The organism is Actinomadura violacea, from assembly GCF_017573465.1.
In the GTDB taxonomy this organism is placed as follows: domain Bacteria; phylum Actinomycetota; class Actinomycetes; order Streptosporangiales; family Streptosporangiaceae; genus Spirillospora; species Spirillospora violacea.
Genome location: NZ_JAGEPF010000032.1, coordinates 1 through 54,894, shown reverse-complemented (window position 1 = coordinate 54,894; position 54,894 = coordinate 1). Strand labels below are relative to the sequence as shown.

Here is a 54,894-nt window from a genome sequence, read left to right as displayed (position 1 = left end):
GAGCTTCGCCTGCGCCGTCTTGTGCGACTGCGACGCCTTGGCGTTCAGCGCCTCCAGGCTCTGGACGCGGCGGCCGTTGTCCTGGCTGATGTGCTCGAGCACCGAGGCGTCCCGCAGCGCCGCCGACGGGTCGCCGGAGGTGACGAGCGGGATGACGTCGAGCCGCCCGGTCATGTAGCTGGTGGAGGCGATCCGGGCGACCGAGGCGCGGGCCTCGCCGTACTCCCGGTCGGCCCGCGCGGCGTCGGAGTCGGCCCGCTCGGCGGCCTTCTTCGCCTCCTCCAGCGTGACCAGCTCGCCGCGGTACTGCTTGGAGAGGGTGTCCGCCTGCTTCTTGAGCTTCGCGTACTCCTTCTTGAGGTCCTTCTTCGGCTCGGCGGGCACCCGGGCGGCGCCGTCGGCGGCCGGGGGGAGCGCCGCCGAGATCCCGGCCGCGAGGACCAGCACCGCGAGCCGCCGCGCCGCCCGGCGACCGCCGGCGGCGCGCGCCGTCCTGCCGAAGGGACCGAAGGCCGCCACAGATCACTCCCGGATAACAGACGCAAAGATTGGCGGGCACGCTACCACAATCCCGACAAAGCATCCGACATTCGGACGAGCACACTGCGTGGTCCGGGCACCACGGAGACCGGGCGAGCGGGCCGGGCCGCCCGCGGGCGGCCCGGCCCTCCGCCCGTGCCGCCCGGCCCCGCCCCCGCGCCGCCCGGCGGCCTCCCGTCAGAGCCCGACGAGGTCCTCCCAGCGCGGGATCCGCGGCTCCCAGCGCAGCCGCAGGCCGGCCTCGCGCAGCGTCCGGTCGCCCTTGCGGTTGTTGCAGCGGCCGCACGCCAGGACGGTGTTCTCCCAGGTGTTCCCGCCGCCGCGCGACTGCGGGTGCACGTGGTCGATCGTGTTGCCGCGCTGCCCGCAGTAGCCGCACCGGCCCCGGTCGCGCAGGTAGACGCCGCGCTTGCTCCAGGGCGGCCGGCGCCCGTGCCGCCAGCGCATCGCGACGTACCGGACGAGCCTGAGGACCCGCGGCACCGGGAAGCGGCCGATGGTCCGGCCCTCCTCGGCCTCCTCGACGACGGCCACCTCGCGGACCAGCATGCGGATGGCGTGCCGCAGGTCCACCTTTTGTAATGGCTCGTACGACGCGTTCAGGACGAGCACGTTCACCGGGTCACCTCCAACCCCGGGCCGCTGTCCCGCCAGGATTCGAACCTGGATATCCGCATTAACGGTGCGGCGTTCTGCCGTTGAACTACGAGACAATGTTCCGGAAATTCTCCGGTTTCCAGGCATTTCCCGGAAGCCTCCATCAGAATGCCGAGGCACGCCCCGCAAGAGCAACGGTTTTTCCCACCCGGTTCAGGCCACCCGCCCTCCCGCCCCCGAGGTTTCGGCCGGGGGGGGACCGGGGGCGGCGGGGTCAGCCGGGCGGATCGGGGGCGGCGCGGGCCATCTTGGGCATCGCGTCCGCCGCGTCCCGCCACCACGGGTCCTCCGCGGGGCCGCAGGGCGGGGGCGACCCGCTCGGAACGGCATCGGACGCGCCGAACGCCCGGGAAAGGCGGACGGGCGGGACGACCTCGATGGCGGCGGCGCAGTCCGGGCAGTCGGTGCCGGTCCAGCCGAGGCGGACGACGACGGACCCGCCGGAAGCGCCGCCCGCCGGGCCCGCGCCCCAGAATCTCAGGACGTCGGCGGCGGACACGGCGCGCTCGTGCCGGGTGGTGCGGGTGCGGTCGCGGCGGCCCCGGCCGAGCCAGGCGGTCTGCTCGGCGACCAGCTGCCAGGCCAGCCCGCGGACGAGGTTGGCGGCGGTGAGCATGCTCGCGTACGGGACGTGCCGGGCGGCGACCTCCGGGAGGCCGAACCGGTGCAGCCCGGCGGTGTCGATACGGACGCGGGCGGCGTCGGCCGGGTCGAGGGTGACGAACACCGAGACCCACGCGCGGCCGAGGGCGAACTCCTCCGGCTCGGCGGACGGCGGCGAGCCGGGCAGGATCCGCCGGGAGTCGAGGTCGGCGACGGTGCCGCCGACGGCGGCGGCGAGGGCGCGGGCGGCGAGCCGGGCGGCCTGCGCGGTGCGGGGCTGCCCGGCGGGCGGGCCCGCGGCGGTGACCGCGACGTGCCGGCGGGCGCCGACGACCGCCCCGAGCCGGCCCGGCGGCGTCGCGAGCCGGTGGAACCGGGCCTTGAGGTCGCCGGACGGCCGCGTGACGGGTTCGACGACGAGGCTGGCCGCCTTCAGCATCGCGGCGGCCTCGCGGGCGAGGGCGCCGTCGCCGGCGGCGTCCGGGAGGCGGTCCGGCGCGGGGAGCGTCCGGGCCTGGGTCGCCACCAGGAACCGCGTGGTCACCGACGCCGGGACCTCCAGCACGAACCGCCCGCCCATGGGCCGCCTCCCCCGTTCGCGGGCGCGGCCGGTGCCGCGCTCCGAGGGTTCCAGCGTGTCCGCCGGCGCGGCCGGGCGGAATCAGAACACGATTCTGTGGATAAGCCGAAGGGGGAAGGGGGTCAGGGCAGGGCGGAGGTGGGCGCCTGGTACTCCAGGGACTCGCGCTCGACGCGGAATCCCAGCTCCTCGTTCACCGCGATCATGTGCTCGTTGTCGCCCGAGTTGTCGGTCTCGATCTCGCGGACCTCGGGGCGCTCCACCGCGAGCCACTCGAGCATGGCGGCCTTCACCCAGATGCCGATGCGGCGGCCGCGGTGCTCGGGCGCGACGGCGGTGTCGTACTGGGCGGCGCGGCCGGCGGCGTCGTGCGGGACGACGACCTCGGTGAACCCGGCCACGACCGTGCCGGAGGCGTCGAGCGCCGCGACGGTGTAGAGGTCGTCGCCGCGCTTGGCGACCACCTCGGCCGTCTCGCGGACGCGGTGCGCGTCCCAGGGGGCGCCCTCGTACTCGGCGAGGTCGGCCATGGCGTGCTTGGCGTGCGCGAGCGCGGTGGCGTGCTCGTCGGGGACGACGCCCTGCCAGCGGATCAGCCGGTACCCCGGCGGGCCCGCGGCGACGAGCCGGGCGACGCGCTCGGCCGGGACCTCGTCGAGCCGCAGCAGCATGCCGCGCAGCACCAGCACGCACTCGAAGCCGTGCGACTCCAGGAACGGGACGGCGGGGGTGCCCGCGTGGACCTGGGCGATCACGCTGGAGCGGCCGTCGGCGCGCAGGCCCCCGGCGGCGGAGGCGAGCAGCCGGCGGCCGAGGCCGCGGCGGCGGTGCCCCGGCCGGACCTGGATGTCGATCTCCGCGGGACGGTCCGCGCCCGGCTCGCCGGGCAGCCGCAGCGCCGCGACGGCGGCCAGCGCGCCGCCGTCGGCGACCGCCCACAGCCGCTGCCGCGAGCCCCGGTCGCCGCCGAGGAGCCGCTCGGCCGTCTGCTCCGGCTCCGGCGCCGGCTCGCCCGCCGGGTCGGCGGCGTGCACGGCGGACAGCACGGCGTGCCACTCCCGGATCTGCGCGTCCGTCGGATCATCGAGCGCGATGACGTCCATCCGACTGTTGTACCTGATCCCCGTGCGCCGCGACCGGGCACCCGGGCAACCCGGGTTTCCGGACGCCCGGAAGCCCGATCAGCGTCCGCGCGAGAACGCCTCCAGGATGCGCTCGGCGGCGAGGGCGGGGGTGAGCGTCCCGTCCGCGACGCTCTTCTCCAGGCCGGGCGCGAGGTCGCGGACGGCGGGGTGCGCGTGCAGTTCGCCGAGGAGCCGCTCGCGGACCATCGCCCACGTCCAGCCGACCTGCTGGCGGCGCCGGCGCGCCTCCAGCTCGCCGGACTCGCGGAGCCGCTCCTGGTGCCCGACGATCTCGTCCCACACCTCGTCGAGGCCGGTCCCCTCGCGGGCGCTGCAGGTCAGGACGGGGGTGGCGCGGGTGCGCTCGTCGCTGCGCAGCAGCCGCAGCGCGCCCGCGAGCTCGCGGGCGGCGCGCTTGGCCTCCATCTTGTGGTCGCCGTCGGCCTTGTTGACCGCGATGACGTCGGCCAGCTCCAGGACGCCCTTCTTGATGCCCTGGAGCTGGTCGCCGGTGCGGGCGAGGGTGAGGAACAGGAACGAGTCGACCATCTCGGCGACGGTCGTCTCGGACTGCCCGACCCCGACCGTCTCGACCAGGACGACGCCGTACCCGGCGGCCTCCATCACGACCATCGCCTCGCGGGTGGCCTTGGCGACGCCGCCGAGCGTCCCCGCCGTCGGCGAGGGGCGGATGAAGGCGTCCGGGTCGGCGGCGAGGCGCTGCATGCGCGTCTTGTCGCCGAGGATGCTGCCGCCGGTGCGGGTCGAGGACGGGTCGACGGCCAGCACCGCGACCTTGTTCCCTTCCCCCGTCAGCTTCGTGCCGAGCGCGTCGATGAACGTGGACTTGCCGACGCCCGGCACCCCGGTGATCCCGACGCGGCGGGCGTTCCCGGTGTGCGGGGACAGCTCCACCAGCAGCCGCTGCGCCAGCTCCCGGTGGTCGGGACGGGCCGACTCGACCAGCGTGATCGCGCGCGCGATCCACGCCCGCGACCCGTCCCTGACCCCGGAGACGTAGTCCTCCAGGCCGGGCCTCACCGCGCGGAGTGCCCCAGCGCGGCGGTCAGCTCGTCCAGCAGCCCGATCGCCGCGTCGGCGAGCACGGTGCCGGGCGGGAAGATCGCGGCGGCGCCGGCGGCGCGCAGCTCGTCGAAGTCCTGCGGCGGGATGACGCCGCCGACGACGATCATGATGTCGTCGCGGCCGAGGGCGGCCAGCTCCTCGCGCAGCGCCGGCACCAGGGTGAGGTGGCCGGCGGCGAGCGAGTTGACGCCGACGATGTGCACGTCGGCCTCGACCGCCTGCCGGGCGACCTCGCCCGGCGTCTGGAACAGCGGGCCCACGTCGACGTCGAAGCCGAGGTCGGCGAAGCCGGTCGCGATCACCTTCTGGCCGCGGTCGTGGCCGTCCTGGCCCATCTTCGCGACGAGGATGCGGGGCCGGCGGCCCTCCTCCTGCTCGAACGCGGCGGTCGCGGCGCGCGCCTTCTCGATGCTGCTCACCTTGCCCGCCTCTTCCCGGTACACGCCGGAGATCGTACGGATCTGCGCGGCGTGCCGCCCGTACGCCCGCTCCAGCGCGTCGGAGATCTCGCCGACGGTCGCCTTGGCGCGGGCGGCGCCGATGGCGAGCGCGAGCAGGTTGTGGTCCAGGTCGGACGGGCGGGTGCCGTTCTCGGCGGCCTCCGCCGCCGCGGTGATCGCGCCCAGCGCGGCCTGCGTCGCGGTCTCGTCGCGCTCCTCGCGCAGCCGCCGCAGCTTGTCGATCTGCTGCGCGCGCACGGAGGCGTTGTCGACCTTGAGGACCTCGATCCGCTCCTCGGCGTCCGGCCGGTACTTGTTGACGCCGATGACGGGCTGGCGGCCGGAGTCGATGCGGGCCTGGGTGCGGGCCGCGGCCTCCTCGATGCGCAGTTTCGGCAGGCCCTCGTCGATCGCCTTGGCCATGCCGCCGGCCTTCTCGACCTCGGTGATGTGGCCCCAGGCGCGGCGGGCGAGGTCGTAGGTGAGGCGCTCGACGTAGGCGCTGCCGCCCCACGGGTCGATCGTCCGGGTCGTCCCGGACTCCTGCTGGAGCAGCAGCTGGGTGTTGCGGGCGATGCGGGCGGAGAAGTCGGTCGGCAGCGCGAGGGCCTCGTCCAGCGCGTTGGTGTGCAGCGACTGGGTGTGGCCCTGCGTGGCGGCCATCGCCTCGACGCAGGTGCGGGCGACGTTGTTGAACACGTCCTGCGCGGTCAGCGACCAGCCGGACGTCTGCGAGTGCGTGCGCAGCGACAGCGACTTGGGGTTCTTCGGGTCGAACTGCTTCACGAGCTTCGCCCACAGCAGGCGGGCGGCGCGCAGCTTCGCGACCTCCATGAAGAAGTTCATGCCGATCGCCCAGAAGAACGACAGGCGCGGCGCGAACGCGTCGATGTCCAGGCCCGCCTCGCGGCCCGCGCGGATGTACTCCACGCCGTCGGCGAGGGTGTAGGCCAGCTCCAGGTCGGCGGTGGCCCCGGCCTCCTGGATGTGGTAGCCGGAGATCGAGATGGAGTTGTACTTCGGCATCCGCTGCGAGGTGTACGCGAAGATGTCGGAGATGATCCGCATCGACGGCGCCGGCGGATAGATGTAGGTGTTGCGGACCATGAACTCCTTGAGGATGTCGTTCTGGATGGTCCCCGCGAGGCCCTCCGGCTTCACCCCCTGCTCCTCGGCCGCGGCGATGTAGAGCGCCAGGACGGGCAGCACCGCGCCGTTCATGGTCATCGACACGCTCATCTTGTCCAGCGGGATGCCGTCGAAGAGCTGCCGCATGTCGTAGATGGAGTCGATCGCCACGCCCGCCATGCCGACGTCGCCGGACACCCGCGGGTGGTCGGAGTCGTATCCGCGGTGGGTGGCGAGGTCGAACGCGACGGACAGGCCCTTCTGCCCGGCGGCGAGGTTGCGCCGGTAGAAGGCGTTGGACTCCTCGGCGGTGGAGAACCCGGCGTACTGGCGGATCGTCCACGGCTGGGTGGCGTACATCGCCGGGTACGGGCCGCGCAGGTACGGGGCGACGCCCGGCAGGGTGCCGAGGAAGTCGAGGCCGGCCAGGTCGTCGCCGGTGTACAGCGGCGGGACGCCGATGCCCTCCGGGGTGTCCCAGGTGTGCGCCTCGGGCTCCTTGCCGGTGGCGTCGGCGACCGCGGCGCGCCACCGCTTGGCGGCCTCGTCGGCGGGGGGCGCCGTCCCGAGCTCGATCTCGGTGAAGTCGGGGATCATTCGTTCACTCCCAGATCGTCGAGGGTGGTCTCCAGCGCCTCGATCGCGTCGCATCCGGCGTACACGCGGGCGTCGACACCCTCGTAGGTTCCCTTACCCGCCAGCCAGACCTTCACAGCACCGGCGTCCTTGAGCACCCGTGCGGCTTCGGCGGCCTGCTCCTCGTACAGCCGGTCGCTGGAGCAGATGCAGGCGACGGTCGTGGCGGACGCCGCGAACTCCTCGGGGGCGCCGGTGACCGTCTCGATGCCGCCGGCCTGGAACAGGTTGGCGGCGAACGAGGCCCGCACCGTGTGCACGGCGATGGGGCCGAGCGTGGCCAGGAACACCTTCGGGCGGGCGCCGTTGGCCTCGGCGTGGGCGTCGGACCGGTCGCGGAGCGCCTCGAAGTCCTGCGCGTACGTCACGACCGGCAGACCCCCGCCGGGGCGTGCCGGGGCGGCGTCGCGCTCGGGCAGCTTCTCGGCGAGGTTGGGGAACTCGCTGACGCCGGTGAGGGGCGCCTTGCGGCGGGCGAGGTCCTTGCGGCGGCGCGCCCAGGTAGCGGCGATCCGGTCGGCGACCAGGCCCGATCCGAGGGCGGCGGCGAGGCCGCCGGCCTTCTCGATCTCGGTGAACCAGGTCCAGGCGGCCTGCGCGAGTTCCTCGGTGAGGCTCTCGGCGTACCAGGATCCGCCGGCGGGATCGACGACGCGAGCGAGGCTGGACTCCTCCAGCAGCAGCGTCTGGGTGTTGCGGGCGATGCGGCGCGCGAAGTCGTCGGGCAGGCCCAGGCGGGCGTCGAACGGCTGGACGGTGACGGCGTCGGCTCCGCCGACCCCGGCCGCGAACGTCGCGACGGTGGTGCGCAGCATGTTCACCCACGGGTCGCGGCGCGTCATCATCGCCGACGAGGTGACGGCGTGGATCTGCGCGGACGTCCCGTCCGCGGCGCCGCTGACCTCGGCGACCCGGGCCCACAGCCGGCGCAGCGCGCGCAGCTTGGCGATCGAGGAGAACTGGTCGGCGTTGACCGCGACCCGGAACTCGATCTGCCCGAGCGCCTCGTCCACGCTCAGCCCGGCGCCGGTGAGGGCGCGCAGGTAGGCGACGCCGGCGGCGACCACCGCGCCCAGTTCCTCGGCGTCGCTGCCGCCCGCGTCGTGGTACGGGGTGCCGTCCGCGACGACCGCGCGCAGCTTCGGGAACTCCCGGACGCACCGGGCGGCCAGCGCCGCCGCGTCCTCCAGGGAACCGGCGGTGCCGGTGCGGGCCTGCAGGCCGAGCGGGTCGGCGCCGAGGTTCCCCGACGCGGCCGGCTGGTTCCCGCGCTCGGTGACCAGCGCCAGGAACGCCTCGGCGGCCTCGGCCGCCCGCTCCCCGGCGTCCAGCACGACCGGGGCGAGGTCGAGCAGCACGCCGCGCAGGACCTCCGGCAGCGCGGCGACGGGCGTCCCGCCCTCGCCGAGCCGCAGCCAGACCGAGGTCGCGCCGTTCTCCAGGTCGGCGAGGACCGCCTCGCGCGTCACGGCCGGGTCCGGGTGGGCGTGCGGCTGCCGGACGTCCCAGCCGGCGAGGCCCTCGCCGTCGGGCCGGACCTCGCGGACGCGAGGGGCGAGCCCGGGGCGTCCGGGCGGGGCGTCGTCGCGCGTGTAGAGCGCGGCGATGGGCACTCCGTCGTAGGACTCGCGAGTCAGCAGGCCCTCGATCTCGCCGAGAGGGGTCTCCTCGGTCGCCGCGCCGGACTTGCGCAGCACCCCCTTCACCATCTCCCGCCACCGGTCCCGCTCGGCCGGGGGGAAGGCGGCGGCCAGTTCGAGTTCTTCAGGCGGCACCGTCATGCCCTGGATGGTAAGCGCACGCCTACACCGCGTCGGAGGCCGGGTCCCGGTCACCAGAACGGCCGGGAGGCCCGGTTCCGCCGCCGGTTAGGGGTCCCGGCTCAGGGAAGAGGCAAGCGCATGACGCTGGACGCACTGCCGGGTGACCTGTACCACATGCAGGACCTGCTCGACGAGCACGAGAAGGAGATCGTCGAGCGGGTGCGCGCCTTCCTGGAGGCGAAGGTCGCGCCGATCGCCAACGACTGCTGGGCGCGCGCGGAGTTCCCGTTCGACCTCGTACCCCAGTACGGCGAGCTGGGCATCGCGGGCCTCGGCTACGACGAGTGCCCCGGCGAGAGGCCGAGCAGCCTGCTCACCGGGTTCCTCGCGATGGACATGGCGCGCGTCGACCCGTCCCTGGCCACGTTCTTCGGCGTGCACACCGGGCTGGCGATGGGCAGCATCGGCCGGTGCGGGTCGCCGGAGCAGCGCGAGCGGTGGCTTCCCGCGATGGCGCGGATGGAGAAGATCGGCGCGTTCGCCCTGACGGAGCCGGAGGGCGGGTCGGACGTCGCGTTGGGGCTGCGCACCACCGCGCGGCGCGACGGCGACTCCTGGGTGCTGAACGGCGCCAAGCGCTGGATCGGCAACGGCACGTTCGCCGACCTGATCGTCGTGTGGGCCAGGGACGAGGCCGACGACCAGGTCAAGGGGTTCGTCGTCGGCAGGGACGCGCCCGGCTTCACCGCGACCCGCATCGAGAACAAGATCGCGCTGCGGACCGTGCAGAACGCGGACCTGACGTTCGAGGACTGCGCGGTCCCCGAGTCGGACCGGCTGCCCGGCGCCGAGGGGTTCAAGGACACCGCCGCGATCCTGCGCCGCACCCGCAGCGGCGTCGCCTGGCAGGCGGTCGGCGTGATGCTCGCCGCGTACGAGATCGCCCGCGAGTACGCGGTGGGCCGCGAGCAGTTCGGGCGGCCGATCGCCAAGTTCCAGCTCGTCCAGGACCTGCTGGTCAAGATGCTCGGGAACGCGACGGCCTCGCTCGGCATGGTGGTGCGGCTCGCGCAGCTGCAGGACGAGGGGCTCTACCGCGACGAGCACTCCGCGCTCGCCAAGGCGTACTGCACCAGCCGGATGCGCGAGGCGGTCGGCTGGGGGCGCGAGCTGATGGCCGGGAACGGGATCGTCCTCGACTACGACATCGGCCGGTTCGTCGCCGACGCCGAGGCGCTCTACTCCTACGAGGGCACCCGGGAGATCAACACGCTGATCGTCGGCCGCGCGGCGACGGGGCACGGCGCGTTCGTCTGACGGCGCGCGGCATGCCGCGCCGTACCGGCACCCGGCGCAGCCCGGCGGGCAGGGCGTTGCTAGAGTTCGGCGTCGAGGACCCGATCACGAACGGGTCCCCCGTCCCCCACCGAACGCGGAAAGAGAAGACTGCGCATGTCGACTGGCAGCCACGCCGGACGCCCGAAGTCCTGGATCGCCGTGGCCATCATCTTCGTCGGTTTCGTCATCGGCGGCGTGGGCATCGTCATGGGCCCCGACTGGATCGTGTTCGGCGCGGGCGCCGCGGTCGCCGTGATCGGCGGGATCATCGCCCTCGCGGTCGACATCATGACCGACGTCGTGGTCGACGACCCGCGCCAGTAGCCGTGTTCGGACGGCCGCCCATCGAGGAGCGGATCGCGGCCCGCCAGCGCGAGCGCGGGCCGCTGAAGCCGGGGACCGTGTTCCCTCACGGCCCCGCGAAGATGCTGTTCTTCTTCGGCATCGGCGTCGTGGTGGTCACGCACGTCATCGCCCTGTCGATGTACTTCGTCGACAAGGGTCCCTGAGACGGTCAGCGACGGTCCCGGTCGAGGCCGTTGTGCGGGCCCCTCCTCCGGCCGCCGAAGTAGAACAGGCCGACGAGCACGAGAACCACGATCGCCAGTACCAGTAGCAGCACGCCGATCGAGGTCGAGCCGGTCATCCGGACCACCTTCCTTCGTCGTTGCGCGGCGTCCCTCCCTTCGACGCTGCCCACTGAGCGGCGAGTCAAAAGAAGGTCAAGAAGATTCCGCCGCCGGGACGCGGCCACCTCCGGCGGGTGCGAAGCGGGCCGCGAGAACGTACCGTCGTAGTGACGCGGCCGCCTGCGAGCCCCCGACCCCGAGGTGGTGGGATGGCCCTGCGAATGGGAATCGAGGAGGAGTACTTCGTCGTCGATCCCGGTTCCCGGGAGGTCGTCCCCCGTGCCGCCGCCGTGGTGCGGCGCGCGGAGCGGGCGCTCGGCGAGCGCGCCTCCACCGAACTGGTCGACTTCCTGGCCGAGGCGAAGACCCCGCCCTGCGACGACCTGGACAAGCTCGAGGAGCAGGTCGGGTCGATGCGCGCCGCGATGGCGGACGCGGCGGCCGCCGAGGGGGTGCGGCTGGCCGCGACCGGCACGCCCGTGCTCGGCGACCTCGTGCCGGCGCCGATCAGCGCGGGCGCCCGCTACGCCGAGAGCCTCGCCGTCTACCGGGCGCTGGACGACGAGCAGAGCATCTGCTCCTGCCATGTCCACGTCGAGATGCCCGACCGGGAGCGGGCCGTCGCGGTCAGCAACCATCTGCGGCCGTGGCTGCCGACGCTGCTGGCGCTCGCGGCCAACTCGCCGTACTGGGCGGGCCGCGACACCGGGCACGCCTGCTGGCGGGTGATGGCGTGGGCGCGCTGGCCGGTGGCGGGCCCGCCGCCGTACTTCGAGTCGTACGCGCACTACGAGGAGCTGGTCGGCACGCTGCTCGGCTGCGGCGCGCTGATGGACACCGGGACGATCTTCTGGGACGTCCGGCCGTCGGCGCGGCTGCCCACGGTCGAGGTGCGGCTCGGCGACGTGGCGCCGACCGCGGCGGACGCGTCGGTGTTCGCGGCGCTGATCCGCGCGCTGGTCGAGACGTCGGTGCGGGCGGTCGAGGCCGGGGAGCCCGCGCCCGGACCGTCGCAGGAGATGCTGCGGGCGGCGTACTGGCTGGCGGCCCGCGACGGGCTGGCGGGCGACGGCGTGGACGTGTGCACGGGCCGCCCGGCGGCGTTCCGGGCGCTGGCCGGGGACCTGCTCGCGCACGTCCTGCCCGCGCTGCGCGACAGCGGCGACCTGGACCGGGTCGCGGCGGGCGTACGGCGGCTGATCACCGGCGGGACGGGCGCCGAGCGGCAGCGCGCCGCGTACCGCCGCAGGGGCCGGCTCACCGATGTGGTGGACGCCGCTCTCCTCCGCACGCGCGACCTATGACATGATTCACCCGTTTTCACCTGCTCGTTCGCGGGTAACCGTGGGAGTGAACGGCGTTCACTGACGGCTTGGGGGCCAGGAGGACATGGATCCGGACGGCATGGATCCGTACGGCACGGCTCCCGAAGGCCCCTTCGCTCACCCCGCCCTGTTCTACCGGAGCGACGAGGAGTACCTGGCCGGCACCGTCCCGTTCGTGCGCACCGGGCTCGACGCGGACGAACCCGTGGCCGTCGCCGTCCCCGGCCCGCGCCTCGGGGTGCTGCGCGAGGCGCTCGGCGGCGCCGCGGCGGACGTCCGGTGGCTGGACATGTCCGAGGCGGGCCGCAACCCGGGCCGCATCATCCCCGGCGTGCTGCGCGAGTTCGCCGACCGGCACGCCACCGGACGCGTCCGCATCATCGGCGAGCCGATCTGGCCCGGCCGGACCGGCACCGAGTACCCCGCCTGCGCCCAGCACGAGGCGCTGATCAACCTCGCGTTCGCCGGCCGCGAGGTGTCGATCCTCTGCCCCTACGACGTGGCGGGTCTGGACGCCGTCGTGATCGCCGACGCCCGCGCCACCCACCCGGTCCTGATCGACCGGGACGGCGAGCGCGCCAGCGGCGACTACGCGCCCGGCCGCGTCATCAGCTCCTACAACCGGCCGCTGCCCGAGCCGTCCGCCGCCGCGCGGATGACCTTCGACCTCGACGCGCTCCCCCGCGTCCGCGAGTTCACCGGCCGGTGGGCGCGGCACCTCGGCCTCGGCGAGGAGCCCGCGGGCGACCTGGAGGTGGCCGTGCACGAGCTGGCCGCCAACTCCTGCCTGCACGGCGGCGGGAAGGGGACGGCGCGGATCTGGTCCGAGGACGGCCAGGTCGTCTGCGAGGTCAGCGACGCCGGCACCATCGCCGACCCGCTCGCCGGGCGGCGCCCGGCGGCGATGAGCCCGGCCGGCGGGCGCGGGATCCTGCTGGTCAACCATCTCGCGGACCTCGTCCGGATGCACACCGGCCCCGGCGGCACCGCGATCCGGGTGTACATGCGGGTCTGAGGCCCGCTCAGCCGGCGAGGGCGCGGCGCATGCCTGCGAGCGCCTCGGCGAGCAGCGCCGCGCGTCCGGTGGAGGCGGCCCATTCGGCGAGCGTCGCGCTGAGGTTCAGCGCCAGCACCCGCGCGGCGGCCTCCCGGTCCGGCGGGACGGGACCGTAGGCGGCCAGCAGCGCGGCCCGGGCGGCGCCGGCGAACCCGGCGTAGGCGATCGCCAGGTCGACGGCCGGGTCGGCCAGGCAGACGTCGCCCCAGTCGATCACTCCGGCGGCGCGTCCGTCCGGGTCGAGCAGCAGGTGCCGGACGTGCAGGTCCCCGTGGACGATCACCGGTTCGCCGTCCGGCGCGGCCCGGTGCCGCGCGTCGTCGAGGAGGTCCGTCAGGGCGCGGTCGCGTTCCCAGACGCCGAGGCGGACCAGCGAGTCCAGCCGGGGGAAGGTGCGCGCGGCGCGGACGGCCGGGTCGGCGCGGCCCATCGGGTCGTGCGGCAGCCCGCCGGCCGCCGCCGCGGCGAGCGCCGGGTCGTGCAGGGCCCGCAGGAAGGCGCCGACCTGTCCGGCGAGGGCCGTCCGGTCCTCGTCCGGCGGCCTGACCTCGGCGAGTTCGCGGCCGGGGATCATCCGCGCGCCCCAGAACGGCCAGGGGAACTCCGCCGACGGCCCGGCGGCGAACCGCGGCACGGGGACCGGCAGCGGCAGGTGCGGGGCGACGGCGGGGAGCACCGCGATCTCGCGTTCGACGCCCGCGACGGCGATCCGCCTGCGCGGGAAGCGGAACACCCATGCGCCGCCGACCAGGAAGACCGTGTTGTCCCAGCCGGTGGCGAGGGCCTCGACCGGCGCGCCCGCCAGTTCGGGGAACCGGGCGGCGATCAGTGCGGCCGCCGCGTCCGCCTCCACCTCATGTTCGGCTTCCCACTCGGGGGCGGGCGGCGGTCCCTGCGGCGGAGTCGTCACGCCGATGAACCGTACCCGGCGGCGACGGCGCACGCTCGCCCTCGGACCGCTCGCCCTCGGACCGCTCGGCACGGGGACGTCCGGCCAGCCGGACCGCCGCGAGGACGAGCGCGCAGCCCGCGATCTGCACGATCCCGGGGCGCTCGCCGAGCACCGCCGCACCGAACGCGACGGCGAGGACCGGTTGCAGGAGCAGCAGCGTCCCGCCCTCCTCCGCGCGCAGCCTCGGCAGGGCGGCGCCGATGAGCATCCACCCGCAGACCTGGCCCGTCATCGAGAGGGCGGCGAGCCAGCCCAGCGCCGCCCAGCCCGGCGTCAGGTCGACGCCCTGCCACGGCGCGCCGAGCGCGACCGCCATCGCGCCCGCGCCGCAGGTCGACAGCAGGACGGGCTGCGCCCGGTGGCGCTGGCCCCGCCCCGCGACGCGGGTGAGGAACAGGTAACCGGCGTAGGCGGCACCGGCGGCCGTCCCGAACGCGATGCCCGCGACCGGGTCCGAGCCCGTCCCGTGCCCGGCGAGCCCGCCGGCGAGCGCCACCCCGGCCAGCATCACCGGGACGGCGAACGCGAACCGCCGGGACGGGCGCTCGCCGGACACCGCGAAGGCCAGCAGCGGCACCACGACGACCTGCACGTTCACCAGGACGGTCGCGATCCCCGCGCCGACCCGCTCGATCGACGCGCCCCACAGCACCAGGTCGGCGCCGAGCAGGAGCCCGGCCGCCACGTCCACCGCCGCGCGCCGCCGCGGCCCGGCGCGGCGCCGCTCCCACAGTGCGAGCGGCGCCAGCACCGGCAGCGCGAGCGCGCAGCGGAACAGCGCGGCCGTCCCCGACGAGACGCCGGACAGCCGGAACAGGATCGCCGAGACGGAGATGAACGCGGCCCCGGCGATCGCGAGCAGACGCGGGTCGATCCTTCGCACGGCCTCCACGCTGCCGCGCCGCACCCATTAGCACAAGCGAATGTTCGTTAGCGCGAATCGGTAGGATCACTACCGTGACGATGAATCTCGAACGGCTCCGGGCGCTGCACGCGGTCTCGGTGCACGGATCGATCGCGGCGGCGGCCGAGGCGTTGCACGTGACGCCGTCCGGCGTCTCGCAGCAGCTGGCCAAGCTCGAACGCGAGACCGGCCATGCGCTGCTCGAACCGCAGGGGCGCGGCGTGCGCCTCACCCGCGCCGGGCACGTCCTCGCGGGGCACGCCGCGCGGGTGCTGGCGCAGCTGTCGGCGGCCGCCGCCGAGCTGGACGGGCTGCGCGAGGACGCGGCCGGGCCGGTCCGGCTCGGCGCGTTCGTCACCGCCGCCCGGTCGGTGCTGCCGCCCGCCCTCGCGGCGCTGCGCGAACGGCACCCCGGCCTGTCCCCCACCCTCCAGGAGGGCGAGGCGGAGAACGTGCTGCCCGCCCTCGCGCGCGGCGACATCGACGTCGCGATGGTGGAGAGCTGGGACACGCTGCCGACCCCGTTCCCCGCCTCGGTGTCGAACCTCCCGCTGTCCTCGGACGTCATCGACCTGGCGCTCCCGGCCGCGCACCCGCTCGCCCGGCGCCGCACCGTCGACCTGCACGAGCTGCACGGCCTGCGGTGGGCTGGCTGGACGGCCGGCGGCACCTGCGAGCGGCAGCTCGTCCAGACGCTGCGCGAGCACAACGCCGAGCCCGAGATCGTCTGCAACGTCGCCGACTACCCCACCCAGCTGGCGTTCGTCGCCGCCGGGCTGGCCGCGGCGCTGATCCCCCGGCTCGGCCGCGACCCCGTCCCCGCCGGCGTCCGGATGCTCGCCACCCGCCCGGTCGTGCGCCGCAAGATCTACGTGGCGTGGCGGACGGAGGCGGCCGGGCCGGCCGTCGACGCGTGCGTCGAGGCGCTGCGGGCGGCCTCCGAGCACTTCATGGAGGACAGCGCACTTCACGGCGCACACCGCACTCCATAGACGTCCGGCCGGGCCCGGAGGACCGCCCGGCGGGACGCGGCGAGCCGTGGCCGAGACTTGACCGCTCCTTCAGGTGTAGCGCGCCGCCCGCGGGAATGAATGCTGCGCCCGGAATCTCCCGATCGTTATGGGGAACGATGCGTTTTCTTGCTCGCGCGCACCAGATGCCCGTCCGGCTGATCGTGGGCGCGTTCGTCCTGAACTCGGGCCTGTCGAAGCTGAAGGGCGACGAGGGGACGGCCGACTACATCCACGGCACCGCCAAGACCGCCTACCCGTTCCTGGAATCGCAGGACAAGGGCGAGTTCACCCGCAACCTCGGGGCCGCGGAGGTCGCGCTCGGCGCCGCGCTGATCACGCCGCTGGTGCCGACGCTGGTCGCGGGCGCGGCGCTCACCGCGTTCGCGGGCGGGCTGACCGGCCTCTACCTGCGCCTTCCCGGCATGCGCGAGGGGCTGCGGCCGACCCAGCAGGGCATCCCGCTCGCCAAGGACTCCTGGCTGTTCGGGATCGGCGCCTCGCTGGTGCTGGAGGAGCTGGCCCGGGCCCGCGAGCAGCGCCGCACCCGCCGCACCCGCCGCTGACCGCCGCGGGCCGGCCCGGGACCGCCGGCGCGCCTTGACGCGGGTGCCGCGGCCCGGCGAGGATCGGCGCGTTCCGAGGAGGCCGCGCCATGACGTCAGAGTCCCAGCCGTCCCCGCTCGTCCGCGCGGCGGGCGGACCCGACGCCGGCGCGATCGCGGCGGTGCTCGGCCGCGCGTTCGACGACGACCCCGTCTGGCGCTGGATCCTGCCCGACGAGGCGTCCCGCGTCCGCCGGCTGACCGGCGTCTTCGGCATCCTGCTGCGCCAGGTGCACCTGCGGCACGAGGGCAGCGAGGCGGCCGGACGCGGCCCGGACGTGGAGGCCGCCGCGCTGTGGGACCCGCCGGGCCAGTGGCGCGTCCCGTTCGGCGCGCAGGCGGCGCAGGCCGTGCCGCTGATGCGCGCGCTCGGCCGCCGGGTGCCGGCGGCGCTGCGCGCACTCGGCGAGATCGAGAAGCACCATCCGCCGGAGCCGCACTGGTACCTGGCGGTGCTCGGCACCGACCCGCCCGCGCAGGGCAACGGGCTCGGCGCGGCGCTCCTGCGCTCGCGGCTGGACCGCTGCGACGCCGAGGGCGTCCCGGCCTACCTCGAAAGCTCGAAAGAGCGCAACGTAATTCTCGTCTGTACAGGATAATGACGTAGGGCCCGTTCCCTGCGTCTGGTGCAGACGAAGGGAACCCGACCCGATGCGTATCCGCTCCTCCCGCGCCTACGTGGCAGCGGTATGAGCCGCTCCCAGCTCCTCCTGGACAGCGAGCCCGCAACCCCTCAGCAGCTCGTCGGCGCCACCGCCGACCTCACCACCCGCCAAGGCGCCCAGTACACCGCCGAGCTGATCCGCGGCTACCACGCCGGCCGGCTGGTGCTGCGGCCCGCCGGCGTCTGGGTCCAACTCGACGCCGCCGACATCATCGCGGCCGTCACCCACGATGCCACGCCGCACGCCGACACGCGCACCGTACAGCTCCCCGACCGCGGCACCTCCCGGTCCTACGAGGGCATCACCATCCGCACGGTCACGCTGGTGTGGGCCTGCCCCGCCTGCGACCGCCCGCGCGGCGAACCCCGCAAGAGTCGCCTCCCCGAGGACGGCGAGCACTACTACGTCCACACCTGGAGCAACGCGTGCGGCCACAACGACCTGTACGCGCGCTGCCTGGTCGAGGCCGGTTGCCACCCCGCCCGGCCGGTGGACGCGTGACCACCACCGAGAAGCCGGCCGGACGGATCGAGGAGATGACCGTCCGGGTGCCCGACTACGGGCCGGGACTGCGCGCCCGGCCCCTGAGGGTCACCACGGTGACGATCAGGACTCGATGCCCCCGCTGCGGAGGTCCGCGAGGCAAGCCCTCCCCGGCGCTGCGCGGCATGCGTGGCCAGACCCACGAGGTCGACATCTGGACCAACCCGTGTGGACACGTCGACCTGAACGCCGACGTGCTGATCGAGGCGGGCGTCCACCCGCCCTACGAGGACCGGACATGATCACCGATCGCACCACCGACGCTCTCGCCGTGCCTGGCGCACAGGTGGGAGAACGCGTCGTTCTCACCGCCCCCACCGGATCCGCCAGACACGCCGGTGTGCTGCTCCCGCCTCTCCAGGACGGTGAGCCGCACCGAGTCCACACCGACAAGGGCAAGGTGCTGCGCCTGGACGGAACGTGGCTCGCAGCCCCGGAACGGTCCACCTCCGACCGGCGCCGGGATCGGCGCCGCCAGTACTGCGACGACGGCCGGCCGATCTACCGCCACGGCGACCTCCCTTCGGGGCAGCTGGCGACGCGAACGATGCTGCGACAGCGGTTCCGGCGCCGCCCCGCCGACGGGCAGGAACCGATTGCGTCGTACATGGCCTACAAGGGGTATGCGCCGTTGTACGCGGTCGCCGACGCCGAGAAGCTTCCCGCGCTGCCGCCTGCCCGCAAGGCCGCTTGGGACCAGGCCCGGACCTGCGCCCGTTGCAACGCCGTCCAGGCCGCCCCCTACGCCAAGGGCGTCGACGACCGCCGTTACTGCAGCAGTTGCCTCGAACCGGCGGCCGCTGCCTGGTGGTACGGGGAGCGTGTCGCCGGTCGGGTGGCGGCCGGCGCCTGGGCGGCTGATCTGCTCGCTGATGTGCGCCGCGCCCCGGAGAAGGTGGCGTTGGTTTACCTGGGGTACCCGACGTCGGTGATGTCGCAGGACATCCTGGCCGAGACGTGGGACGGGGAAGTGCTCCTGTCCGCGAGGGTGTGCGAAAGCGACGCCTTCTTCCGCAAGGGCAAGGATTCCCGTCCGGCCGACCTCGCCGAAGCGTTCGGGAAGCTGGGCGGGCGCCGGCTGATCAGCTGGCGCGGTGACGAGTACTGGCTGTCTCTTCTGCAGGAGACGATGCGCGAGCACTCCGGCGACCTCGGCCTTTCGTTCGCCGGCGGGCACGTCGGACCGCACTGGGACGAATGGCGCGCCGAACGCAGCCCGCACCTCGTCGAGCCCTGCCCGTTCCGGACCGAGCATCGGCTGCACCGACAGGAACCGCCGTCGTGGCGCCCGCCGGAGCTTCTCGCCTACGTACGGCATGCGGTGACCGAGATGGCGACCCGCGCCAGCTACTGGTGGCGAGCGACCTGCCTGGACACCGAATGTGGACTGGCGCTGCCGTTCGGCAGCAGCGCCTCCAGCGACCGATGGGCCGAACGGCACCACCGCAAGACCGGCCATATCGTCGGCCACACCACCGAAACGGGCACGACCCTTCCCGACCTCGTCCACCTCGAAGGACGGGCATCGTGACCAACGCTCCCTACCTGGTGACGATCACCGACAAGCTCGACCGGGTCCTGGTACGTCTGCGCTGGCAGTCCCCGAACCGGTACGAGGTGCTGTCGCCCCGCCACGACGTGCTCGGCGTCCTGTCCCACAACGACGGATGGTCGGTGTTCGGCGACACGGCGACCGAAGTCCCGGTGGTGTCCGGCCCGGACGTGTTCGCTTTGGCGGTCGGCTGGGCCGCCGAGCATGCCCGGCTCCTAGCTGCGCTCCCCGAGGGCGCGCCCGCCCGCGTGGGGCGTGTCTGGACGTGCACCGCGGGGCAAGGTACCTATCCCGAATGGTGCAGCCGCCACGTCACGCACTTCTGGTGCCGCGTCTGCGATGGATGGTACGGATCACCGCACAGCGGCATGTCCGGCCCCGGCCTCCACAGTGTGGGTTCTGCGCACGGCCGAGACAGGGCAGTCGCCGAGGAGTGCGCGTGCCGACCCTGTGAGCGGTTGCTGGCGTCCGGGCCGCGACCTGCAATCACCCAGGGCGCGCTGGATGCCGCCGTCGCAGCCGTCCAGGCACACCCGTCCAGCAGCTTCCTGGCCCCCTGCGAGGACCTGGCGCGCACGGCCTTGGCGGCCGCCGTGCCGCACCTGGACAGCGGCTTCGCCGAGCGCGTTCACGGTCTCGCCGACCAGGTCCAGGCCCTGATCAAAGACCTGCGCAGGGAGGCGGATCTGGCGTCGCTGCGGGACGTGTCGGATCCAACCGGTATCGAGCTGAGGCGCCGGTTCTGCGGTCGGCTAGAGGCGATCTTGACCTCGCCGGCCGCCGCGAACGGTGATGCCTGATCGGTTCGTGGAGAGGAGGACGCCGTGGCGACGCTGATCGCGGTCTATCTCGGGCGGACGACCGTTAATCGGTGCGACCTCAAGTGCTATGGAGCACGCACCGAGGTCGCTGAGTGTGAGTGCATCTGCGACGGCATGAACCACGGGGTCGGGTTGGCCCGCGCGGAAGCGAACACGCGGGCCAGCTCGCAGGACTGGATTGCGGCGTCGCGCGCGAGCGGGCTTGAGTTCGACGGGGTGGAGGTGTGCGTGGGGGCGCAGGCAGAGCCGCTGTTCTGAGCAGGTGCGCGTGCCGGCCAGCCCTTATGAAAGCCAATCAATTTTTCATCCAAGTTTGACTTGACATGATTATTGGATTGGCTATGGTGGGTTGCAGTTGATCACCCCGGAGCACACAGGAGCCCCCATGCCAACCTGTTTGGTCATCAGGCCGGACGGCACCACCCAGTGGGAGAACCTCCCGACGGACACCCACGAGCGGCTTGCGGCCATGTACCAGGCCATCGGCGGCAGCTGCCGGACGGTGGAGCCGATCCAGCTGGCCGGCGAGTTCGACATGTGGTTCGACGAGGACGGCCTTTACACCCAGGTGGCCAACCCGCTCGCGACCGCCATCGCCAGCGCCTTCGGCTTCATCTGGCAGCCGTTCCACGGCGCCGCGATCGTCACGGCCCCCGACTGCGGAGACGGCCCTCCTGACCTCACCCACCAGCAGCGAGCCGTGCTCATGACCATGGTCGCCTGCGCGGGCTGACCTCCATTGCTCCCGTGCCTGTGTGCCTGCCGACGACAGGCACACAGGCACGGGTCTCAGAGAGAGGCTTCATGCTTACTTCCAAGGATCACGCCCGCATCAACGAGCTCCTCGACCAGCTCGCGGGCGTCTTCGATGTCGAGAGCCGGGACAGTCTCCTTCGGGGGTTCCGGAGGCTGCAGAACAGCGTGGGAACCGGCATGGACTGCACGGAGGATGCCCGGTCTCTAGCCGGGAGCCTTCGGAGCACCGCCGCCCTGGTCGATGCGCTACGACAGGTCACCTGCCCTGCGACCTCCGCGTGCGGCTGCTCGGAGTCGGCGAGGATCGTTGTCAGCGGCGTGACTGTGGCTGGGCACCAGGCCGCCTGCCAGCACAGCGAGCCCTGCATCTACCACTGGCGCGCTGGCGAACACCTGGCCCTCGGGACCCTGGCCGACTACGCGCGAGCGTGGGAGGTCTCGGCCTACGACGACTCACGCGCCGAACTGGGCACTGAGCTTCGCACCGCCCACGAGGCTTACATGCTCAGCATCGAGAGCCGCGGCGCCGACGACCAGGACTACATGCACTACCGGCTGGCCGTCGGCAACGAATCGGTTGAGGTCCGTATCGACGGCCGAGCCTGACCTCTCCCCGTGGGCCTGGACACCTCACCCGCCGGTGTCCAGGCCCTGCCCATTCTTGAAGGAGCGCTCATGGTCCACCGTGACCATCGGGGCCGGGTCATAGCTCGGCCTCGGCCTACTGGAGACGCCCTGTTCGCGGTGCCTCCGAAGACCCCGGAGTATCCGGACCTGAACCTGGCCAGCTACCGGAAGGTGCTGGTGAACATGTCCGGAGGCAAGGACAGCGCGGCAGCGCTCATCGCCACGGTCCGCGCGGTGCGCGAGGCCGGCTTGCCCCTGGACCTCATTGAGACGGTCTTCGCCGACCTCGGCGAGGACGATGAGTGGCCCGGTGCCAGAGAGCTGGTTGCCACCCAGGCAGCGCACTACGGTCTCCGCCACCACGTGGCCTTCCGGCAGATCGACGACGGCGAAGGCGGCAAGCGGCAGCAGGGCCTACTCGAATTCATCGGCGGACGTTGGCAGCAGATGTGGCCGCTTCCGCAGCAGCCCTACTGCCGCAGCGAGATGAAACGGTCCCCCATCAGCACGGTCAAGACCCGGATCGTCCGCGACATCCGCGAGGCCGATAACACGGTCGAGCCCGTGCGGATTCTGGAGGTCATGGGTATCCGGGCCCAGGAGTCCGCGCCGCGAAGGAAGCAGCGTGCGTTCTACCACCGCCGTGCCGACTCCAACGGCCGACGTCACGTGGACGTGTGGCTCCCCGTGCACCACCTGACCGAGGAGCAGGTGTGGGCCACAGTCGACGAGGCCGGCATGCCCTGGCACTGGGTGTACTACTACATGGCCCGGCTGTCGTGCCGGATGTGCATCGTGGCGCCGCCCGAGCAGCTCATCATGTCCGCGCGCCTGGACCCGGACGGTGCGCGGGCCCGCGCCGAACTCAGCGACCGCATGGGCCACAGTTTCCAGCTCGGGCTGAACCTGTGGGACATCATCGCCGAGGCCGAAGCCCGCGGGCCGGTCTCGACCGACATGCTCACCGCCGCGCAACTCGCCGAACTGGAGTCGATGCGGACGGTGGCGGCATGAGCACGCTGCTTGAGATCCCCGGCCTGGTCATCCCCTCTGCGGAGCCGCGTGCAGCACAGGACATTGGATGGTGGGTGATCTCCTGGGGTCTCGGAGTCGACAGCACAGCGATCTTGCTTAGGCTCTGCGAACTCTTGGACGAGATCGCGGCCGGCACAAGGCAGAGCCTCGATGAAGCCGACAGCGGCACCGAGGTGCAGCCGGCGTTCTCCGCGGACTTCGACCTCGATCGGCTGGTGGTCGTCACGGCGATGACCGGCTCGGAGTGGCCTATCCACCGGACCCTCGCTGAGCGTTTCGTGCTTCCGAGGTTGGCACGGCACGGGATTCGGTTCGTGCAGGTCGCCCGCTCCGGCCCTCGCAAGGCCGACGGCATCAGCATCCTCAGCGACTCCCGCGCCCCCACAGAGTTGCACATGGACGGCGACTACCGCCTGTTCGACGAGATGGTCACCGCGGGCACCATCCCTCAGCTCGGCGGCGCCCGTAAGTGCTCGCAGAAGGCTAAGGGCGTCCCTGCCGACGAAGCGATCGCGCTGGTCACCGGCGGTGGATCTTATCGACAGATCATGGGGTACGAGGTCGGCGAGTCGTCCAGGTGCGCCAAGGACACAGGCGCCAACACCCCGAACCGGACCGGCGTTTACCCCCTGGTGACCTGGGGGTGGACGCGAGAGATGTGCGAGATCTTCATCCACTCGCGGACGGGGGTCTGGTGGCCGAAGTCGGCGTGCACGTTCTGTGTCTACAGCTTGGCGAACCGCGCCGGGAGGGGTCGGGTGTTGGCCGGGTTCGCTGCCGAGCCGGCGTTGGCGTGGGAGTCGCTGCTGATGGAGACGGTGGCGCAGGGGCTCAATCCGTCACAGACGCTGATGGCGGGTGAGGCCCTGTACGACCTCATGGAACGCACTCCGGGGCAAGAAGAGGCGCTGAGGATGTTCGACGCCCGCGTGGAGGCCGGGCGATGGGCGCTGGTCGAGGTTCAACGAGCGGTCACCGGTCCCGGCCGCGCCACGCGGAAGCTGACCGTCCATGGTGAAGGCTCCCGCGATGAGTGCTCGCGAGTGCTGGTCGAGGCGGCGCGCCGCATCGGGGAACGGGTGGAGCGGGCGGGACGCCACTCGCGGCTCTGGCTGGAGCGCCGGACGGCGGGTGTGTTCCCGACCGCAGAGCACTTCCTCGTGGTGGTTCCCGCGACGGTGAAGTCGAAGACGGGACCAGGGTTCGAGCGGGCGTGGCTGCGCGCCACGGCGGCCACGGCGTTGCCAGGTGGCTTGCAGGGGGTCTTCGAGCTGGCCGGCTGACGCGTCCCGCGCGGGCCGGCCGGCCCCTCACAACCCAACAGATTCAATCCAAGTTATACTTGACATGTTTATTTGATTGCCATAGATTCGGTTCTGCAAGGCAAGCACCCCCCAGAAAGGCCATCCCTCCCTATGAACCTGTGCCTGGAGTGCAACACGGACTGCCCGGTGGGCGTCCTGCACCCGCGCTGCGAAGCCGGCTACCTGGCCCGCCTGCGCAAGGAGACGGTCCTGTCCGGTGACATGGACGGCGAGCCCGCGGCGACCATCGTCCGCCAGGTCTCCACCCCGGACCTCAAGCCGGGTGACCTGGTCATCCACTACGGCATGCACATCCGCGTTCCGGAGTGGCCCTGCATCTGGCAGCACAAGGGCAGCACCGTCTACGGATGGCTCGGCGAGATCGAGAACCTCAAGGAGGTTCTCTTGGCCGGTTGTGTCCCCATCTCTTTCCTGCGCCGCACGCAGTGGGTGGAGGGCGAAGGCTGGGTCTCCGCCATCGAGAACACGTGGTCCATCCAGGGCAACGAGCTGGCTTCCTGGTACGTCGAGGAGCCCACCGGCGGGCCCGAGTCCGCCCAGCCGGCCATAGAGCCGCCCGTGGACGCCGATCACATCACGACCTGACCCTTCTTGCCGGGGGCCGGAACCGGCCCCCGGCCCTTCCCCGAAAGGGCTTACCAATGTCCTGCGTGAACTCCGGCATCGTCGCCTACGGGTACGACCTCGGCGGCGGGACCACGGGATGGAAGGTCAGGGAAGTCGACGCCGTCGGCCTGACCGTCGCCTGGGCCGAGGACGCCGACGCCAGCGACAGCTTGGAGGACCTCATGCCCTCCGCGCGCCACCTCGGGGTCGAGCTACAGCCCTACGGCGACGACGAGGAGCAGCAGCAGTACCTCCTGGTCACTCGGGTCTTCATCATCCACCAGACCGAGGTGCTCGACTTGACCGCCCTCACCGAGCCCCACGACTACCCGGCGTGGGACGAGGCACTGCGTCAGGCCCTCGAACTGGTCGAGCTCACCCCCATCCAGCGCCAGCCGGCCTGGCTGGGCTGCTCGGCCTTCAGTTGATCGTGCGGCCGGGGCCGCTCCAGGCGACCCCGGCCCCTCCCTCTCCGGAAAGAAGTCACTCATGTCTGATCTGAACTCTGCGATCATCGCCTACGGCTATGACCTCGGCGGTGCAGTTACCCGGTGGAAGGTGCACGAGGTCGACGCCAGTGGAGTACTAACGGTGCCGTGGGCACAGGACCCCGACCCGGATGACTACCTAGAAGACCGGATGCCTCTGGACGGGACGGCCGGGGTCAGTGTGCTCCGGTATGGCGACGACGAGGACCCTCAGTCCATTCTGGCGGCCAAGTGGGTCCGGATCGGTTCCGCGGAGGTCTTTGACCTGGCCCTCCTCCCCAAGCCGCACCACTATGCGGTCTGGGACAGGCGTTTGGACCAGGCACTGAAGCTCGCCGGCCTGACTCCGCTCCAGCGGCACCCGGCCTGGCTCGCCTGCTCGATCAACCGGTCCTCATGAGCGAGAACGCTACTGCGGCCCAGGAGGCTCCCCGCGGGTATCGTCCCGCCCCCCTCGACCGCACCCACGAGCACAACGCCCTGGCGGAAGTCGCCGTCGCCTTCGCGGCCGGTCACATGACCCACCGGGTGAAGGTTCCGCGCGGCATGCTGGCGTGCCGGCGGACTGCACGGGGAGCCCGGTGTGCCCTTCTGAATCCCGCCGGTCAGCGGGTCGCGGTCGGCGGCATGAGGGGCGGCGAACTGACCGACTTCTCAAGGACCATCGCCGAAGCCCTTGCCTGCGCTCCGGCTGACGCACCAGACAGCTCCCGTCCGGACATCGCCCCCTGGTCAGTCGGCCATGTGATGAAGATGCGCCGCAACGGCAGGTGCCCGCAGCCGCGCATGGACGGCTCCATCCGGATGGGCGTGCCGGGCGCATACGCCACCGTTCAGCACGCCGCCGTGTCGGCCGCTGCGGACGGCGGCTCGTTCGTCAGGCTGGCCCTTGAGGGGCCTTGGGACACGCGCCGGGCAGCGCGAGTCGCTGATGCGATGCTGCGGGACCTGGCGCCGGAGGCTCGACACCTGACCTACACCACCGAGCCGCGGGGTTGGCATCGAGGCGGCATCTTCGTGAGCAAGCGGGGCGGCGGGCAGTACGACGGGGCCTCGACAGCGTTCTGTTCCTGCGGCTGGAGCTATCTCGCCGGCGACAGAGCCGATGCCCGCTGGACGGCGAAGTGGCATCGCGACCATCCGAACGCCTGCCGGGTCGAGTAGGCGTCCCTGCTCGCGGGGCCGGCTCGGGCACTTCCACCCTCTCAGACAATCCCAAGTTTTTCTTGACATGATTATTAGATTGCCATAGTGTGGATGTTGTGACCGGGACAGCAGGTCACCCCTCCCCTTCCCCACGCGAGTTGCGAGGTTCACCATGTCTGAGCTGGCCATCGGCGAGATCGGCGTCTACCGCGGCTCTCTGGACTACTACCACGGCATCTTGTTCACGGTCGCGTCCAGCTACGGCGACCACTGCGACCTCGCGTACGAGGACGAGCCCGGCGAGGTCGTGCTCCGCAACGCCCACTCTTCCTCCCTGCAGATCATCGACAAGGCCGACTTCCTGGTGAGCATCTGCAAGGTCTGCGGCGACGGCCCGATGTGGCACATCCGCGACGAGCCCAAGGAGTGCCCGACGTGCCAGCGGTCGGGCATCCGCACCCTCCTCTGATCCATCCAGCGGCCCGGTCCGGTGAGCCCCCGGACCGGGCCGCCCAAGGAGTCGACAATGCCTCCCCGTCCTCCCATCGCCGCTCCCGCAACGGTTGAGGTGACACCGGCTGGCCTCCAGATCGTCGTGTGCAACCTCCCTCCGGGGACGGCACTCAAGGTCCATCACCCTGCCCCCATCGGCATGACTCGCTACTACGAGGCCGCGCAGCCGGCTGACCGGCTCATCGCAGCTGTCCCCGCGGACCCGGCGGCGGTCGGGTGGGGAACCCGGTACCAGCGGTACGCCCGGCTCGGCACGGTACGCAACGGACGGCACCGCGATGACCGGCCCGTGTGGGATGCGGCGGTCCGGCTTCTCAGGCCCGGCGGCGTCGCCGTGGTGGAGCTGGAGCAGCGGTCCCGGTACGGGCGAGCGGAGTGGCGCGCCGCCCGTGTCCTGCGGCTGGACATGGGAATCACAGTTGCCACGAGCTGGCTGGCCTGCGGCGTTCTCACGGCAGATACCGCTTCTTGACGAGGGCCAGGCCGCAAGCGAGGATCGGCACACTCCGGAGGAGGCCGCGCATGACGTCCCAGTCCCAGCCGACCCCGCTTGTCCGCGCTGCCCAAGGCACCGACGCTGGCGCGATCGCGGCGGTGCTCGCCCGCGCGTTCGACGACGACCCGGTATGGAGCTGGATCCTGCCTGATGAGGGGTCCCGCGTCCGCCGGCTGACCGGCGTGTTCAGCATCCTGCTGCGCGGCGTGCACCTGCGGCACGAGGGCACCGAGGCCGCCGGGCGTGAAGGACAGGTGGAGGCGGCCGCGCTATGGGATCCGCCTGGACGTTGGCGCGTACCTCTGCGCGCGCAGGCTTCCCACGCCTTGCCGCTGATCCGTTCTTTCGGCATACGGTTGCCGGCGGCGCTACGCGCCCTCGGCGAGATCGAGAAGCACCACCCGCCGGAACCGCACTGGTATCTGGCGGTCCTCGGCACCGACCCGCCCGCGCAGGGCAACGGGCTCGGCGGGGCACTGCTGCGCTCGCGCATCGAGCGGTGCGACGCCGCGGGGATCCCCGCCTACTTGGAATCGTCCAACCCCGCCAACATCCCGTTCTACACAGGTTTCGGCTTCAAGGTGACCAGGGACTTGACGATGCCGGGTTCCTGTCCGCCGGTTCAGCTCATGTGGCGGAATCCGCAATAGCTCGCCCGAGGGGTTCCACGCGCCCGGCGACTCTGGCGGCCGCCCGTGCGAGCATTTGCCGAACACCCCAAACAGCGCAGGAGCCGCACGACCATGGGAAGCCAGATCATCCGTCAGCCGGACGGCAGGTTCGCGGTGTTCTGCAGGAACACCAACACCATCACGGTGTATGACGCGAGCGAGAACGAGGTCGTCGAGTACTTCGCTGAGGCCGCCGCCGAGGCTGCGCGCGAGGACGTACGACGCAAGCTCAAGCACGTCGCGGTCGGCGAACCAGGCCGCGTCTACTTCCAGCACACCCTGACCTGGGACGAAGCGCTTGCCAGCGATCGCGAGCACGGCGGCGAGGTGTCGGAGCGCTTCAGCGCGGACTAGGCCTGCTCAGGATCGTCCACGCGCGGGGGCCGCGGCGGCAGCTCATTGGTCTCGTGCGCGCAGTACCGCAGCCAGGCTTCGTAGTGGCTGTTCATGTTCCAGCCAGGGCCGAGTCGCTGCACGCCCCGGGCAACCCGCTCGAATAGCTGCCGGTCGGGTCGCAGCGAAGGCCGCCACTTCTTGAGGTGGCGGTCTGCCCTGTTCCGCCGGTGCTTTTCTGCCATGTCACCGGGGATCGTCTCATGGTCGATTGCGGGCCGTAAACGACCGGCGTACCCTGCTAGGAGTGGTGGGCCGTCCACCACTCTGGCAGCCGGAGCTTCGAGCCCCGGAAAACGACGAGGCCCTCACCGCATCAGGCCTAGGAAACCTGCGGTGAGGGCCTCGACCGGCACCCGCAAGCGGAGGCCGGCCAGGCCAAGCCTTCCGACGAAAGGCGTGACCCATGGGTGAGAGTACCCGCCGCTTCGGGGCCCGCGTGCCTTCAGTGCAGCCCGCCCCCGACCCGACTCCGCTCCGGACCCGGCAGGAGTCGGGATTCCTGGTGCTGATGTTCGGAGCGATGGCCGTCGTCGCCGTCGCCGGAATCGCCACCTACGGCTCTCCTTACGTGGTCGCCGCGGCTCTGGCCGCCTCCGTGTCCTGCGCGGAGACATGGTCGATGCTCGCCAGGCGCAGCCCGACTCTCTGACGCCCCGCCTTCCCTCCTCTCGGCCGCGCACATGGGCCGCCTCCTCACATGCTCGGAGGTCGGCCGACTGCGGTCCGCTCGCCCCCGGCAAATGACCCGACAGGGATTCCCCATGACGACCCCGGCAGCCGCCGACCTGCCCGCCTCAGCTTGGTCCGACCCGCCCCGCCCCGACCCGACCGGAGACGTCCAGGGGCCTCACCCCGACGCGGCTTCTCGGCCCCCGCTCGCCTCACCCGCGGAGCCCGACCCGACCCGCCCCGCCCCGCCTGGTCACCGCCCCGCCCCGGACGCGGAAAGGGGCGGGGCCCGCCGGGTACTTCTCCGCCGCACCCGCCCCGCCCCGTACAGCCCCCGACCCGACCAGGAAGCGGGATGGGGGAAGCCGGGGCGGCCACACTCACGCCAGCCCCGGCCCAACCCGGCCGACCGACGGGACTGGGTGGTCGACCTGGGGATCGCGGTCGGCGGCGTGGCCGCGATCGTCGCGTCGTTCACCACGCTGCGACACCTGGGCACCTACACCGGCTGGGGCCGGCTCGACTGGCTCCTTCCGACCACGCTGGACACTTTCGTGATCACCACGACGCGCGTGTGGCAGTCCCAGCGGACCAAGTCGGCGAAGGTCCGCCGGTTCGCGGCCGGCAACGCTATCGGCGCGATCGCGCTTTCGCTCGCAGGCAACGCCGTCTACCACGCGATCCACGCGGGTGCCTGGGTACCTGGCCGGTACCTTTGGCTGCTGGTCGTGCTGGTTTCCAGCATCCCCCCGATCGCAATCGGGCTGATCTCGCACCTGGCCGTGTTGCGCGGTCGAGACGGCGAGTTCGCTGCGGCAGAAGCGGCGAAGAAGGCGCCCAGCCCCGCCCCGACTCCGTCCCGCCCCGACCTCGGCGCCACGACCCGCCCGCCTTCGACAGGACCCGCCCCGACCGCATCCTCTGTACCCGACCCGACGCTCCCCGACCCGACCACGCCCGACCCGAACGAGGGTCGCCCCGCCTGCTCCCGCCCCGACTCGGACGAGCCCGACTCGCCGGACACCGGCCCGCCCGACCCCGACTCGTCCAAGGCCGACTCGTCCAAGGCCGACTCGAAGGACGGCGGGAAGAGGCGCCCCGCTCCTGCCCCGACCGGGATGGGCGAGGACGACCCGCTCCTCTCCAAGGCCATCGCCTACGCTGCCGACCACTTCAGCCGGACGGGCCGCAAGATCGGGGCCGAGCCGCTCGCCACGCACTTCGGGATCGGGACCAAGCGATCTCGGCTGCTACGGGACGCCGTGCACGGCATCCGTGAGGTCGAGCCGGGGACGGACTCGTGACGGCCCGGCGGTTGCTGCTGACCCTCAAGCGTCGCGGTGAGCGAGTCGGGGCTCCGGTGACGGTCGAGGCCGACCCGGACGATTCCGACTGGATCCGTGACCATCTGGTCACATTCGTGGAGCGCGAAGGGTTCAACGCCACCCGAATCGGCGAGTTCACCCTGACGATCGAGGACGCCCCCCGGGGCCTACCGATCGTCTACGCCACGACCGGGAGGACCCGCTGATGGGCCGCCTTCGCAGAAGAGACCTGGTCCCCTACCGCCGCGACGACATGTACATGGCCCGGATCAGGGAGGCCACGACGTGGCGAAGCCGGCTCGGTCACGCCGTCGACTACCTCAAGGCTGCGCTCGACGCTCACCCCGACCAGGCAGACAAGGCCGCCGAAGAGGCCGCGTACACCCTCGCCGACCTCGCACGAACCATCAGCTTCGGAAACCGCGAATGACCACCCACAGTGACGCCTGGCAGCGCAGGCACGAAGAGCAAGAGCAAGAGGCAATGCCGTTCGTCCCCATCCTCGGGGAGCCCAACGCGCAGGCGCGACGCGCGTGCGTGCGCGCGCGAGAGGACGCTACCACGACCGCCACCACTCAGGGTGACGGTGTACTGGGCGCGCCCGCACCCCGATGGGTGTCCCGCGCTGCCCGGACACTCGGCAAGCAGCCGCCGATAGCGTCCCCGCCGCCGACTGTGCAGGCCATGTCCGATCGCGTTGACGAACGCGTCGACGCGCACGAGGCGCCACTGCCGCGGCTGGCGGTCTGGCTCGGCTGGTATCTGGCATGCGCGATCTGCTGCGCCGCGCTCGCGCCCGCCTACCTGGCGCACCTGCCGTACGGAGGCGGCCCCCTCGGCTCGCTCGGCGAGCTCGCCGCCCGCGTCCACCAGGCGGCCCGGCGACAGCCGACCGGGGCCGCGGCTGCCGTCTACTACGCCGCCGGCGCTGTCTGCGTCGTCGTCTGCGCCGCCGCCTACGCCGTGGTGTACGCGGTCCAGTACCCCGCCCTCCTGGTGCTGCTGGCGTTCTGCGGCAGCGTCGCCTGGCTCACCACCCTCTGACCTCGAAGGAACAGATCGTCATGAATGGACTCGTCGCCGCTGGAACGACGGCCGGGGCCGCGACCACCGGCGCGATGGCCTTCTCCATCCGTTGGGCGTTGACGCAGAAGCGGATCCTGCCGACCGTCCGACTGGTCATGATGCTCACCGTCGGCATATGTGCCTCGGTCGCGTTCGGCACCTGGGTCGTCCAGGGGTTCGCGCTTCTCCGCGAGTTCGGCGGCGACAACCTCACTGAGGGCACGGCCGGCCTGATCGTCGCGATCCCTGCCGTGGCCGTGCTGATCAGCGGGATCTTCACGCTGCACAGCCTCCACCCCAAGAACAAGCCGCAGGTTCGTGACGAGTGGGCCGCGTTCATCCTGCCGCTGGCGTTCGTCGTCGGTATCGGCGGTGCGCTCGGCGCGGTAGGCGACAGCCTCATCGACGGCGGCAGCGACATGGCCGTGAACATCGCCGTCCGGATGGTCGGCGGGACGTCCCGCTGATGGACCGGACTGCGGCGGCCGTGCTCGCGGTCGCGTTCACGGCCTGGCTGGGATGGACCGGCTACGTCCACTCCGAGGAGTGGGTCAAGACCGCCCGGCGGTGGCGCGCGGGGATGACCAGCGACGGGTACGCCAAATGGGCCCGCGATCACGACGGCGAGTTCGCCGAGGTGGTGCTGTCCGCCGCGGCGACCGTCGCCCGGCTGGCGAACCGCGCCGCGGGGGCATTCAGCTCCTTCGCCGGCCGTCGCACCCCCCGGCCCGACCCCGCGGTGGATGACATGGCAGATGACCCCACCATCGACGCCGATGAGCAGGACCACGACGCGCAGGACGTCGACGAACAGCACGACGGCCCGCAGGACATCCCGGCCGCCCCCGACTCAGGCACCGGCACCAGACCCGACCCGGCGGCCGAGCCGCCCCGCACCGGCCCGCCTCCGGAAACGTCACCCCGCTCCGCCCAGGCCCCCGCCCCCGTTCCCTTTGGAGAACCGATGGCTAACACCGAACGACCGAAGAACGGCGAGATCATCGGTCTCCGCGCAGTCCTCGCGGGCTGGGCCCGCCTCATCGCCTCCGGTGAGAATGATCGCGCCCAGGCCGACCATGTCGCCTCGTCGGCGCGCAAGCTCACCGACTCCTCCGAGGCGCTCTGCGACCAGATCAACTCGACGCTGACGGTGCTGGGCCAGCTGGAGGCCGCGTGCTACCGGCACAGCCTGGAGCCTGCCGCGCTGACCCGTGTTCACGAGGCCATGGAAGCGGCCGGCGCAGCGCTCACCGCCCAGCGCCGCGCCCACAACGCCGTGGGTGCCGCCTCAAGCAGCATGCGCACCGCAGCATCCGCGCACGCAGCGGCGATCGCGGCCTTCCGGGCGGCGCTGGATCACCTCAACCGCACCCACCGGCTCAAGGCCGAGGTCGAGGCCTCGACTGGTGCTCGCTCCGACCGCGACTTCGGCACCAGCTGACCTCGCCCACCAGGAAGGAGACCGTACTCATGGGCAAGCGGACCAGTCGGGCGATCACGGAGATGCAGGAAGAGATGGAGTTGCTGCGCGCTCAGGTCGCCGCGCATGCCCAGAGCACACCGCCCGCGCCCCACTTCGGCCACGACACCCGCGGCCTCGATGGTCAGCGGCCGACCCGGTTCAGGCCGCGCACGTTCCGGCATCGTAAGCACCTCGCACCGCTGGGGCTGATGGGGGGTCTGCATGCCGCCGCAGCGGTCGCGCACGCCACCGCGACCGCGCCGGCGCTTGTCGCTGGCGTCGCCGCGAGCGCCGGCCTGACCTGGTGGGGACTGCGCGGGCGTCACCGTCTCGACCGCGCCCCTGAGCGGCTGTATGGCGCGGCCGTGTGGGCTGCCGCGATCACATGGACCGCAGCCGCGACCGACACCGGGGTGACCGCGGTGGACAGCGCTCTGTGGACCGCCGGCGCGGCGTTGGCCGTCCCGTGGTGGGTGCACCATCGGGTACGTCCCCGCTCGGCCGATCCCGCCGAGTCCGCGGTGGGGTGGGACGAGGAGGTCCGGCAGGTCTGGGCGGCGCGTGTCGCCTGCCCGCAAGGGCCTCTGCCGGCGTCGCGGCTGCTGGAGCTGGCGGAGACTCCCGGTGGCTGGCGGGGCGTCATCGAACTCCACGACGGCACTTCCGACACCGCCCAGGCCCGCGTGAAGGACATCGGCGCCCGGCTGCGGCTGCGCGCCGACCAGCTGTCGATCGAGCCGCACCCCCGCGGCCTGCACCTGGCGGTCATCCTGGTGCAGCCCGACAACCCGCTGCAGCAGGTCCGGCGCTGGGACGGCCCGACACTGGACGTCGGCACCGGCGTCTCGCAGATCGGCATCTACAGCGACCTGGCGGCCGTCCCGTACCGGCACTGGCGACGCGGCCACGGCCCCGTCCACACCCTCATCGCCGGCACCACCGACGCGGGCAAGTCGGCACTGGTGAAGATGCTGCTCGCCGAGGAGCGGCACTCCGGGCTCGTGGTGTCGTGGCTGATCGACCCGCAGCGCGGCCAGTCCTACTCGGGCTGGAAGAAGTCCGTGCCGAAGTTCGCCGGCACCATCCCGGAGGCGCGCAAGCTGCTGTTCGAGGCGCGGGCCCGCATGTACGCCCGCAACGAGCTGCTGTCGAGCCTTGAATGGATTGACGAGCGAAGCCGCCTGATCGAGGGCGTGGAGGAGTTCACGCCGGGCGACCCCCGGCACGGCCTACCCCTGATCGCTATCACGATCGACGAGGCGCAGGTGATCCTCGCTGATGCGATCTGCTGCGCCCTGGTCGAGGAGATCATCGCTATGTCCCGCAAATGCGGGCTGAAGTTCCGGCTGATCACGCAGGTGCCGCTACAGGGGTCGCTGGGCGACTCCCAGCAGATCAAGGACGCCGTCGCCTCTGGGAACGTGGTGGTACTGCGCACGGCTAACGCGTTGTCGGGCGGGGCCGCGTTCAACGGAGCAATGCCGGTCGACCCCGTGCTGCTGCCGAAGGAGTGGCCGGACGGGACGTCCACATCCGGGCTGGGGTTCGCGTTCGCGCCGGGCGCCGACCGGCCCACAACGATGCGGACGCTGCTGCCGGTCGACGCCTACGGCTGGTCGCAGTCGGGGCACCCCGCCGTCCCCGACGACGTGGTGGGGGAGATCCCCGAGCTGGACGAGGACGGGGTGCCGGTGCCGCCCCGACTCGAAACCGGTGCCCCCACCGCCGCCACGACGGGGGAGGCGCAGACCACCGCGAAGCCACGGGCCCGCGAGCGGGTCCTAGCGCTGTTCGCCGACGGAGCCACCCGCACGGCGATCGAGGTCAAGCAGTACTTCTACGGGCTGCCCGAGGACGAGCAGATCGCCGGCCGCACGGTCGTGCTCGCGTTGCAGCAGCTCACCGAGGCCGGGCTCCTGAACCACAAGGAGCGCGGCCCCTACCAGATCAGCGACGCCGGACGTGACGCACTGACGTCCCAGATGGCCGCGGCCTAAACGACCGAGGAGAACACAATGATCATGAACACCGTTGAGCGGATGCCCGGCCACCGTCCCGTCCCGCGCCCGCGCCCGCCGGCGCGGCGCCCGGTCCAGCCAGCGAAGGCATGGGACGACGTCGACCGGACGCTCCTGGCGACCGTGGCGGACCACGCGCTCACCCTGGAGAAGATCGCGGCTGCGGCGGCCTGGTCGCCGTGCCTGGTGAAGGACCAGCTGATCGCCTACGCCGCACGCGGCCTGGTGACCAAGGACGGGCAGTCCGGCCGGTACGCGCTCACGCCCGCCGGCCGGAACCGGCTCGCGAACCTGAACGCAACCCCTGCGTGAAGGAGGAGCCTGCGCGGCCGGCGAGAAGCAGCCGCCGCCGATCGCTCTCCGTAACGCTGTTCTAAGCGCCCAGCCGCCCCAGAAGGTAACTCGACAGAATGCCAATTCCCATCAGTCACATGATCATTTCGGGATGTCCGTGATGACCGAAGCGCTCCCCCGCTCCGGCGCCGTGCCGCTGGTGCGGGGCCCCGCCGGGCTTCTCCTGGGCGCCGTCCCCGACCCCTGCCCGGTCACGACCTACATCGAGTCTCTCGACTCGGCCGAGTCGCGCCGCACCATGCGCGAGCGTCTGGTCCACATCGCCGCTCTCGTGATCCCCACGGCCGAGGGCGAGGCCCCTCCCCCACCCGAGCAACTCGCATGGTGGAAGCTGCGGTTCGACCACACCCAGAAGATCCGTACCGCGCTGCGCGAGCAGACCCGCCCAGACGGCGACCCGTGGTCCCCCGCCTACGTCAATCAGCACATCGTGGCGTTGCGGTGCACACTGCGGTTTTGTCGCCGGCACGGGCTGATGAGCGCCGATGATCACGAGGCCGCCGCCGACATCGAGCCGGTCAAGGGCCATCGAGAGCCCACCGGCCGCGCCGTCGGCGCCGACGAGTTCACCAAGCTTCTGCAGGCCTGCCTCGCCGACGACGACAACCCTGCCGCGGGGGTCCGCGACGCCGCGATGTTCGCGGTGATGCACGCGACCGGGATCCGTCGCTCGGAGGTCGTCAGTCTCCGCCGCTCCCACTACGACGCTGCGCTGCGAACGCTGCTGATCGTCGGGAAGGGCAACAAGGAACGCACCGTCTACCTCCATGCCCGCGCCGCCGAATGGCTCAACGCCTGGCTCGCGCTGGTCCCGCCCGGCACCGGCCCGCTGTTCCGGCCCGTCCACTGGTCCGGAGCCATCCAGAACCGGCCGCTGAAGCGCAGCTCGATCAACTACCGGCTGGAAGTCCGCTGCGCCCAGGCGAGGGTCGCGGTCTTCACCCCGCACGACCTGCGCCGCACGTTCATCTCCAACTTCCTGGCGATCGGCGGTGACCTCCCGCTCGCGCAGCGGCAGGCCGGCCACGCCAACGTCGCCACCACCGCCCGCTACGACCGCCGCGACGACACCGCGCTCCAGGAGACCGTGGAGATGCTGCCGCTGCCGACCCCGGCGGATGTCCACGCGCTCGCCGCCTAACCCGATCAAGCCCGCGCGAACGGGCCCTTCCACGACAATGGCGCTACGGCGCCCCGAAACACGTAAGGACGATCATGAGCACCGTCATCTACCTGCGTACCGCCGACGGCTCGCACAACGACCTGGAGCGCGCCGAGGAGGCGTGCCGCGCGCTCGCCGCCCGCCGCGGCTGGGACGTCGCGCACGTCTACCGGGACGTCGCCAGCGGCATGGATAACCACCGACCCGACTACGTCCGCGTGCAGGAGGCGATCGAGGGCGGCGAGGTCACCAGGCTGATCACGGCGTCGCCGGAAATGCTGACCCGCGACCACGCCGAGCGCCGGCGACTGGCGCAGCTCGCCGACGAGCACGGCGTCAAGCTGTACGGCGTGTGGGGCGACATGTCGCTGATGGGCGCCTCCCTGACCGACGTGGACGCCGCCATGGGCGGCCGCGTGGCGGTGAAGCACGTCGACGAGCCCGGCGATGAGCGCGTGGAGGTCTGGGTGATGCTTCTGTTCGGCGACTCCGCCGAGCTGGTGTTCGGCAACCGTACGTCCGAGAACCCGCTCCGGGTGCCGGCCGCCGACATCGTTCGAGACACCGGCTTGGCGAAGGAGGACCTCCCTGGCGCGCGACTCACCGCGGTGGTGACCGAGGACCCCGAGCACGGGCAGCGCGTCACCGCCTACCGGCGCCTCTGACCCGCTCCCCTATCGAGCTGCCCTTCCCACGGCCCGCCGCCCTCTGTCGTAGGTGGCGGGCCGTTCCACGTGCCGGCTCCCCTTCTCCTAGCCAACCCTTGAAAAGTATTGCGTTACGTCATGCTTTTCGGTAGTGTTTGTGGTGTCGGAACGGCGGGGGTGACAGCCCACCGGACCGGCGGGCCCCGGAATCTGCCGGTGGCCCTTGACAACTCCAGAGAGGGCTTCCACATGGAAGACGACTTCGCGGGCAAGGGGCGTGAGGACTTCCTCAGCTCGACCCAGATGGTGTGGGAGATGCTGCGCGCCATCTTCGCCCAGCTCCCGTTCATCATTGGGCTGCCGGACCTCCAGGTCGAGGACGCCGAAAGCGTCAGCGGCGCGTGCGCCGCGCTCCAGCGGGCGCGCGACGAGCTGATCGACGTCCAGCCGATCCCGGCGACCCTCGCGGCGCTGATCACGGAGGGGGCGCTGGAGATCCTCCAGTGCCTCCTGCTGGTCACCCACACCGAGGGGCGTGACCTTCCCGAATGGCACGCGGAACTCTGGTACCGCAGCCTCAACCGGACAGAGGTCATGTGCGGTCGAGCGATGATCGCGCTCAACTCCATCAATGAACTGGCGAACCGCCAGGAAGAGCCCGACCAGGAGTGACGCCAAGCCCCCCGGCACCCAGCCGGGGGGCTTTCCCGTGTGCACCTCGAACTCGCCCCGCCAAGCCCGATCTAGCGTCGTATACAGCTGTCTAGGGTCATGATGACCACAACGCCCCCTATAGAGATGCGTGGGCCGTCCACACCGCCCTACGGTCGGAGGCACGCGTCAGGCCCGGCGCCGGCACGGGTCGAAGCCCATCGGTTATCTCTTCCGTGATTCCTCCGGTGGACGTTCCCACATCCGTGCAGGCACCAGGTCTGACGCGTCCCCGAACGGAGGCCGGGGAGCGGGTCGAAGCCCGTCGGTTATCGATCCCAAACTGGATGGCCAGGTTCGAGTCCTGGCACCGTCTCGTGGCGGTGTGGTGTAGCGGCAGCACGCCAGTCGACAAAGACCCGGCGGACATCCACACATCCGCTCCCCGGCCTTCTCCCCCGCCTGCACCGGCCTGGAGCCAGCTCATGCGTGACCCGCTCGCGTCCCTATCCACCCTCGGTACCCCGCAGAGCCGACCGTTGCCCGGCCGCGAAGCCGACCAGGTCCAGAACGCCGCCGGCGGCTACAGCTTCAAGCTCGATGTGTGGCGGCGCCTGGAGGACTTCGTCATCCTCGGCACCGCTGGCGGCACCTACTACGTGGACGCCACGGCGTTGACGGTCGAGAACGCGGGCGTCGTGCAGGACGCGATCACCCTCGACGGGCCGCGCGCCGTCGCGGTCGCCGAGGCGGTTTCGACCGTACGGCCGCCGCGCGCTCCTTCCAACCGCGGTGCCCTGTTCATCGTGGCCGCGGCGTTCGCCTGGGGCGACCCTGCGACCCGGCAGGCCGCCAAGGCGGCGCTCCCCCGTGTTGCCCGCACCACCGACCATCTCGCGACGTGGTTCGGGTACTACAAGCAACTGTGCGGCTTGTCGTCCGGCCGTGCCGGGAAGCTACGGCCGCGTACGTTCCGGTCGCTACGGACCGCGCTCGCGCACCCGTTCGTCCACGAAGACGTCGAGGCTCTGGCCTACCGGGCGTGCAAGGCGATGCAGCGCCGCACCCCGCAGGGCGAGGAGTTCCACCTACGTGACGTGATGCGCCTCGCGCACCCCGTCGCCGACAGCCCGCAGCGCGCCGCGCTCTTCGGCTGGATCGCCGGCAACGTCGCGGACGCTGACGCCCGCACAATGATCCGCCGGGTCGATGACTTCCTCGTCGCGCAGGCAGCCACGTCAGTGCGCGAGACCCGGAACATGATCGGCACCAGGGACGTGCCGTGGGAGTTCCTGCCAGACCGGTGGCTGACCGAGCCGGAGGTATGGGACGCGCTGATCGACACGGTCGGTGTCACCGCGCTCCTGCGCAACCTCGGTCGCATGACGCGGCTCGGCACCCTGGCGCCCCTGAATGACGCCGTTCGCCGCGTCATCGCGCGGATCACCGACTCCGGGGAGCTCGCCGCAGCCCGCATCCACCCGATGGGCATCTACCTCACCCTCGCCGCCTACAAGGCGGGCAGGACCTCTGCCAGGCCGGGCAAGCAGCCGCAGTACTGGCGGCCTGTCCCAGCGGTCTGCGATGCGCTGGAAGAGGCGTGGGAGCTGTCGTACGGGCACACCGAGCCGTCCGGTCGGCGGCTACTGATCGCCGTAGATGGCAGCTCCTCGATGAGCTGGGACCAGGTCCTCGCCGGTGGTACCCCGATCGGCACGTCCTATCAGGTGGCGTGCACCATGGCGGCGATCATGATGCGCATCGAGCGCGGCCATGCTCACGTCATCGAGGTCACGACCCGGATGCAGCCGTCGAAGGTGTCGGCGCGTACCAGCCTGGCCGAGATCCAGGGGTGGCGGCCGCACGGCGGCGGCACCGACCTGTCCGTCCCGTTCACATGGGCGACATCCGAGCGCGTCGAAGCCGACGGCGTCCTGGTCCTCACCGACAACGAATCGTGGGCCGGCAAGCTGCACGCCTCGCAGGCCCTCGCGGAGTACCGGCGCCGGATCTCCCCCGCTGCGCGGCTCGTCGTCGCGACCCTGAACGCGACTGGTGTCTCTATCGGAGACCCCCGCGACCCCGGCGTGCTGAACGTCGCCGGCTTGGACGTGTCCCTGCCTGCTCTGGCGACTGAGTTCATGCGGCCCTGATCTCCCGTGACCTCCGGGCGTGCTCATCCGTGGCCCGGATAGCGACGGCCCGTCTCCGCGCCTAACCCCCCATTGCCGCGGAGACGGGCCGTCGCGTTTTGTCCTGCCTCGTCATCGGTTCTTCGGCGGCCGTCCCGTCGTGCGGGTCCATCGGCTGTCGAATGCCTTAATGGAGGACACGGTGTAAACGTGCCCGCGGGTCAGCGGCGCGACGGGCCGGGGGAAGTTGAGGCTCGGGGTCGCAGCGAGTGCCACGACGCGTTGCCGCGTGACGCCCAGTAGCTTGGCGGCGCCGGTGTCGTCTACCAGCTCCAGCGGCTCCGGGTGTGCCGCGAGGCGCGCTGCCTCGTCCGCGCGGAGCACCTCGGCTCCGATGACCGTGGCCGTGCCGGGCCAGGCCGAGACCGCGTCGGTGACCGCCTCTACTGCGGCGTTGACGGCGGAGGCCAGGTCAGGGGCTTGGACCGTGACGTTGACTTTGGCGCGGTCATGCTGCGGATCGTGCTGTTCAAGGGTCATGCCCTCGGGCAGGGGCGGCTGAGGATCGGTCTGCGAGGCCGGCCCGGTGATGTTGAGCCTCACGGTTGCGGCCCATGTGTCCATCGGGTCTCTCCTGTCGGTGTTCTTGCTGGTGAGAACACCATACCTCAAAGTGTTGCGTTACGTCATGCTTTCCGGTAGTGTTTGTGGTGTCGGAACGGCGGGGGTGACAGCCCACCGGACCGGCGGGCCCCGGAATCTGCCGGTGGCCCTTGACAACTCCAGAGAGAAGGTACGACGTGGCAGACGAGCACGCCGAAGCCAAGCGGTGGGACGAGCTGACCGATGAGATGGTCGTCGTGTACGGCGTCATCCGGTACGTCCTGTCCTGCCTGCCAGTCCGGATCCACCTCGCGCACTACAACGAGGACTGGGAGCCCGGCGAGGCGATAGCCGCTCTCGTGGCACTCAACCGCGCGCGCCTGGAGCTGGTCCGCGACCAGCCGCTCATAGAGCTGCACAGGGATCTCCTCCAGCAGGCGATCACTGATTGGCTCCTGGCCTTCGACCTGGCCGGACTCTTCCCGCTTGTCGGGGATCCGATCGGTTGGCGGCTGGACGCGCTGGAGCACCTGATCCAGCGAGCGCAGTTCACTGCCGGGAAGGTCGCACTCGACCTGGGCATCGGCGACGAGTAGTGCTCAGGTGCCCCCCGGCAACCAGCCGGGGGGCACCCCCGGTCTCCCACGTCCCCCGCCTCTGGGCCGACCAGAAGAAGGGGAACCCCCTGATGACACTCGACCTCGACCTCGACATGGACGAGCGGACGTTCGACCCCGAGCGAACCCTGTTCGGGCAGGACATCCCGGAGTGCAGCGAGGAGTTCGCGGCAGCGAAGGTGGACGTGTGGTGCACCTGGACCGGCCTCACCAGCGCCGCTCGCCGGCTGCGGCTGAGGACAGGACTGCCGGACAACGCGCCGATCCAGTTGGCGCTGGACCGCGTGAACGATCCTCTTGCTGAGCAAGCGGCGGAGGAGTTCGCGTTGGCCGTCCACCGGTTCGAGGGCGCACGCGTCGCCCTCGGCAAGGCCCGCGAGGAGTGAACAGAGCGAAGCCCCCGGCGTCAGCCCGGGGGCTTTCGCACGCCTGCAGAAAGCGGAGGAGCCGGCGAGGGGGTCCCTCCACATACGTGGAGGGGTGACAGTCCTCACCGGCTCTGACAACTCCGAAGAGCAGGCCCCATCGTACAGCGTGCGGCGTCGCCGGCGCGGGCTCAGGTCCAGGCGACCGGCAGCCGCTCGGGCCGGCGGATCGGCGTTGCATGGTTCCAGGCCACCTCGCCGACGACGCGCAACGCCGGGGTGCGTCGGGTCAACTCCTCCAGGGCGACCGTCAGCTCCAGGCGTGCGAGGTGAGCGCCGAGGCAGAAGTGAGCCCCTGTCCCGAATGCCAGGTGGGGATTCGAGCGGCGGGTCGGGTCGATCCGGTCGGGGTCGGGGAACACCGCGGGGTCGCGGTTGGCGTGGTCGTGGGCGACGACAAGAAGGTCACCAGCCTTGATGGGAACGCCGGCGAGCTCGGTGTCGCGTACGGCGCGGCGTGGTTGCCCGGCGTCGAACCACGAGTTCGGGATCAGGCGGAGCATCTCCTCGACGGTGCCGGGGATGAGGTCCGGGCGGGCGCATATCCGGCTGTACAGCGAGTTGCCGTCATCTCCTTGGATGGTAAGCAGGGCGTAGACGGTGGCGGCGATGGCGGCCGCGGTGGTCTCCCAGCCCGCCACGACGAGGCTGGCGACGAGTAGCGCCGCCTCCATCGGCTGGATTTCGAGACGTTCGGCGTTGGCTACTGCGGCCGACAAGATGTCGTCGGTCGGGTTGTTGTGGCGTTCGGTCATGAGCCGCGCCGCGTACCCCGTCATCTCCGCCATGGCCGTCTGGTTCTCTTCCGCCCGGTTTGGTCCGGTGGACAGGAGCATGTCGCCCCAGACGTGGAACTGCTCGCGCCCTTCCTCGGGGGCACCGACGATCTCGGTGATGGCGTCGAGCGAGACTGGCCACGCCAGGTGCTCGATGAGATCGGCCGGCTCCCCTAAGGCCAACATCGCGTCGAGGTGCCGGCTGACGAGTGCCTCGACTGACGGCCTGAACAGGTCCACCCGCGGCTTGGTGAACTCCCGGTTGACTAGGCTGCGAAGGGCCCTGTGGTGGTCGCCGTCTTGCGTGAGGATGAGAGGCGCGAGCCGCAGGAACGGGCGTACATCGTCGGCGGTGCCACGGGCGAAGGTGGTGTCGTCGCGGTACACCTGGGTGGCCGCAGCGTGGTCACTGACCCACCACGCCCACGAGTCGGCCTGGCCGTCGGGGAGGTCGACCTTCATGACGGGCCGCACCTCGTGCCCGTCCGGGGGCAGTGTTGGAGCGAGCGGGTCTGCGGGGGCGAAGGGGAAGGGGCAGCCCACGCGGGCTGGTTTCACGGCCACGCCGGTCCTCTCGGTTGGGCGGGCCCTCTGCTGCGGTACAAAGAATCGAGTGTCGGCGCTGGCCTGTCAACCCGGCGGCCGCGGGGCCGCCGGGCCGGCGGTCACTCCTTGACGGCGATCAAAGCGAAATGGCGCCATGCGCTCGCGTCCTCGCCGAGCGTCGGGCTGGCGCAGAAGCGATACACGTCGACGACTCCGGGGGCGAGGACCCTCAACCCGTCTGGGACCAGGGCCAGGACCTCGTCCGGCGTGCGCCAGGCCAGTTGCTCGGAGGTGGGGGCGTGATCGTAGATGGCATCGAGCTGCAGGCGGGCCAAGGGCGGCATCTCATCGCTGACGCACACCAATGCCAGTAGTGACCCTGGCGCGGCCCCGTCGAACAAGAGCCTGTAGTGGTCGCGGACGCCGGGGCCGGGGCTCACGTTGATGTCGGTCCGGTCGATGATCGCCACGGGCTCGCGCTCATCCATCGGTTTCTGCAGGCCAATCAGGTCGTGGACGAGCGGCTCCTCCAGGAGAGCGCCGGGGTCGCGGATTGTGCCAGCGACGGCCTCCGCGGCATCGACTTCTTCCAGGGCTACTTGGAGGTGCCGGACGAACGCGGCGTCATGGTGGGCGTAAACAGTCCGCGCTGCGGTTGGCCGCGTGAGCTTGGCGGCTTTGTGAACCAACAGCGGGAGCGGCGGCGAGAGTTCAAGGAACCGGCCGATGCCACGTTGGGACGCTGTCCGCACGACATGCTCGACGAATTCGTGCGACTGCTGCTCCATGCGGACGATGTCAGGCATCACCGCCATCGTGACCAACAGGCCAGCTCGGTCAACGAAACGACTGTACGCGTCCGGGCTGTGCGGGTCCTGAATGATGAGGGCGCCGGTCATTCGATTGGTCGACACCTGCTCGGTCCCCCCGGACCGGTCCACGGCCTGGTCCGCGACAGGAAGTGGCGTGGGGGTGAAGTCGAGGAGTCGTAGGTCGTTCGCCAGGATCAACGAGCGAAGCTCCTGCAGACCGGGCGTAGGGGCACGACCACTCTCGGCGCGGAGTGCCGCGAGGTCGTCGTACAGAGCCAGCGCCTGGCTGGGTTGCTGGTCTCGATAGAGCGCAGTCATGAGCAGCCCGCGCAGATGCTCGCGGTCGTCGTACCGCTGGACCAGCCGGGGCAGCATGGCGATGACGGCTGCGTTCTGCCCCAGGTTCAGCTTGATCTCCGCTACCTGCGCGACCGTGCGAAGGTAGTCGTTCACGATGTCCTGCCGTACGGCGACCATGGCCGGCGAGTCGGTGAGGTCTTCCAGGGAGTCCAGGTCGCACATCTCCAGCGCGCGGTTCCCCAGATCAGCGACCGTGTGCGGATCGCTGGTATACCGGGCAGCGCATTCGTGGAGCAGCCGCGCCCACACCCACAGGTCGACCGGCTCCCCCTGCTGGATGACGAACTGGTAGCCCTCCGGATGGTCGCTACGAGTGATCCGCTGGGCGCCGACCTTCTCCCTGAGCTTTGAGATGGCCGTGTGCAGCGTGTGCTTCTTTTCCATTCCGGCGTCCCACACCGTCGCCAGGAGTTGGCGGTAGGGAACCAGACCACCTCCACCCGCCAGGAGCGCGAAGACGAGGTCACGCTGTCGTGACGAGAGCGGGATAGGCGTGCCAGCGCGCGTCACACGGACGCCCTTTAGCAGGCTGACCTCTAGGACTCCCCCTGCGTGCCTCATACATCACACCCTTCTACGAAACGGAGGGGAAACACGTTAGCGCTGCCGCCCCGAACGGGGAGCGACTAGGTACCCAATCCCCTGTCGGGAGTCCTGTTCGGGTCTGTTGCAAGGCTTGTCGTGGCCGCATCCGGCCACACACGCGGCGATCGATCCCTTTCTTACCTGCACTGTTCTCGACACGTTGCCATCGCTGAGCAACCTGGGAGCGGACCGGGAGAGAGCGGGGAGCGAGCCGGGAGAGAGCGGGGAGCGAGTTCGTGTAGGTTCTGCATTCGTGCGAGTCCCAAGCCGCAAGGCGGGCTGAGTGATAACGGACGTAATTCGGGCTCCTCTGCTGCCACCCCGCCGAGTTCCGGCTCCGAGGACTTCCAGTCGAATATCGTGGAGAGGAGACTCCTGGGGGACGAATCAAACTTACTTTCGATGCTTCGGCATTGCGCCGACAGGATCCGCTGGCATGCCGTACCCCCGGATATCGCGGATCCTGTCGGCATAGCGAAAGCCGCCGTTTCTCGATGGATCTTTCAGCATGCCGCCTTGTAGTCTGTAGTTGCGGAAGCAACTATGGAGAGCGTCATGTTCGATCACCCCGCCCGCCGCCTGACGGATCCACCCGACGAGTGCTCGAAGTGCGGACTGCCAATCGAGGGGGCAGACGAGAACCTCCGGCATGTCGGCGAACCTCTCCGGCCCCGCATCCGGCCAGCTCGCGCAGACGTGCCGGCCTTCAACCGTGCAGCTCTCGTGGCGGCACAAGCACTCGACGGGCTCACCTGGGCGCCCGGCCTGGACAACCGTGACCGCGGGCAAGTCATCGCCGAGGCGCTCTACAGCGCCGGTCTCCTGGCGGCCAAGCCGCGCAGCGTCCAGCCGAGGCGCACGCCTGCGGCGTGAGCTGTAGTACAGCGTTAATTCGCCCGTGGCAGTGGGAATCGCCTTACCCTGGCCTCACCAGCGAGATGAGGAGCGTCCCCATGGCTGACCAGGGCACCACGATCGGCGACAACATCAAGGCTTTGCGCAACATGCGCAAGATGAGCCGCCCTCGGCTCGCTGAAGCGATCAGCATCTCGGAGAGCTACCTCAAGAAGATCGAGAACGGAGAAAGGTCGGTCACCTCGACCATTGCTACCAGGATCGCTCAGACCCTCAAGGTCGGAGTGGACCGCATCTATGGTCAGCCCTACTACAACGGGGCCGAAGCCGACGAGGGCGTACAGGCGGTCATCCCCGACCTGCGCCGCGTGCTGTGGACCTACGACTCCCCCGAGGACCTCAGCCGCCCGCCGCGGCCCTTCGATGTCCTGGTCTCGGAGATGGAGACGATCTCCCAGCTGCGTCAGGATGGCAAGTACGTACAGCTCGCCCCGCTACTGCCCTCGCTGATCACCGAACTCACGCACGTCGCGCTGGCGGCGCCCGCCGGCGAAGTGCAGGAGCAGGCGTACTGGTACCTGGCGCGCGGCTATCGAGCGGCCAACTCCCTCGCCCACAAGCTCGGCCACCCCGACTTGTCCATGACAGCGATCGAACGGGTCCGGTGGGCGGCCTCGCGGTCCGGTGACCCCTACATGGACGTCGTCGCCGGCTATCTCCTCCTCGGAGCCCTCATGCGCCAGGGCCTCTGGACGGCGGCAAACAAGCTGATGGTCGAGCTCGAAGTCCAGATCCGCTCGATCGCCGCCGGCCGGTTCAACGACGAGAGCCGGGCCATGCTCGGCTCCATCGTGCTGAAGCGCCTTGCCGCAGACGCCCGTCAGGGCCGGCTTGAGAACGTCCTCAGGGCGACCGAGGAGGCCGAGGAGATCGCGGCTGCGTCGAACGGCAGGGATGTACTCGCCTACGAGACAACGTTCGGGCCGTCCAACATCCGCATCCACGAAGTCCATGCGCTGCTCAACATCGGCGACGCGAAGACCGCGCTCCGTACCGCGGGCGGCTTCATCCCGCCCACGGACCTTCCCGGCGAACGTCGATCCCACCACTACATCGACCTCGCGGCCGCTCAGCTAGCCGTCGGCGACAGAGACGCATCGCTGAACAGCCTCCTCGAAGCACGCCGAATCGCACCGGCCCACACCCGGTTTCACCCCACCGTGCGAGCCACCGCCGCCACGTTGGTGCGCCTCGACCGCGCGCAGCGGGAGGCCGTCACGGGGTTCGCCCGATGGGCCTCAGTTAGCTGATCAAATCTCGTCCGTCAAGGGGCCGACCGACCACAAGCTGTGGCCGTTCGGCCCCTTGTTGTAAGGGACATTGTTTCCACTCGACCCCGAGTGGAGGCTCTGGTGCCCACGCCGACCGCTTCACATGCCGGTCTATGGCTGGCCGACAGCGACGACGATCGCGACCACGCACTGCGCTGGTGGACGAACACCGGCACCGCCGTCATGCCCGCAGGCCGCGCGTGGGATGCAGTAGGTCTCCCCGAGGGGTTGGGCCGTCAGGCGGTCAAAGCGCTGCCCAACGGCCCGGCCATCCACTACCCCGAGCACGAGCACATCGTGATTCTCGTTCCGCCGGGAACCGCCGCGACTTGGGACGCTGACGAGGCTGGCTATGCGTGCCTCGGCGACGGCTTCCACGTCAACGTCCCAGAGCCGTCCCGGACCAGTTCTCCCGGACCGTACTGGCTGAGGTCTCCCGGGCCCTGTGCATCCTTCGCGGATTCCACCGCGCTACTCCGCCTCATCGCTACCGCCCACAAGGCAGCGCGATTCGTCGCGTCACAGACCAGCGCCGCGGCCGCCCATACCCCCGGTAGCGGCGCTGGGCGAGCCGGTGAACTCAAGGCGGGCGACTCGCCGTAGCGCCCGCCTCCTGGCTCGCTCAACAAGGGTGCGCACGCGGCATGTGACGTTCCGCGCCGCGTGCGCACCCACCAGGCCACCTTTCCGATCAACAAAGTCGAGGAACTCCATGGCAGCGCCCGCACCTCTGCTCCCTTCGGGACCCGCTGAGCCCGTAGGCGGCTCCGGATTGCTCTTGAGGGAGTTGGGCCGCCGATTGGAGCAGCGCGGGTGGACGTGCGAGCTCGTCGCCGATGCCGGAGACACGGTGCTACGAGCCCGCCCGCCGGGTGCCGGCGGTGGGGAGTCTGGCGACGACGAGCCCTGCGTTGTCGAGATCGTCATCCGCGATCGGGGCCAGGGCGAGTACTTCGCGTACAAGCGGTCCGCCCACCGACTGATCTGCTCCACCGACGAGTTGGAGAAGGCAGTCCGTGCGCTCGAACTCGTATATGCCGGCAATCCTCCTCCACCACCGGCCGTCCCGCCTGGCCTAGCCGCATTCGCCGCCGCGATGGCCAACGAGTCGCCGTAGTCGGCCTCACTGCGGACGCGGCGTCGCGGAGGCTGCCCCAAGTTCTCTCCGCCGCTGTGTCCGCCGCCTCAGGCTCCAGGAGCGGCAGCTTCACCTGGAGCCGCCGTACGGTCCAGGGCTTCGAGCCCGAGCCCTGGACCGTACGGCCACCTACTCGACCCGCAACGGCGGCGGGGAGACCGCAACCGGGTCCCCGCCGCCGACCACACCTCCCGTAATGGACGCCGATATGAGCGATCAACTCGACCTCACTCAAGCCAGCCCCGCGCGGATCTACAACGACTTCCTCGGCGGCAAGTCGGCGTTCGAGATCGACCGCCAGGCCGCACAGGCGGTTGTCCGTACCGCACCCGATGCCCGGCGGGTGGCGATCGAGAACTTCCTGTTCGCCGGCCGTACGGGCCGGTGGGCCGCTGAACGGCTCCGCGCGCTCGATCCACACCACCCCGCGCAACTCCTCGACATCGGCTGCGGGATCGTCGACGACCTGCCGCCGGACATGCCGCGGGTGGAGGACCAGGTCCACGCCGTCGATGCGGACGCGGTCGTGGTGGGCGTCGACAACGACCCCGTGGTCCTCGCGCATGCCCGCGGCCTCCGCCAGCCCGGCTACGGCGGCGTCCTCCCTGGAGACGCCACCGACCTGGACGCCATCTTCAACAGCCCCGCACTGCGCGACGTCGTCGATGTGGAGCGCCCCATGGCGGTGATCCTCGCTGCCGTGCTCCACTTCGTCGCCGAACCGGACCGCGTGATCAACGATCTGCGGAACTGGCTGGCGCCCGGCAGCATCTTGGCGATCTCGCACGCCACCACCACCAAGACCGCAGCAGCCAGGGTCAACAGCATGACCAGGGCGTACGAGAACGCCACCGATCGCATCTTCTTCCGGCCAGAGGAGGAGATCCGGTCCCTGGTTGACGGCTGGAGCCTGATCGAACCGCCCGGCCTGGTCGACGTTGCTGATTGGGGCCGCCCCGCAGGCCACGACGGTCACCGCGGCGAAAAGGTCCGGGTCGTCGGCCTGGTCGCTGAACTGCCGAGCAGCACCCCGGCGCTCTTCGCCTCCTCGTGATCACCCAGCTTGGCCAGCCCAGCGGGACCAGACCACCCCATGAACTGACGATCAAGGAACCGACTCGCGATGACCTCCCCCCGACCGGAACCCGCCACGTCGCCTGCCCCATCCACGGTGAGTGATCACCAGGCCGGGGTAAGCGCCGCCCCTGCACCATCGGCCGACACTCCGGACGACGAGTTCGGCGCGGCCGTGCGCCGGGCCTTCCTCCACAACCTGGTGATCAGGCGCTTGGCTTCTGTCTACGTCCTGCCGCCGCTGACGCTGATGCTAGGGGCCGCGATACGCCTCGCCGTCGGACCGGGGTTGGCGGCGGGCGCGGCGGCCGTCATAGCAGCGCTCATGGCCACGCCCGTCATCATCAACGCCCTCACGCTACGGCCCCAACGGCATCCGAAACTCCGGGCGCTGCCTGCGGACGCTGCCGAGGAGCACCTGCGGCGCGCGGCGGCACGGATGTCGCCGGAGACGGTGCGCGCGATCATCGCCGCGCGCGCTCAGGCGTCCGTCCGGCTCCGTGTGGATCACCTACCGGTGTACTGCACGGAGCCGGACGACCCGCCCAAGCTGCGAATCGGCGGCGCCGTCCTCCTGCAAGGGCCGCTGATCATCATCGGGGACGCGATGACCACTTCCCAGACAGACTGGGTGCTCGCCCACGAGGTTCAGCACACCACCCGCTTCCAGCGCCGCATCCACCTGCTTTGGAGCCTGGCGATGACGGTGGGATGGATCCTGCTCGGGCTGCTCCTCGCGCCTCCCATCCTGCCCGCCGCCGGCCTGCTCCTCGCAGTGGTCCTGATCGCCGTGGCCTGGGGCCGCGAGATCGGCGCCGACATCGCCGCAGCCCGCCAGGCCTGCGAGGGGGCCGCTGACTGGTGCGCCCTCGCCCTGGGAATGGCCCGCCGCGCGCCGTGGTACCAACGAACCCTGCTGGCCTCCCCGATCCACCCGCCGCTGAGGCTGCGCGCGCTCTACACGCGCCGGATCACCGGCCGCGCACGGCTCTCGACGAAGGCCAGGTAACCGTGCAGACCCAGACGAAGCCCGGCTCGGCAGCGGACGAGCCCCTGTTGATCGACACCTCCGTCCCGAACTGGGCACGGGTCTGGGGGTATCTGCTCGGCGGCAAGGACACCTACGACGAGGACCGCAAAGCCGGAGACCAGCTCATGGTCACCTACCCGGGGATCGCGAAGGCCGTCCGACACGCTCGGCACTTCCAGAGCCGCGCCGTCCATCGCCTCGCCGGTGAGGCCGGCGTCCGGCAGTTCCTCGACATCGGGCCCGGACTTCCCAGGCTCCCCTTCGGTGAGGAAACCCACGACATCGCCCAGCAGCACGTCCCCGAATGCCGGGTCGCCTACGTCGACAACGATCCCCTCGTCCTCGTATGCAGCCGTGCCCTGCGCACCAGTCGGCCAGAGGGGCACGTCGCTCACATCGACGCCGATGCCCGCGACGTCGAAACGATCTGGGCAGAAGCCATCCACGCCGGTTTCGACCCGGAACAGCCGGTCGCGGTGCTGTTCATCAACATCCTGGAGTGCCTCGACCGCAACGATGCACACACGATGCTTGAGCACCTCCGGACCCGGCTCCCGGCCGGCAGCTATTTAGCCATCGCCCATCTCGCAAAGTCGCCGTACGGCTCCTTCGTGCAGAGCATGGTGAATCAGGCACACGACGCAGGGCTACTCCAACTCCGGCCCCGTAGCGTCCAGCAGATCACCGCGTTCTTCGACGGCTGGGAGGTGCTGGAGCCGGGCATCGTGCAGGCCCCGCGGTGGCGTCCCGAGGCCGCCGTGTTCGGGCCGGTCGATGTTCCGATGTACGCCGGCCTCGGCCGCAAGCCGAGGAGCAGCACGTGACCTCGCCCTCCCATGCCCGGCCCGAGCCAACGGTGCCCACCTGCTCGTCCGGCCTGGACGATGCGGCAGAGGCAGCGCGTCAGCTGATGGCTCGGCTGGAGACTCGGGGCCTGCGCGCGTCGGGCCCGTGGGAGCAGACGGAGTCGCAGCTCGCGGTTTCTGCGCAGTGCGTGGACGTTGAGCCCTACATCGGGCGGACCGTGTGGCTGCTGACGCCGCCTGGCGTCGAGCCCGCCGAGTTGTTCTGGCACTGGGAGCGTCCGCGCCGCAACAAGCTCGGCTATCCAGTCGGCCGCTGGTTCCAACCGTTCTGCCCCGCCGCCGCCACCGAGCGCGCCGCTGCCGCCATCCACCGGGTCGTCCTTGCCGATATCGCCCGCCGGGCCCGCGCCCTGACGGCTGTTGAAGGGACGAACACGCTCGCCCCTGCCGTTCACCTGACGCCGAAGGACGACCACAATGCGCAGATTCGATGAACCTCGGGATCGGGATCGGTTCGACCTGGACCTGTTCCGCACCGGCAACGCCGACCTGCAGATCGAGGGGCTTTACCGTCTCCGCCGCTCGGCACACGAAGCCATCACCGTGTTCGGGAAGGCGGTGTACGGAGCGAACCTCGATGCGACCGGAGGCTTGACCGCCCCTCCGGCCATCCACGACCTCCCGGCGGAGCAGCAGCCCAAGGCGCTGGCCGAGGACGAGGCGGCACGGGTCGCCGGCGCGTACCTGTACGCGCTGGACGAGGAGGCTACTGCGGCCGCCGTTCAGCTCGGCTCGGAGCTGCCGGGCTTCGAGCCGGGCTCCTTCGAGCGGTTGGCCTCGCGCCGGCTCCTGTTGGAGGCGTTCGACCCGCCTGCGCCGAGCGGATTGCTGAGGTGGGCCAGCGGGGTGAGCTACACCTGCGTCGGCACGCCCGTCATCGGCTGCCACTGGGGCCCGTCACCAGGCGGAACCTGGGTTGCGTGGTGGGCCGACAACCGTGCTGCCACCCGCGCCGATGTCCACTCCGGTGTGGTCAACGAGCGTCAGGCCAAGGAACATCTCCGCGTCGTTGGGCCTCTGATGTTCACTGAGCTCGGCGTACTCCTGCGTTCCACTGCCGTGCCGCTGCCCGAACCGCCGGCTGGGCCGCTGCCCTCCCAGGTGGAGATCGCCCAGTACATCGCCCTGACCGCGACCCTGGCCGCGTCGTGGGCTTTGCTGATCGTCCCCGAAGCGGCTCGGGTGGTCACGCGCGCCCCTACCGCGAACCAAGCCGCGCAAGACCGCCGCCGCGGCATAACCCCGTGCCCGGCGACGCTGGCGAGCGCACCGATCGACCTCGACCCGATTCGACGCCTTCCGCGCAACAACTGAACCCCGGAACCGACCATGCGACCCACCGCCGGCCGCCTCGGGGAGAATCGCGGCCGCCTCGACAAGGAAGCGCGTACGTGAACCTGCGAACAGTGAGCTACAACCTGCGTGACGGAGGCCTCGACGGCGGCACCGGCTCCGCCGAAGGATGGCGGGACGACACCCGACTGAAGGCTCAGATGGCGCTGCTCCGGTCCTTGCGGCCTGACCTGCTTGCGCTCCAGGAAGCGAAGTGGGGACTCCACGGGTCCTCCCGTCTCAAGCAGGTCGCCAAGTGGCTGGACATGACCTGGACCTCCCTCGCTCCCTCGAACTTCTACGGCTGTGACATCGCCGTTCTGGTTCGCGAGAGCAACGACCTCGCCGTCACCAATGAAAGGCACCTGACCGGCCCGCCGTTCGTCCACGCCCACGCCGACATCGAACTCCGCGTGACCGGCCATGTCGGCCGACTCCACTTCATGGCCGGGCACGCCGCCCCGTCCAGCCCGACCATGCGGCTTGCCGAGAGTGAAATGGTCGGCGTGTATCGGCATCTCGATGTCATCTACGTCGCCGACTTCAACGCCGCCGCGATCGGCGAAGACCCTGACGTGACCGGTGTCGATCCGCTGCAGGTCGCTCGGAAGCTCGACACCCGGCCGGCCGAGGAACTCGCCGCCGCCGGGTTCTGCGACGTCGGCGCGCACGTGGGCGACCGAGCTCCCACCGTGGGTCATACCGGTCAGGGCCAGCTCGCCTACCGCTGCGACCGGATCTACACGACCCTCCCTCGGGACCGGATCGTCGGGTACCACGTCGTCCAGGAGGAGCGGCCTCTGTCCGATCACAGGCCGGTGTGCGCCGATATCGCGGTCGGGCGCTAGGCCCGCGGTGACCTCGGGGGCCTGGCGGCGCGAACCCTTCACCTGTCCCCTGTGGAGGCCTGCGGCGGACGCGCAGGGGCGTCTGCGGTCATCTCCCTAGCCGTTCCCCTCGCATGACAGTGTGCCCGTCGCCTCTCTGGGCGGCGGGCGAACGTGCGTGCGCTTAGTGCCGGCCTTGCTTTGGAGCCCTCACAAAAAGAATCCAAATCAGACTTGACATGATTATTGGATTGCCATATTGTGATGGGCATGTCCACCCCTCCCCCTGACATCCAGGTCGCGACGGGCGTTCGTGAGGTTGAGCTGTTCCGGGCAGCGGAGCTGAAGGCCATTGCCGCACTGCACGCCTTCGAGAAGGCCGAGAACGCCGTGGCCAGCGAGCGCAGGCGCCTGGCCAGCTACCCCGTCAGTCGCGGCGGATGGTCCCGGTTGAGCAGCGCCGAGGCCAAGGCACGCATGGCGGAACGACACCTGGACAACGCCGAGGCGGTCGCCGCGCGTCTGGAGGTCGCCGCGATGGAAGTCGCCAGCGACCTCACCGTGCGAGCCCGCCTCAGCTGGGGCGCTCGCATGGCGCACCGTGCCCTGGAGGCCGGGCGGAGGTGGGACTAACCCCTGACCGGATGGCGAGCGGCCCGGCACGCCGGGCCGCTCCCGTAGCCCCGACTGGAGCCCCATGAACCCCTCACCCGGCATCCCCCTTGACGAGCACGCGGCGACCGGGCAGACCACGGGCCTTGTTCAGGTCCCCGCCGACACCGCCCGCGAGGCCGGCTTCCTCATCCCGGTGGCGCTCACCGCGAGGGCACATGCCGACTGCGTCGCTTGGACCGACGCCGACGCGGCTCGAACCGGCGCCATCCAGGACGAGGACGGCCGCATGATCGACGTGCTGGCCATGGCCGCCAATGCCATCCGCAGCGCCCGCAGGAACGGCCGCCCGAGTGGCCCCGGCTGGTTCCCCTTCCGGGTCTGCCGGGTGGCCAGGGATGCCCGTCCCGGTCCGGACGGCGACATTGAACCTGAGGAGGTGCCCCTGATTCTCACCCTCGCCCCGGCGGGTTTCGGCATCCTCAACGGGACTATTAGCTTCCCTGACGAGACCTGACCCTGGCCCCCGGTGAGGCGCCCCGGCAAGAGACCGGCGGCGCCTCACCACCCCATAGGCGGAGAAGGGAGCCTGTCGGTAGGTGCACGTCAGCAGCGGCTGAGGGCTAGCGAACACCGCGAACCCGCTGGTCTGCAGCTCATCCACTGGGTGGCATGATCGTGGATCGTGGCAGAGAACGACGCACTCGTACCTCCTGAAGACCTCGTCGAAGTCCAGCGTGCCTGGTATGCGGCGGACGCTGAATGCGCCCGGATCGGGGAGGCGCTTCCCAGCGGATCGGAGGTCGTGGCCGGCGTCGAAGCCGCGCCCGAGCAGGTGGCGGAGCTGAAGGCCGCGCGTGCGCGTCGCCTCCAGCTCACCGAGGACCTCCTCCGCCATGAGTGGTGGGGGAAGGTCACGGATCCGATCAAGGCGAAGAAGACGCTCCGGGAGGCCGCGCGGCAGTAGCCCCGGCCAGCGGCCGCAGCTAGCTCGCTGGGCGATCAGGCTTCCTCGCGGTCGGCGGTCGAGCGGGGGCGGCTTTGCTGAACGGCGCGCCGCCACCCTCGCGCCGCTCGCGACCTACCGGAATCCACCGCTGAATGATGTCTTCGGGGGCGCCCGCCTCCCTCAGCAGATCGGCTGCGATGAGATTCTGCTCGGGGTAGGAGTCCGGCGCGGCCCCGATAAGGATTCCAGCGACCTCCGCCAGCAGGTCCGCCCGCAACGTCGCAGGCGGTTCGTGGACGGCACTCGGCTGGCGACGCTCGCGGACCGTTGCGATGCGCTCCAGTTCCGCTACTGCGGCTTTCCATGCCTTCTCTTCTGGGCGCTTCCAGCCTGCGAGGCGGGTCGCGGCGGCGAACAGGTTAGCCGTCAGCAGGCGATCAGGATCCTGGCGATGCACGCCGCCAGAATATAGAACAAATGTTCGATGTCCACATGGGAGCCTCGTAGTCGCGCGCGAGCGTGAAACCTGTGACGCCCAGCGATAGTTGGCGGCTCCCAGAGTTGGTTGGCGGGCCTTCTCTAAGTCTGCTCGGCGGGCGATCACCGACATCAGCGCCAGCACGGCGGAGGCCGGCAGTCCGCTGGTTGGGGCCG

66 protein-coding genes and 1 tRNA gene (1 of these 67 only partly in view) are annotated in these 54,894 nt (G+C 71.0%); 52 read left to right on the top strand and 15 right to left on the bottom strand.

Translation table 11 applies throughout. The features are described from left to right. The 8 genes from J4709_RS41470 to J4709_RS41435 all read right to left on the bottom strand — a co-directional run. Window positions 1-519 carry the 5' portion of a coiled-coil domain-containing protein gene (locus J4709_RS41470; RefSeq protein WP_307802012.1) on the bottom strand. 501 nt of this gene lie to the left of the window's left edge, so only the first 519 of its 1,020 coding nucleotides appear in the window; it begins with the start codon at window positions 517-519; its stop codon lies off the left edge, out of view. 198 nt (window positions 520-717) lie between these two features. Beyond that, window positions 718-1,158 (bottom strand): HNH endonuclease, encoded by a 441-nt coding sequence (locus J4709_RS41465; RefSeq protein WP_208250306.1) that lies wholly within the window; start codon window positions 1,156-1,158, stop codon window positions 718-720. A 24-nt stretch (window positions 1,159-1,182) separates the two neighbouring features. Then, window positions 1,183-1,253, bottom strand: a tRNA-Asn gene (locus J4709_RS41460). 158 nt (window positions 1,254-1,411) lie between these two features. Further along, complete coding sequence (locus J4709_RS41455; RefSeq protein ID WP_208250304.1) at window positions 1,412-2,380, bottom strand: hypothetical protein; 969 nt, start codon at window positions 2,378-2,380, stop codon at window positions 1,412-1,414. Between the two features lie 122 nt (window positions 2,381-2,502). Beyond that, complete coding sequence (locus tag J4709_RS41450; protein ID WP_208250302.1) at window positions 2,503-3,483, bottom strand: GNAT family N-acetyltransferase; 981 nt, start codon at window positions 3,481-3,483, stop codon at window positions 2,503-2,505. 78 nt (window positions 3,484-3,561) lie between these two features. Continuing rightward, on the bottom strand, window positions 3,562-4,545 hold the full coding sequence (gene meaB / locus J4709_RS41445; RefSeq protein WP_208250301.1) for a methylmalonyl Co-A mutase-associated GTPase MeaB: 984 nt from the start codon (window positions 4,543-4,545) through the stop codon (window positions 3,562-3,564). Further along, window positions 4,542-6,755: a methylmalonyl-CoA mutase gene (gene scpA / locus J4709_RS41440; RefSeq protein ID WP_208250300.1), complete on the bottom strand. Its 2,214-nt coding sequence runs from the start codon at window positions 6,753-6,755 to the stop codon at window positions 4,542-4,544. The genes meaB and scpA overlap by 4 nt, the downstream gene beginning before the upstream one ends. After that, window positions 6,752-8,575 (bottom strand): methylmalonyl-CoA mutase subunit beta, encoded by a 1,824-nt coding sequence (locus J4709_RS41435; protein ID WP_208250295.1) that lies wholly within the window; start codon window positions 8,573-8,575, stop codon window positions 6,752-6,754. Before J4709_RS41435 ends, scpA begins: the two co-directional genes overlap by 4 nt. Window positions 8,576-8,695: 120 nt before the next feature. On the opposite strand from J4709_RS41435, the gene J4709_RS41430 reads away from it, so the two are divergent. From J4709_RS41430 to J4709_RS41420, 3 genes are all read left to right on the top strand, one after another. Next, window positions 8,696-9,874: an acyl-CoA dehydrogenase family protein gene (locus J4709_RS41430; RefSeq protein WP_208250293.1), complete on the top strand. Its 1,179-nt coding sequence runs from the start codon at window positions 8,696-8,698 to the stop codon at window positions 9,872-9,874. Window positions 9,875-10,009: 135 nt separating this feature from the next. Next, entirely contained in the window at window positions 10,010-10,219 is a 210-nt protein-coding gene (locus J4709_RS41425) for an HGxxPAAW family protein (protein ID WP_151542630.1), read from the top strand. Between the two features lie 2 nt (window positions 10,220-10,221). Then, on the top strand, window positions 10,222-10,404 hold the full coding sequence (locus J4709_RS41420) for a hypothetical protein (RefSeq protein WP_151542631.1): 183 nt from the start codon (window positions 10,222-10,224) through the stop codon (window positions 10,402-10,404). A 5-nt stretch (window positions 10,405-10,409) separates the two neighbouring features. Here the strand turns inward: J4709_RS41420 and J4709_RS55165 are convergent, their stop codons facing one another. Next, complete coding sequence (locus tag J4709_RS55165; RefSeq protein WP_269757588.1) at window positions 10,410-10,541, bottom strand: hypothetical protein; 132 nt, start codon at window positions 10,539-10,541, stop codon at window positions 10,410-10,412. Window positions 10,542-10,733: 192 nt separating this feature from the next. Here J4709_RS55165 and J4709_RS41415 point away from each other — a divergent pair, with 192 nt between their 5' ends. Beyond that, window positions 10,734-11,828, top strand: a complete 1,095-nt coding sequence (locus J4709_RS41415) for a carboxylate-amine ligase (RefSeq protein ID WP_208250290.1) — start codon at window positions 10,734-10,736, stop codon at window positions 11,826-11,828. A gap of 85 nt (window positions 11,829-11,913) precedes the next feature. Next, on the top strand, window positions 11,914-12,864 hold the full coding sequence (locus tag J4709_RS41410; RefSeq protein ID WP_232384849.1) for an anti-sigma factor RsbA family regulatory protein: 951 nt from the start codon (window positions 11,914-11,916) through the stop codon (window positions 12,862-12,864). A 7-nt stretch (window positions 12,865-12,871) separates the two neighbouring features. On the opposite strand, the gene J4709_RS41405 is transcribed toward J4709_RS41410, so the two are convergent. Both J4709_RS41405 and J4709_RS41400 read right to left on the bottom strand, forming a co-directional pair. Beyond that, window positions 12,872-13,816: a phosphotransferase gene (locus J4709_RS41405; RefSeq protein WP_208250288.1), complete on the bottom strand. Its 945-nt coding sequence runs from the start codon at window positions 13,814-13,816 to the stop codon at window positions 12,872-12,874. After that, a complete protein-coding gene (locus J4709_RS41400; RefSeq protein ID WP_307802011.1) occupies window positions 13,761-14,741 on the bottom strand; it encodes a DMT family transporter in 981 nt (326 codons plus the stop codon). Before J4709_RS41400 ends, J4709_RS41405 begins: the two co-directional genes overlap by 56 nt. An 80-nt stretch (window positions 14,742-14,821) precedes the next feature. On the opposite strand from J4709_RS41400, the gene J4709_RS41395 reads away from it, so the two are divergent. The 32 genes from J4709_RS41395 (at window position 14,822) to J4709_RS41240 (ending at window position 39,523) form a co-directional block, all read left to right on the top strand. After that, entirely contained in the window at window positions 14,822-15,754 is a 933-nt protein-coding gene (locus J4709_RS41395) for a LysR family transcriptional regulator (protein WP_208250474.1), read from the top strand. Window positions 15,755-15,891: 137 nt separating this feature from the next. After that, entirely contained in the window at window positions 15,892-16,338 is a 447-nt protein-coding gene (locus tag J4709_RS41390; RefSeq protein WP_208250283.1) for a hypothetical protein, read from the top strand. 89 nt (window positions 16,339-16,427) lie between these two features. After that, complete coding sequence (locus tag J4709_RS41385; protein WP_208250282.1) at window positions 16,428-16,976, top strand: GNAT family N-acetyltransferase; 549 nt, start codon at window positions 16,428-16,430, stop codon at window positions 16,974-16,976. A gap of 90 nt (window positions 16,977-17,066) precedes the next feature. Further along, window positions 17,067-17,543 carry a hypothetical protein gene (locus J4709_RS41380; RefSeq protein WP_208250280.1) on the top strand — a complete coding sequence of 159 codons (477 nt, stop codon included), beginning with the start codon at window positions 17,067-17,069 and terminating at the stop codon, window positions 17,541-17,543. Beyond that, the gene (locus tag J4709_RS41375) at window positions 17,540-17,827 is read left to right on the top strand and encodes a hypothetical protein (protein ID WP_208250278.1); all 288 of its coding nucleotides are present in this window, start codon (window positions 17,540-17,542) and stop codon (window positions 17,825-17,827) included. Before J4709_RS41380 ends, J4709_RS41375 begins: the two co-directional genes overlap by 4 nt. Then, window positions 17,824-19,116: a hypothetical protein gene (locus J4709_RS41370; protein ID WP_208250276.1), complete on the top strand. Its 1,293-nt coding sequence runs from the start codon at window positions 17,824-17,826 to the stop codon at window positions 19,114-19,116. The genes J4709_RS41375 and J4709_RS41370 overlap by 4 nt, the downstream gene beginning before the upstream one ends. Continuing rightward, on the top strand, window positions 19,113-19,937 hold the full coding sequence (locus J4709_RS41365; protein ID WP_208250274.1) for a hypothetical protein: 825 nt from the start codon (window positions 19,113-19,115) through the stop codon (window positions 19,935-19,937). Before J4709_RS41370 ends, J4709_RS41365 begins: the two co-directional genes overlap by 4 nt. Before the next feature lie 24 nt (window positions 19,938-19,961). Beyond that, window positions 19,962-20,216, top strand: coding sequence for a hypothetical protein (locus J4709_RS41360; RefSeq protein WP_208250272.1), 255 nt, complete (start codon window positions 19,962-19,964; stop codon window positions 20,214-20,216). 127 nt (window positions 20,217-20,343) lie between these two features. Then, window positions 20,344-20,691 (top strand): DUF3846 domain-containing protein, encoded by a 348-nt coding sequence (locus tag J4709_RS41355; protein ID WP_208250270.1) that lies wholly within the window; start codon window positions 20,344-20,346, stop codon window positions 20,689-20,691. Window positions 20,692-20,762: 71 nt separating this feature from the next. Further along, the gene (locus tag J4709_RS41350; protein WP_208250261.1) at window positions 20,763-21,320 is read left to right on the top strand and encodes a hypothetical protein; all 558 of its coding nucleotides are present in this window, start codon (window positions 20,763-20,765) and stop codon (window positions 21,318-21,320) included. Window positions 21,321-21,458: 138 nt separating this feature from the next. After that, entirely contained in the window at window positions 21,459-22,355 is an 897-nt protein-coding gene (locus tag J4709_RS41345) for a phosphoadenosine phosphosulfate reductase domain-containing protein (protein WP_208250259.1), read from the top strand. Further along, on the top strand, window positions 22,352-23,659 hold the full coding sequence (locus J4709_RS41340) for a hypothetical protein (protein ID WP_208250253.1): 1,308 nt from the start codon (window positions 22,352-22,354) through the stop codon (window positions 23,657-23,659). The genes J4709_RS41345 and J4709_RS41340 overlap by 4 nt, the downstream gene beginning before the upstream one ends. A gap of 168 nt (window positions 23,660-23,827) precedes the next feature. Continuing rightward, window positions 23,828-24,286, top strand: a complete 459-nt coding sequence (locus J4709_RS41335) for a hypothetical protein (RefSeq protein ID WP_208250245.1) — start codon at window positions 23,828-23,830, stop codon at window positions 24,284-24,286. A gap of 65 nt (window positions 24,287-24,351) precedes the next feature. Continuing rightward, window positions 24,352-24,735, top strand: coding sequence for a hypothetical protein (locus J4709_RS41330; RefSeq protein WP_208250243.1), 384 nt, complete (start codon window positions 24,352-24,354; stop codon window positions 24,733-24,735). 61 nt (window positions 24,736-24,796) lie between these two features. Then, window positions 24,797-25,195: a hypothetical protein gene (locus J4709_RS41325; RefSeq protein ID WP_208250241.1), complete on the top strand. Its 399-nt coding sequence runs from the start codon at window positions 24,797-24,799 to the stop codon at window positions 25,193-25,195. Next, window positions 25,192-25,959: a hypothetical protein gene (locus J4709_RS41320; RefSeq protein WP_208250239.1), complete on the top strand. Its 768-nt coding sequence runs from the start codon at window positions 25,192-25,194 to the stop codon at window positions 25,957-25,959. Before J4709_RS41325 ends, J4709_RS41320 begins: the two co-directional genes overlap by 4 nt. 154 nt (window positions 25,960-26,113) lie before the next feature. Next, window positions 26,114-26,410, top strand: a complete 297-nt coding sequence (locus J4709_RS41315) for a hypothetical protein (protein ID WP_208250237.1) — start codon at window positions 26,114-26,116, stop codon at window positions 26,408-26,410. Window positions 26,411-26,976: 566 nt separating this feature from the next. Continuing rightward, window positions 26,977-27,600 carry a GNAT family N-acetyltransferase gene (locus J4709_RS41310; protein WP_208250235.1) on the top strand — a complete coding sequence of 208 codons (624 nt, stop codon included), beginning with the start codon at window positions 26,977-26,979 and terminating at the stop codon, window positions 27,598-27,600. Between the two features lie 93 nt (window positions 27,601-27,693). Next, a complete protein-coding gene (locus J4709_RS41305; RefSeq protein ID WP_208250232.1) occupies window positions 27,694-27,975 on the top strand; it encodes a hypothetical protein in 282 nt (93 codons plus the stop codon). A 445-nt stretch (window positions 27,976-28,420) separates the two neighbouring features. Next, window positions 28,421-28,666: a hypothetical protein gene (locus J4709_RS41300; RefSeq protein WP_208250230.1), complete on the top strand. Its 246-nt coding sequence runs from the start codon at window positions 28,421-28,423 to the stop codon at window positions 28,664-28,666. 442 nt (window positions 28,667-29,108) lie between these two features. Continuing rightward, a complete protein-coding gene (locus tag J4709_RS41295; RefSeq protein ID WP_208250229.1) occupies window positions 29,109-29,990 on the top strand; it encodes a DUF2637 domain-containing protein in 882 nt (293 codons plus the stop codon). Further along, entirely contained in the window at window positions 29,987-30,217 is a 231-nt protein-coding gene (locus J4709_RS41290; RefSeq protein ID WP_208250227.1) for a hypothetical protein, read from the top strand. The genes J4709_RS41295 and J4709_RS41290 overlap by 4 nt, the downstream gene beginning before the upstream one ends. Then, window positions 30,217-30,441: a hypothetical protein gene (locus tag J4709_RS41285; protein WP_208250225.1), complete on the top strand. Its 225-nt coding sequence runs from the start codon at window positions 30,217-30,219 to the stop codon at window positions 30,439-30,441. Before J4709_RS41290 ends, J4709_RS41285 begins: the two co-directional genes overlap by 1 nt. A 254-nt stretch (window positions 30,442-30,695) precedes the next feature. Next, entirely contained in the window at window positions 30,696-31,055 is a 360-nt protein-coding gene (locus J4709_RS41280) for a hypothetical protein (protein ID WP_208250223.1), read from the top strand. Window positions 31,056-31,075: 20 nt separating this feature from the next. After that, entirely contained in the window at window positions 31,076-31,543 is a 468-nt protein-coding gene (locus J4709_RS41275; RefSeq protein ID WP_208250221.1) for a hypothetical protein, read from the top strand. Next, window positions 31,543-32,517, top strand: coding sequence for a hypothetical protein (locus tag J4709_RS41270; protein ID WP_208250211.1), 975 nt, complete (start codon window positions 31,543-31,545; stop codon window positions 32,515-32,517). Before J4709_RS41275 ends, J4709_RS41270 begins: the two co-directional genes overlap by 1 nt. 29 nt (window positions 32,518-32,546) lie before the next feature. Next, window positions 32,547-34,535, top strand: coding sequence for a hypothetical protein (locus tag J4709_RS41265; RefSeq protein ID WP_208250208.1), 1,989 nt, complete (start codon window positions 32,547-32,549; stop codon window positions 34,533-34,535). Window positions 34,536-34,559: 24 nt separating this feature from the next. Further along, window positions 34,560-34,868 carry a hypothetical protein gene (locus J4709_RS41260; RefSeq protein ID WP_208250206.1) on the top strand — a complete coding sequence of 103 codons (309 nt, stop codon included), beginning with the start codon at window positions 34,560-34,562 and terminating at the stop codon, window positions 34,866-34,868. A gap of 133 nt (window positions 34,869-35,001) precedes the next feature. Then, the gene (locus tag J4709_RS41255; RefSeq protein WP_208250204.1) at window positions 35,002-36,051 is read left to right on the top strand and encodes a tyrosine-type recombinase/integrase; all 1,050 of its coding nucleotides are present in this window, start codon (window positions 35,002-35,004) and stop codon (window positions 36,049-36,051) included. A 74-nt stretch (window positions 36,052-36,125) separates the two neighbouring features. Next, the gene (locus J4709_RS41250) at window positions 36,126-36,737 is read left to right on the top strand and encodes a recombinase family protein (RefSeq protein WP_208250202.1); all 612 of its coding nucleotides are present in this window, start codon (window positions 36,126-36,128) and stop codon (window positions 36,735-36,737) included. Window positions 36,738-36,968: 231 nt separating this feature from the next. Beyond that, entirely contained in the window at window positions 36,969-37,391 is a 423-nt protein-coding gene (locus J4709_RS41245; RefSeq protein WP_208250200.1) for a hypothetical protein, read from the top strand. Between the two features lie 464 nt (window positions 37,392-37,855). Beyond that, a complete protein-coding gene (locus J4709_RS41240) occupies window positions 37,856-39,523 on the top strand; it encodes a TROVE domain-containing protein (protein WP_208250198.1) in 1,668 nt (555 codons plus the stop codon). Window positions 39,524-39,634: 111 nt separating this feature from the next. On the opposite strand, the gene J4709_RS41235 is transcribed toward J4709_RS41240, so the two are convergent. Next, entirely contained in the window at window positions 39,635-40,126 is a 492-nt protein-coding gene (locus tag J4709_RS41235) for a hypothetical protein (RefSeq protein ID WP_208250196.1), read from the bottom strand. A 176-nt stretch (window positions 40,127-40,302) separates the two neighbouring features. Here J4709_RS41235 and J4709_RS41230 point away from each other — a divergent pair, with 176 nt between their 5' ends. Together J4709_RS41230 and J4709_RS41225 are read left to right on the top strand one after the other, a co-directional pair. Then, a complete protein-coding gene (locus J4709_RS41230; RefSeq protein ID WP_208250194.1) occupies window positions 40,303-40,701 on the top strand; it encodes a hypothetical protein in 399 nt (132 codons plus the stop codon). A gap of 92 nt (window positions 40,702-40,793) precedes the next feature. Further along, window positions 40,794-41,108, top strand: a complete 315-nt coding sequence (locus J4709_RS41225; protein WP_208250191.1) for a hypothetical protein — start codon at window positions 40,794-40,796, stop codon at window positions 41,106-41,108. 170 nt (window positions 41,109-41,278) lie between these two features. On the opposite strand, the gene J4709_RS41220 is transcribed toward J4709_RS41225, so the two are convergent. Together J4709_RS41220 and J4709_RS41215 are read right to left on the bottom strand one after the other, a co-directional pair. Continuing rightward, window positions 41,279-42,385, bottom strand: a complete 1,107-nt coding sequence (locus J4709_RS41220) for a cytochrome P450 (RefSeq protein WP_208250189.1) — start codon at window positions 42,383-42,385, stop codon at window positions 41,279-41,281. A gap of 203 nt (window positions 42,386-42,588) precedes the next feature. Next, the gene (locus tag J4709_RS41215; RefSeq protein ID WP_232384848.1) at window positions 42,589-44,202 is read right to left on the bottom strand and encodes an SAM-dependent methyltransferase; all 1,614 of its coding nucleotides are present in this window, start codon (window positions 44,200-44,202) and stop codon (window positions 42,589-42,591) included. A gap of 579 nt (window positions 44,203-44,781) precedes the next feature. Between J4709_RS41215 and J4709_RS41210 the strand changes: the two genes are divergently transcribed. From J4709_RS41210 to J4709_RS41150, 13 genes are all read left to right on the top strand, one after another. Continuing rightward, window positions 44,782-45,099: a hypothetical protein gene (locus tag J4709_RS41210; RefSeq protein ID WP_208250184.1), complete on the top strand. Its 318-nt coding sequence runs from the start codon at window positions 44,782-44,784 to the stop codon at window positions 45,097-45,099. Window positions 45,100-45,179: 80 nt separating this feature from the next. Continuing rightward, window positions 45,180-46,391, top strand: a complete 1,212-nt coding sequence (locus J4709_RS41205) for a helix-turn-helix domain-containing protein (protein WP_208250182.1) — start codon at window positions 45,180-45,182, stop codon at window positions 46,389-46,391. Between the two features lie 102 nt (window positions 46,392-46,493). Then, window positions 46,494-47,015: a hypothetical protein gene (locus J4709_RS41200; protein ID WP_208250180.1), complete on the top strand. Its 522-nt coding sequence runs from the start codon at window positions 46,494-46,496 to the stop codon at window positions 47,013-47,015. Between the two features lie 196 nt (window positions 47,016-47,211). After that, entirely contained in the window at window positions 47,212-47,529 is a 318-nt protein-coding gene (locus J4709_RS41195; RefSeq protein ID WP_208250178.1) for a hypothetical protein, read from the top strand. 217 nt (window positions 47,530-47,746) lie between these two features. Further along, a complete protein-coding gene (locus tag J4709_RS41190; RefSeq protein ID WP_208250176.1) occupies window positions 47,747-48,604 on the top strand; it encodes an SAM-dependent methyltransferase in 858 nt (285 codons plus the stop codon). 117 nt (window positions 48,605-48,721) lie between these two features. Next, a complete protein-coding gene (locus tag J4709_RS41185) occupies window positions 48,722-49,633 on the top strand; it encodes a hypothetical protein (protein ID WP_208250167.1) in 912 nt (303 codons plus the stop codon). A gap of 47 nt (window positions 49,634-49,680) precedes the next feature. Further along, window positions 49,681-50,478, top strand: a complete 798-nt coding sequence (locus J4709_RS41180; protein ID WP_208250164.1) for an SAM-dependent methyltransferase — start codon at window positions 49,681-49,683, stop codon at window positions 50,476-50,478. Further along, window positions 50,475-50,954, top strand: a complete 480-nt coding sequence (locus tag J4709_RS41175) for a hypothetical protein (RefSeq protein ID WP_208250161.1) — start codon at window positions 50,475-50,477, stop codon at window positions 50,952-50,954. Before J4709_RS41180 ends, J4709_RS41175 begins: the two co-directional genes overlap by 4 nt. Then, the gene (locus J4709_RS41170) at window positions 50,938-51,834 is read left to right on the top strand and encodes a hypothetical protein (protein ID WP_208250160.1); all 897 of its coding nucleotides are present in this window, start codon (window positions 50,938-50,940) and stop codon (window positions 51,832-51,834) included. The genes J4709_RS41175 and J4709_RS41170 overlap by 17 nt, the downstream gene beginning before the upstream one ends. A gap of 92 nt (window positions 51,835-51,926) precedes the next feature. Further along, window positions 51,927-52,700 carry an endonuclease/exonuclease/phosphatase family protein gene (locus tag J4709_RS41165; protein WP_208250158.1) on the top strand — a complete coding sequence of 258 codons (774 nt, stop codon included), beginning with the start codon at window positions 51,927-51,929 and terminating at the stop codon, window positions 52,698-52,700. Window positions 52,701-52,949: 249 nt separating this feature from the next. Next, the gene (locus J4709_RS41160) at window positions 52,950-53,312 is read left to right on the top strand and encodes a hypothetical protein (RefSeq protein ID WP_208250156.1); all 363 of its coding nucleotides are present in this window, start codon (window positions 52,950-52,952) and stop codon (window positions 53,310-53,312) included. Between the two features lie 64 nt (window positions 53,313-53,376). Continuing rightward, on the top strand, window positions 53,377-53,808 hold the full coding sequence (locus tag J4709_RS41155; protein WP_208250154.1) for a hypothetical protein: 432 nt from the start codon (window positions 53,377-53,379) through the stop codon (window positions 53,806-53,808). A gap of 168 nt (window positions 53,809-53,976) precedes the next feature. Beyond that, the gene (locus J4709_RS41150; protein WP_208250152.1) at window positions 53,977-54,258 is read left to right on the top strand and encodes a DUF8825 domain-containing protein; all 282 of its coding nucleotides are present in this window, start codon (window positions 53,977-53,979) and stop codon (window positions 54,256-54,258) included. A 19-nt stretch (window positions 54,259-54,277) separates the two neighbouring features. Here J4709_RS41150 and J4709_RS41145 read toward each other — a convergent pair whose 3' ends face one another. Beyond that, window positions 54,278-54,697 (bottom strand): hypothetical protein, encoded by a 420-nt coding sequence (locus J4709_RS41145; protein WP_208250150.1) that lies wholly within the window; start codon window positions 54,695-54,697, stop codon window positions 54,278-54,280. Between the last annotated feature and the right edge of the window lie 197 nt (window positions 54,698-54,894).

What these genes read in the sequence shown, in the direction of transcription:
- J4709_RS41455 (WP_208250304.1), bottom strand. Translation starts at nt 2,380, where the DNA reads ATGGGCGGGCGGTTCGTGCTGGAGGTCCCGGCGTCGGTGACCACGCGG.
- J4709_RS41450 (WP_208250302.1), bottom strand. Translation starts at nt 3,483, where the DNA reads ATGGACGTCATCGCGCTCGATGATCCGACGGACGCGCAGATCCGGGAG.
- scpA (WP_208250300.1), bottom strand. Translation starts at nt 6,755, where the DNA reads ATGATCCCCGACTTCACCGAGATCGAGCTCGGGACGGCGCCCCCCGCC.
- J4709_RS41435 (WP_208250295.1), bottom strand. Translation starts at nt 8,575, where the DNA reads ATGACGGTGCCGCCTGAAGAACTCGAACTGGCCGCCGCCTTCCCCCCG.
- J4709_RS41430 (WP_208250293.1), top strand. Translation starts at nt 8,696, where the DNA reads ATGACGCTGGACGCACTGCCGGGTGACCTGTACCACATGCAGGACCTG.
- J4709_RS41425 (WP_151542630.1), top strand. Translation starts at nt 10,010, where the DNA reads ATGTCGACTGGCAGCCACGCCGGACGCCCGAAGTCCTGGATCGCCGTG.
- J4709_RS55165 (WP_269757588.1), bottom strand. Translation starts at nt 10,541, where the DNA reads ATGACCGGCTCGACCTCGATCGGCGTGCTGCTACTGGTACTGGCGATC.
- J4709_RS41415 (WP_208250290.1), top strand. Translation starts at nt 10,734, where the DNA reads ATGGCCCTGCGAATGGGAATCGAGGAGGAGTACTTCGTCGTCGATCCC.
- J4709_RS41410 (WP_232384849.1), top strand. Translation starts at nt 11,914, where the DNA reads ATGGATCCGGACGGCATGGATCCGTACGGCACGGCTCCCGAAGGCCCC.
- J4709_RS41395 (WP_208250474.1), top strand. Translation starts at nt 14,822, where the DNA reads ATGAATCTCGAACGGCTCCGGGCGCTGCACGCGGTCTCGGTGCACGGA.
- J4709_RS41390 (WP_208250283.1), top strand. Translation starts at nt 15,892, where the DNA reads ATGCGTTTTCTTGCTCGCGCGCACCAGATGCCCGTCCGGCTGATCGTG.
- J4709_RS41385 (WP_208250282.1), top strand. Translation starts at nt 16,428, where the DNA reads ATGACGTCAGAGTCCCAGCCGTCCCCGCTCGTCCGCGCGGCGGGCGGA.
- J4709_RS41380 (WP_208250280.1), top strand. Translation starts at nt 17,067, where the DNA reads ATGAGCCGCTCCCAGCTCCTCCTGGACAGCGAGCCCGCAACCCCTCAG.
- J4709_RS41370 (WP_208250276.1), top strand. Translation starts at nt 17,824, where the DNA reads ATGATCACCGATCGCACCACCGACGCTCTCGCCGTGCCTGGCGCACAG.
- J4709_RS41355 (WP_208250270.1), top strand. Translation starts at nt 20,344, where the DNA reads ATGCCAACCTGTTTGGTCATCAGGCCGGACGGCACCACCCAGTGGGAG.
- J4709_RS41350 (WP_208250261.1), top strand. Translation starts at nt 20,763, where the DNA reads ATGCTTACTTCCAAGGATCACGCCCGCATCAACGAGCTCCTCGACCAG.
- J4709_RS41340 (WP_208250253.1), top strand. Translation starts at nt 22,352, where the DNA reads ATGAGCACGCTGCTTGAGATCCCCGGCCTGGTCATCCCCTCTGCGGAG.
- J4709_RS41325 (WP_208250241.1), top strand. Translation starts at nt 24,797, where the DNA reads ATGTCTGATCTGAACTCTGCGATCATCGCCTACGGCTATGACCTCGGC.
- J4709_RS41320 (WP_208250239.1), top strand. Translation starts at nt 25,192, where the DNA reads ATGAGCGAGAACGCTACTGCGGCCCAGGAGGCTCCCCGCGGGTATCGT.
- J4709_RS41315 (WP_208250237.1), top strand. Translation starts at nt 26,114, where the DNA reads ATGTCTGAGCTGGCCATCGGCGAGATCGGCGTCTACCGCGGCTCTCTG.
- J4709_RS41310 (WP_208250235.1), top strand. Translation starts at nt 26,977, where the DNA reads ATGACGTCCCAGTCCCAGCCGACCCCGCTTGTCCGCGCTGCCCAAGGC.
- J4709_RS41305 (WP_208250232.1), top strand. Translation starts at nt 27,694, where the DNA reads ATGGGAAGCCAGATCATCCGTCAGCCGGACGGCAGGTTCGCGGTGTTC.
- J4709_RS41300 (WP_208250230.1), top strand. Translation starts at nt 28,421, where the DNA reads ATGGGTGAGAGTACCCGCCGCTTCGGGGCCCGCGTGCCTTCAGTGCAG.
- J4709_RS41285 (WP_208250225.1), top strand. Translation starts at nt 30,217, where the DNA reads ATGGGCCGCCTTCGCAGAAGAGACCTGGTCCCCTACCGCCGCGACGAC.
- J4709_RS41280 (WP_208250223.1), top strand. Translation starts at nt 30,696, where the DNA reads ATGTCCGATCGCGTTGACGAACGCGTCGACGCGCACGAGGCGCCACTG.
- J4709_RS41275 (WP_208250221.1), top strand. Translation starts at nt 31,076, where the DNA reads ATGAATGGACTCGTCGCCGCTGGAACGACGGCCGGGGCCGCGACCACC.
- J4709_RS41270 (WP_208250211.1), top strand. Translation starts at nt 31,543, where the DNA reads ATGGACCGGACTGCGGCGGCCGTGCTCGCGGTCGCGTTCACGGCCTGG.
- J4709_RS41265 (WP_208250208.1), top strand. Translation starts at nt 32,547, where the DNA reads ATGGGCAAGCGGACCAGTCGGGCGATCACGGAGATGCAGGAAGAGATG.
- J4709_RS41260 (WP_208250206.1), top strand. Translation starts at nt 34,560, where the DNA reads ATGAACACCGTTGAGCGGATGCCCGGCCACCGTCCCGTCCCGCGCCCG.
- J4709_RS41255 (WP_208250204.1), top strand. Translation starts at nt 35,002, where the DNA reads ATGTCCGTGATGACCGAAGCGCTCCCCCGCTCCGGCGCCGTGCCGCTG.
- J4709_RS41250 (WP_208250202.1), top strand. Translation starts at nt 36,126, where the DNA reads ATGAGCACCGTCATCTACCTGCGTACCGCCGACGGCTCGCACAACGAC.
- J4709_RS41245 (WP_208250200.1), top strand. Translation starts at nt 36,969, where the DNA reads ATGGAAGACGACTTCGCGGGCAAGGGGCGTGAGGACTTCCTCAGCTCG.
- J4709_RS41240 (WP_208250198.1), top strand. Translation starts at nt 37,856, where the DNA reads ATGCGTGACCCGCTCGCGTCCCTATCCACCCTCGGTACCCCGCAGAGC.
- J4709_RS41235 (WP_208250196.1), bottom strand. Translation starts at nt 40,126, where the DNA reads ATGGACACATGGGCCGCAACCGTGAGGCTCAACATCACCGGGCCGGCC.
- J4709_RS41225 (WP_208250191.1), top strand. Translation starts at nt 40,794, where the DNA reads ATGACACTCGACCTCGACCTCGACATGGACGAGCGGACGTTCGACCCC.
- J4709_RS41220 (WP_208250189.1), bottom strand. Translation starts at nt 42,385, where the DNA reads ATGAAGGTCGACCTCCCCGACGGCCAGGCCGACTCGTGGGCGTGGTGG.
- J4709_RS41215 (WP_232384848.1), bottom strand. Translation starts at nt 44,202, where the DNA reads ATGAGGCACGCAGGGGGAGTCCTAGAGGTCAGCCTGCTAAAGGGCGTC.
- J4709_RS41210 (WP_208250184.1), top strand. Translation starts at nt 44,782, where the DNA reads ATGTTCGATCACCCCGCCCGCCGCCTGACGGATCCACCCGACGAGTGC.
- J4709_RS41205 (WP_208250182.1), top strand. Translation starts at nt 45,180, where the DNA reads ATGGCTGACCAGGGCACCACGATCGGCGACAACATCAAGGCTTTGCGC.
- J4709_RS41190 (WP_208250176.1), top strand. Translation starts at nt 47,747, where the DNA reads ATGGACGCCGATATGAGCGATCAACTCGACCTCACTCAAGCCAGCCCC.
- J4709_RS41170 (WP_208250160.1), top strand. Translation starts at nt 50,938, where the DNA reads ATGCGCAGATTCGATGAACCTCGGGATCGGGATCGGTTCGACCTGGAC.
- J4709_RS41160 (WP_208250156.1), top strand. Translation starts at nt 52,950, where the DNA reads ATGTCCACCCCTCCCCCTGACATCCAGGTCGCGACGGGCGTTCGTGAG.
- J4709_RS41155 (WP_208250154.1), top strand. Translation starts at nt 53,377, where the DNA reads ATGAACCCCTCACCCGGCATCCCCCTTGACGAGCACGCGGCGACCGGG.